Source organism: Clostridium amazonense (genome assembly GCF_056431285.1).
Genome location: NZ_JBWKMH010000010.1, coordinates 345326 through 402996 on the forward strand (window position 1 = coordinate 345326; position 57671 = coordinate 402996).

45 protein-coding genes and 2 riboswitches (2 of these 47 running past the window's edge) are annotated in these 57671 nt (G+C 25.4%); of the genes, 41 read left to right on the forward strand and 4 right to left on the reverse strand.

Features of this window, described 5'->3' with window-relative positions; genetic code table 11:
• The 13 genes from AC07E4_RS06000 to AC07E4_RS06060 all read left to right on the forward strand — a co-directional run.
• Nucleotides 1–390, forward strand: partial view of a sensor histidine kinase gene (locus tag AC07E4_RS06000; RefSeq protein WP_478215936.1) — the 3' end only. The gene continues 1023 nt to the left of window position 1, outside the view; 390 of the gene's 1413 nt are visible here — the last part of the coding sequence; its start codon lies off the left edge, out of view; its stop codon occupies nt 388–390.
• Entirely contained in the window at nt 380–1072 is a 693-nt protein-coding gene (locus AC07E4_RS06005) for a hypothetical protein (protein ID WP_478215937.1), read from the forward strand. The genes AC07E4_RS06000 and AC07E4_RS06005 overlap by 11 nt, the downstream gene beginning before the upstream one ends.
• A 94-nt stretch (nt 1073–1166) precedes the next feature.
• Nucleotides 1167–2333, forward strand: a complete 1167-nt coding sequence (locus AC07E4_RS06010; protein ID WP_478215938.1) for a hypothetical protein — start codon at nt 1167–1169, stop codon at nt 2331–2333.
• Nucleotides 2334–3256: 923 nt separating this feature from the next.
• Nucleotides 3257–3727: a GNAT family N-acetyltransferase gene (locus tag AC07E4_RS06015; protein WP_478215939.1), complete on the forward strand. Its 471-nt coding sequence runs from the start codon at nt 3257–3259 to the stop codon at nt 3725–3727.
• A 46-nt stretch (nt 3728–3773) separates the two neighbouring features.
• Entirely contained in the window at nt 3774–4817 is a 1044-nt protein-coding gene (locus AC07E4_RS06020; protein ID WP_478215940.1) for an aldo/keto reductase, read from the forward strand.
• A 116-nt stretch (nt 4818–4933) separates the two neighbouring features.
• Nucleotides 4934–5842 carry a MerR family transcriptional regulator gene (locus AC07E4_RS06025; RefSeq protein ID WP_478215941.1) on the forward strand — a complete coding sequence of 303 codons (909 nt, stop codon included), beginning with the start codon at nt 4934–4936 and terminating at the stop codon, nt 5840–5842.
• 889 nt (nt 5843–6731) lie between these two features.
• Complete coding sequence (locus AC07E4_RS06030; RefSeq protein ID WP_478215942.1) at nt 6732–7355, forward strand: CDP-alcohol phosphatidyltransferase family protein; 624 nt, start codon at nt 6732–6734, stop codon at nt 7353–7355.
• Nucleotides 7355–8227 carry a phosphatidylserine decarboxylase gene (locus AC07E4_RS06035; protein WP_478215943.1) on the forward strand — a complete coding sequence of 291 codons (873 nt, stop codon included), beginning with the start codon at nt 7355–7357 and terminating at the stop codon, nt 8225–8227. Before AC07E4_RS06030 ends, AC07E4_RS06035 begins: the two co-directional genes overlap by 1 nt.
• Before the next feature lie 699 nt (nt 8228–8926).
• A complete protein-coding gene (locus tag AC07E4_RS06040) occupies nt 8927–9523 on the forward strand; it encodes a DUF2284 domain-containing protein (RefSeq protein WP_478215944.1) in 597 nt (198 codons plus the stop codon).
• Nucleotides 9524–9705: 182 nt separating this feature from the next.
• Nucleotides 9706–11706, forward strand: a complete 2001-nt coding sequence (locus AC07E4_RS06045) for a methyl-accepting chemotaxis protein (RefSeq protein WP_478215945.1) — start codon at nt 9706–9708, stop codon at nt 11704–11706.
• Nucleotides 11707–11948: 242 nt separating this feature from the next.
• Nucleotides 11949–12950, forward strand: coding sequence for a CobW family GTP-binding protein (locus AC07E4_RS06050; RefSeq protein WP_478215946.1), 1002 nt, complete (start codon nt 11949–11951; stop codon nt 12948–12950).
• Nucleotides 12951–12963: 13 nt separating this feature from the next.
• Nucleotides 12964–14529, forward strand: coding sequence for a permease (locus AC07E4_RS06055; protein WP_478215947.1), 1566 nt, complete (start codon nt 12964–12966; stop codon nt 14527–14529).
• A gap of 12 nt (nt 14530–14541) precedes the next feature.
• A complete protein-coding gene (locus AC07E4_RS06060) occupies nt 14542–15273 on the forward strand; it encodes a TIGR03943 family putative permease subunit (RefSeq protein WP_478215948.1) in 732 nt (243 codons plus the stop codon).
• A gap of 91 nt (nt 15274–15364) precedes the next feature.
• On the opposite strand, the gene AC07E4_RS06065 is transcribed toward AC07E4_RS06060, so the two are convergent.
• Nucleotides 15365–15775, reverse strand: a complete 411-nt coding sequence (locus AC07E4_RS06065) for a Fur family transcriptional regulator (RefSeq protein WP_478215949.1) — start codon at nt 15773–15775, stop codon at nt 15365–15367.
• Nucleotides 15776–16286: 511 nt separating this feature from the next.
• Here AC07E4_RS06065 and AC07E4_RS06070 point away from each other — a divergent pair.
• From AC07E4_RS06070 to AC07E4_RS06145, 16 genes are all read left to right on the forward strand, one after another.
• Entirely contained in the window at nt 16287–17240 is a 954-nt protein-coding gene (locus AC07E4_RS06070; protein ID WP_478215950.1) for a metal ABC transporter substrate-binding protein, read from the forward strand.
• 992 nt (nt 17241–18232) lie between these two features.
• Nucleotides 18233–18333, forward strand: a riboswitch (SAM riboswitch).
• Between the two features lie 55 nt (nt 18334–18388).
• Nucleotides 18389–20140, forward strand: a complete 1752-nt coding sequence (locus AC07E4_RS06075) for an ABC transporter ATP-binding protein (protein ID WP_478215951.1) — start codon at nt 18389–18391, stop codon at nt 20138–20140.
• A complete protein-coding gene (locus tag AC07E4_RS06080) occupies nt 20127–21887 on the forward strand; it encodes an ABC transporter ATP-binding protein (RefSeq protein WP_478215952.1) in 1761 nt (586 codons plus the stop codon). Before AC07E4_RS06075 ends, AC07E4_RS06080 begins: the two co-directional genes overlap by 14 nt.
• A gap of 148 nt (nt 21888–22035) precedes the next feature.
• The gene (locus AC07E4_RS06085) at nt 22036–22659 is read left to right on the forward strand and encodes an HD domain-containing protein (protein ID WP_478215953.1); all 624 of its coding nucleotides are present in this window, start codon (nt 22036–22038) and stop codon (nt 22657–22659) included.
• Nucleotides 22660–22916: 257 nt separating this feature from the next.
• The gene (locus AC07E4_RS06090) at nt 22917–23717 is read left to right on the forward strand and encodes a class I SAM-dependent methyltransferase (protein ID WP_478215954.1); all 801 of its coding nucleotides are present in this window, start codon (nt 22917–22919) and stop codon (nt 23715–23717) included.
• A gap of 142 nt (nt 23718–23859) precedes the next feature.
• Nucleotides 23860–25680 (forward strand): S8 family peptidase, encoded by a 1821-nt coding sequence (locus AC07E4_RS06095; protein ID WP_478215955.1) that lies wholly within the window; start codon nt 23860–23862, stop codon nt 25678–25680.
• Entirely contained in the window at nt 25670–27388 is a 1719-nt protein-coding gene (locus tag AC07E4_RS06100) for a S8 family peptidase (RefSeq protein ID WP_478215956.1), read from the forward strand. The genes AC07E4_RS06095 and AC07E4_RS06100 overlap by 11 nt, the downstream gene beginning before the upstream one ends.
• Nucleotides 27389–27655: 267 nt before the next feature.
• Entirely contained in the window at nt 27656–28345 is a 690-nt protein-coding gene (locus AC07E4_RS06105; RefSeq protein ID WP_478215957.1) for an early set domain-containing protein, read from the forward strand.
• A 32-nt stretch (nt 28346–28377) separates the two neighbouring features.
• Nucleotides 28378–29424 carry a hypothetical protein gene (locus AC07E4_RS06110; RefSeq protein WP_478215958.1) on the forward strand — a complete coding sequence of 349 codons (1047 nt, stop codon included), beginning with the start codon at nt 28378–28380 and terminating at the stop codon, nt 29422–29424.
• Nucleotides 29425–29616: 192 nt separating this feature from the next.
• A complete protein-coding gene (locus AC07E4_RS06115) occupies nt 29617–30834 on the forward strand; it encodes an NAD(P)/FAD-dependent oxidoreductase (protein WP_478215959.1) in 1218 nt (405 codons plus the stop codon).
• A 1095-nt stretch (nt 30835–31929) separates the two neighbouring features.
• A complete protein-coding gene (ord, locus tag AC07E4_RS06120; protein ID WP_478215960.1) occupies nt 31930–32976 on the forward strand; it encodes a 2,4-diaminopentanoate dehydrogenase in 1047 nt (348 codons plus the stop codon).
• 55 nt (nt 32977–33031) lie between these two features.
• A riboswitch (cobalamin riboswitch) is annotated at nt 33032–33228 on the forward strand.
• 130 nt (nt 33229–33358) lie between these two features.
• A complete protein-coding gene (locus AC07E4_RS06125; RefSeq protein ID WP_478215961.1) occupies nt 33359–34411 on the forward strand; it encodes an ABC transporter substrate-binding protein in 1053 nt (350 codons plus the stop codon).
• The gene (locus AC07E4_RS06130; protein WP_478215962.1) at nt 34398–35411 is read left to right on the forward strand and encodes a FecCD family ABC transporter permease; all 1014 of its coding nucleotides are present in this window, start codon (nt 34398–34400) and stop codon (nt 35409–35411) included. The genes AC07E4_RS06125 and AC07E4_RS06130 overlap by 14 nt, the downstream gene beginning before the upstream one ends.
• 3 nt (nt 35412–35414) lie before the next feature.
• The gene (locus AC07E4_RS06135; protein WP_478215963.1) at nt 35415–36200 is read left to right on the forward strand and encodes an ABC transporter ATP-binding protein; all 786 of its coding nucleotides are present in this window, start codon (nt 35415–35417) and stop codon (nt 36198–36200) included.
• A 28-nt stretch (nt 36201–36228) separates the two neighbouring features.
• Nucleotides 36229–40014: a magnesium chelatase subunit H gene (gene bchH / locus AC07E4_RS06140; RefSeq protein WP_478215964.1), complete on the forward strand. Its 3786-nt coding sequence runs from the start codon at nt 36229–36231 to the stop codon at nt 40012–40014.
• A gap of 480 nt (nt 40015–40494) precedes the next feature.
• Nucleotides 40495–41142 carry an FMN-dependent NADH-azoreductase gene (locus AC07E4_RS06145; protein WP_478215965.1) on the forward strand — a complete coding sequence of 216 codons (648 nt, stop codon included), beginning with the start codon at nt 40495–40497 and terminating at the stop codon, nt 41140–41142.
• An 86-nt stretch (nt 41143–41228) separates the two neighbouring features.
• On the opposite strand, the gene AC07E4_RS06150 is transcribed toward AC07E4_RS06145, so the two are convergent.
• On the reverse strand, nt 41229–41669 hold the full coding sequence (locus AC07E4_RS06150) for an Hsp20/alpha crystallin family protein (protein ID WP_478215966.1): 441 nt from the start codon (nt 41667–41669) through the stop codon (nt 41229–41231).
• A gap of 328 nt (nt 41670–41997) precedes the next feature.
• Between AC07E4_RS06150 and citG the strand changes: the two genes are divergently transcribed.
• The 5 genes from citG (at nt 41998) to AC07E4_RS06175 (ending at nt 47859) form a co-directional block, all read left to right on the forward strand.
• Nucleotides 41998–43266, forward strand: a complete 1269-nt coding sequence (gene citG / locus AC07E4_RS06155; protein ID WP_478215967.1) for a triphosphoribosyl-dephospho-CoA synthase CitG — start codon at nt 41998–42000, stop codon at nt 43264–43266.
• A 376-nt stretch (nt 43267–43642) separates the two neighbouring features.
• The gene (locus tag AC07E4_RS06160) at nt 43643–44950 is read left to right on the forward strand and encodes a sensor histidine kinase (protein WP_478215968.1); all 1308 of its coding nucleotides are present in this window, start codon (nt 43643–43645) and stop codon (nt 44948–44950) included.
• Nucleotides 44951–44955: 5 nt separating this feature from the next.
• A complete protein-coding gene (locus tag AC07E4_RS06165) occupies nt 44956–45696 on the forward strand; it encodes a LytR/AlgR family response regulator transcription factor (RefSeq protein ID WP_242838459.1) in 741 nt (246 codons plus the stop codon).
• 831 nt (nt 45697–46527) lie between these two features.
• On the forward strand, nt 46528–47283 hold the full coding sequence (locus AC07E4_RS06170) for a hypothetical protein (RefSeq protein WP_040330472.1): 756 nt from the start codon (nt 46528–46530) through the stop codon (nt 47281–47283).
• Between the two features lie 168 nt (nt 47284–47451).
• Nucleotides 47452–47859, forward strand: a complete 408-nt coding sequence (locus AC07E4_RS06175) for a hypothetical protein (protein ID WP_040330471.1) — start codon at nt 47452–47454, stop codon at nt 47857–47859.
• Between the two features lie 53 nt (nt 47860–47912).
• Here the strand turns inward: AC07E4_RS06175 and AC07E4_RS06180 are convergent, their stop codons facing one another.
• Nucleotides 47913–48473 carry a hypothetical protein gene (locus AC07E4_RS06180; RefSeq protein ID WP_040330470.1) on the reverse strand — a complete coding sequence of 187 codons (561 nt, stop codon included), beginning with the start codon at nt 48471–48473 and terminating at the stop codon, nt 47913–47915.
• A 468-nt stretch (nt 48474–48941) separates the two neighbouring features.
• Between AC07E4_RS06180 and AC07E4_RS06185 the strand changes: the two genes are divergently transcribed.
• The 7 genes from AC07E4_RS06185 (at nt 48942) to AC07E4_RS06215 (ending at nt 57481) form a co-directional block, all read left to right on the forward strand.
• Nucleotides 48942–49145, forward strand: a complete 204-nt coding sequence (locus AC07E4_RS06185) for a zinc ribbon domain-containing protein (RefSeq protein ID WP_040330469.1) — start codon at nt 48942–48944, stop codon at nt 49143–49145.
• Between the two features lie 33 nt (nt 49146–49178).
• Nucleotides 49179–49523 carry an arsenate reductase family protein gene (locus tag AC07E4_RS06190; protein ID WP_040330663.1) on the forward strand — a complete coding sequence of 115 codons (345 nt, stop codon included), beginning with the start codon at nt 49179–49181 and terminating at the stop codon, nt 49521–49523.
• A 263-nt stretch (nt 49524–49786) separates the two neighbouring features.
• Nucleotides 49787–50512, forward strand: a complete 726-nt coding sequence (locus AC07E4_RS06195; RefSeq protein ID WP_040330468.1) for a lysoplasmalogenase — start codon at nt 49787–49789, stop codon at nt 50510–50512.
• Between the two features lie 329 nt (nt 50513–50841).
• A complete protein-coding gene (gene murJ / locus AC07E4_RS06200) occupies nt 50842–52359 on the forward strand; it encodes a murein biosynthesis integral membrane protein MurJ (protein WP_478215969.1) in 1518 nt (505 codons plus the stop codon).
• An 85-nt stretch (nt 52360–52444) separates the two neighbouring features.
• Nucleotides 52445–53272, forward strand: a complete 828-nt coding sequence (locus AC07E4_RS06205) for a MerR family transcriptional regulator (protein WP_040330465.1) — start codon at nt 52445–52447, stop codon at nt 53270–53272.
• 141 nt (nt 53273–53413) lie between these two features.
• Nucleotides 53414–54769, forward strand: coding sequence for an MATE family efflux transporter (locus AC07E4_RS06210; RefSeq protein ID WP_478215970.1), 1356 nt, complete (start codon nt 53414–53416; stop codon nt 54767–54769).
• A 627-nt stretch (nt 54770–55396) separates the two neighbouring features.
• A complete protein-coding gene (locus AC07E4_RS06215) occupies nt 55397–57481 on the forward strand; it encodes a putative bifunctional diguanylate cyclase/phosphodiesterase (RefSeq protein ID WP_478215971.1) in 2085 nt (694 codons plus the stop codon).
• Between the two features lie 70 nt (nt 57482–57551).
• On the opposite strand, the gene AC07E4_RS06220 is transcribed toward AC07E4_RS06215, so the two are convergent.
• Nucleotides 57552–57671: the end of a TIGR03915 family putative DNA repair protein gene (locus tag AC07E4_RS06220; RefSeq protein WP_040330463.1), read on the reverse strand. Its footprint extends 624 nt past the window's final position; only the last 120 of its 744 coding nucleotides appear in the window; its start codon lies off the right edge, out of view — the gene reads right to left on this strand; it ends in the stop codon at nt 57552–57554.

Below are 57671 nucleotides of genomic sequence, written 5' to 3' on the forward strand. Positions count from 1 at the left end.
GTAAAGTTCACAATAAAACATGATTATGTATATGTAAAAATAGAGTATGATTTATTAAAAACACTTATTCTAAATTTAATTGATAATTCTATAAAGGCAAATAGTAGTGAGATTAATTTAATAGGAGAAAAATGTAATGATAAATATATAATATCAATAATTGATAATGGATGTGGAATTCCTAATGAAGATATAGAAAGAATAACAGAAGCATTTTATATGGTGAATAAGTCAAGATCAAGAGAATTACATGGAGCGGGATTAGGACTTGCATTAGCTTCTAAAATTGCAAAATTACATAATACACAATTAGTTTATAAAAGTACAATTGGAGAAGGAACAATTGTAAGTTTTTCACTTGGTATGGAGGGGGAATTAAATGAAAACTAATGTTGTAAGTATTTTAATTTTTGTGGTGATCACTATAGGGATATTAGGTGTAAATATTATACTATCAGACATTTTTTTTAGTAAACTAGAAGAAGATATAATAAATAAAGAGAAAACTATTAAAGTAGAAAGTACAAATGTAGTAAATAATAAAAAATATTATTATTTAGATAGAACTATAAATTTAGCATACATTAAAACAGGGGATGAAGAAGTAGTAGTAAACTTAAGTGAAGATAAAAACCTTGGCATTGAATTATTAGATGGTGCAATTGGAACATTTATTACAAGAATTCAAGTATGCAAAGATATTTTTAATGAAAGACCAAGTAAATGGAATGAGTATAATTACAATATAAAAATTTATAGAAAATATTCAAGGGAAGAATTTCCTGATTTATATGTAGATAATGTAGAAATGGCAATTGAAAAATATAAGATAATAGGTACGCTTAGTAAAGATGATGTAATGGTATTAAATTTACAAGTTTCAGGAGAAAATCTAGAGCAAATTGATACACATAATGTTATGAAAGAATTAAAAATATACTATGAATATTTTACTGGGGAAAGTTTTATTATAAGCAAAGATGAAAAATCTGCTGTTAGTGAAAATGGAAAATATGGATTCAAGTTAGAAAATGATAATAAAAAATTAAATGTTTCTTTATATGTAATTTAGTTAATATACAACTAATATACAACTAGATGACAATAAGTAAACAACTCTTTGTTAAGATAAATATAATTTATTAAATAATAAGGAGGAGATTTCTATGAAAGGAAAAAAATTAATTGTAATTAGTATTATATTAGCTAGTACTTTAGGAGGAACAGCATTAGCAAAAGGTGGGAATGTAGAAGAATGTAAATATGAAAGTGGTAAAAATTACTTGATGGAAAATTATGTAGAAGAAAAACATAGTTATAAATTTCCTAACAAGTATCAAAATGAATTTGAAAAAATAACATTCGATGCTGAGGTTATAGTGGAGAATGTTGAAGAATTAAAATCTTTTTATAAGTGTAATGCAAAACCACAAAGAATAAATAGAGATAAAGCATTGAAAAAGTTTTTAGGTAAAGAAAATATAAAAAAAGTATATGAGAGTGAAGAAGATGTAAAAGGGGAAACGACAAGTGTTTCTTATGAAGGAGAAAATGGCAACACAATCTCATTTGGAAACATACCTTCATCATGTAATTATAGAAAAAATGGTTTATCTAAATATTTATTGAATGCATTTATATTACAAAGTAAAGACTCAAGATATAATGCTGATAAATTTTCATTAGATAAAGAATTTGAATTTTCAACAAGGAAAGATGCATTTAATAAGATAAAAAAAACGTTAACAGATATAGGAATAGAAATGGGGTCAAATTATAAAGCTTACTCACTTGACTATAAGACAATGAGAGATGAAGAATATGTAATGGATGTTAATGGAAATGAAGATAGAAGTAAATATAAACCTTCATGGACAGAAGAAGATAATGCATATTATTTTGTAATAAATCAAGATTATGAAAAATTGCCAACATATCATCCGTATTTCAATGTGTTTAAATCAAAAGAAGAATCAAACGCACCAATACAAGTAATATATTCTAAAAATGGAATTGAATACTTAGAAATAGAAAATGTAGTGGATTTTTCTTCAAAGAATAGTGAAGTGGAAATACTTCCCTTTGAAAATATAATTGAATCTATTAATAATAAAGCATTTTTAAATGAAGATGATAGAACCTTTAAGGTTACAAAAATGGAATTAGAATATATGGTAGACACTTATAATGGAAGGAAAGATGGAATTTATAAGGTAAAGCCTATTTGGATGGCTGATGTTGAAGAAGTAAATAAAGAATATAAATGTGAATTCCCAATAATTATAGATGCTGCAACAGGACAAATAATAGATAATTATTGTGAAAATTTTTAATTCACTATATAAAATATAACTAAATTATAAGTGTTTTAGAAAAAATAGAAAATTATAAAATAACAGCTTTAAAATTAATAAATGTGTTATTAAAAATTTGAACTTGGAACCCGATATATGGTTCCAAGCTGAAAAATGAAATTATTCAAATATTAAATGAGAATGGTAGTATTCTAAGAAACAGGAATTATTTAAAACGTTATTCATAAAAATTTCAAAGAAACGCTAATGAATTTGTCATTTTATTTCCAAGACTAAACGGCTATAAGTGAACTAAATTAAGAGCTATGTAATTAAATTCTAGTCTATTTTTCATAATTCTTCGTCAGCAATTCACATTAATAAAATGCCATTATTGATGCGAATTACTTCCTTGATTTATAAAAAATATACATTGAATTTTCAATTACATATTTCTAAATTTAGTTCACACGACGTTATGTCTAGGCAGTCGCTGAACCCGTCCTTGGGTTCAGGTCTTAAAAATAAAACACAAATTAATAAGAGTTTCTAAATCAATTTTAAAAGAAATACTAATTTAAATAATTCCTGTTTCTTGATAAAAGAAAAAAGTTTTTCAATTGATAAAGATGTTATTTTGAATTTGAACTTGGAACCCTATAAAAGGCTAAATTCAAAAATAAAGGAAAAATAGTTTTAAAATGAAATATTATTTTAAAACTATTTTTTTGAGTAATTTAATTTAAAGTATCATTTTATATTTTTATAAAACATTATTTAATACATAAAGGAATTTTAACATTAAAACTTTAAAAGCATTATGAAGTGTAGGGTTCATTTGAAGAAATATAATATATTAAAAAAAAGAAGTATCTATATATTTTTGTTGATTAAATGTTAAAGAAAAATACATAATCAATATATATATATTTCATAAAATGTAAAAATGAGGAGTGTTGTTTATGAAGTATATATTAAAAAAGAATGTAGATAAAAGAATTATTAGTAAATCTATTTATGATATTAGAGAAGTTAAGTTAGAAGAAGAGGAATTAAAGGTATTTTTGAAAACATATTTACCTAAGTTTATGGCTAATTCATTAGATCCGGATTTTGATCCATCTAAGCCAGAGAAATATATAGAAAATTTATTTTTAGGGAAATTAGGTGATGTGAATACATTATATACTATTTGTGCTTATGACAATGAAAAACCAGTGGGGATATTGATAAGAATAGTAGATAAAAATATGATGTTTCATATATATACAATAGGAACTTTGGAAGCATATAGAAATAAGTGTGTAGCTTCGGAATTATTGATAGAATGTATAAATGATATGTTTGAAAGTGGGAATATAGAAGTTATTTTGGATGTTCATAGTGATAATATACCAGCATATAACTTGTATGAAAAATTTGGGTTTTGTTAAATTTTTCATTACAGGATTATTATTATAAAAAAATAGGAGTGATTTTATGGGAATTAAAGGTTATGCTACTATTGAAGGAACAGAAAATTACTTTAGAATGAAAAATATAAGTTTAGAGAAAACTAGGTTAAGTAAATATTTTAGAAGTTTACCTATGGCTATGGGAACTTTTATGGGAGATTTTTCAGAAGTTGATTCTAAAAAGTATGAAGAATCTTTGATTTATGGTCTTGAAAATGGTATTAATTTTATTGATACGGCAATTTGTTATAGGGGGATGTTATCAGAAAGAGATGTTGGAAAAGTGTTGAAAAACATGATTATTGATAACAAAAAAATAAAAAGAGATGAAATTATAGTATCAAGTAAAGCAGGGATTATATTTGGAGATATAACTATTCCATTAAGACCATTAGACTACTTAGATAATATATTTATAAAGGAAGGTATATTAAAAAGAGAAGACGTAAATATAGATGAATCTAAAAATTTCAAGCATACATTAGCACCTAATTTTCATAAATATGCTATTGATAAAAGTAAAGAAAATTTAGGACTAGACACTATAGATGTTTATTATATACATGAGCCAGAATGGTCTAAAAGTATAATAGGTGAGGATAAATTTTATAAACAGCTAGAACTTTTATTTGAATTTTATGAGGGACAAGTAGAGTGTGGAAATATAATGAATTATGGTATTGCTACTTGGTCGGCACTTACATGCAATGAAAATAATTTAGAATATTTATCATTAGAAAAAATAGTTAATATAGCAAAAAATGTTGCTGGGGATAAACATCATTTGAAATTTTTACAATTAAACTATAATAAAATTAACACCAATGCAAACACTTTAAAAAATCAGAAAGTACATGGAAGTTATTATACAGCTATTGATGCAGCTAATGAACTGGGGATTATAGTAAATGTTAATGGTCCATTAAATCAAATGAAAGATATAAAAGAAAAAAATTATTCTACAGAAGAAATGTTGAAATTTATTACAGATACAAAAGGTGTACATGCTTCTATGATAGGAAACAAAAAAATTGAACATTTAAAAGAGAATATGAGGATTTTTATATAGAATTAATCAATTATAGATTATAAAAAGGTATTGCAATTGACGCGACGACAAGTGATATTATTTTCTTATGAGGTACTTCAGAGGTTAAAAAATATTAAAAAAATAGGAGTTGAATTATGAGTTTTAAACTAATTCACGATTTATCAGAAGAATTAAGTTTAACAAGTCGTACATTGAGATATTGGGAAGAGAAGGGGCTTTTAAGGAGCTCAAGAGATCTACAATCTGGTTGGAGAATGTATGATGGCAAAGAAGTAGATAAAGCAAGTATAATTAAATTTTTAAGGGGATTTAATATTTCTTTGAAAGATATAAAGGTTATACTTGAAAACAATGATTTAGAAACAATTATAAAGGTTATAAAGAAACGTATTAATAAATTAAATGATGAAAATATTGAAATTATTAGAGAAAAAGAGATATTAAATAATCTAATTTTAAAATTAAATTTTATGACAGCGTTTAAAGATGAATCTAGAAAAATTGTGGATATAGAAAAAATACTTTTACTTCAAATTCCTTGTAATAATATAGGAGATGATGTTATGGAAAATAGTATTAAAAATTCAGAAGTAATGAAAATAATTAACTTACCTGAAATGAGGATAGCTTTTTATAATGTAATAAGTTCTTCACCAGAAGAAGAAGCTTTAGAGAAAGTATTAGAGTGGGCAGAAAGAGAAAATTTAATGGGGACAGCAAGGATTTTTGGATTTAATACTACTGAATATAATAAAGATACTGAAAAGTATGGATGGGCTGCTAGTATAACTATTCCTGAAGATATAGAAATACCAAAGTATATGGAAGAAAAAAGGTTGCCAGGAGGATTATATGCAGTATTAAGTAGTACAAATGAAGTGTATGATTCATGGAACTTATTAATAAAAATGTTAGAGGAAGACAAAGAATACACTTCGGATTCAAATAGACCATGTTTAGAAGAGCATATACTAAAAATAAAGAATGAAAAAGGAACATGGGAATTTTATTTAAATGTATTAGAACCAATAAAAAAGTTATAATAAAAATATAAAAAAGAAAAGCTATCTTAAAAAGGTTTTAAGATGGCTTTCTTTATTATAAATATATGAATAAGTTTACATAAATAGTTTTAAACAGTTAATTTATTGAATTATTAAAATAGTAAGTTTTAATAATATTAGAGGAATATTTATGATATATCATTGTAACTACTCCACTATGTTAGTATAATAATATATACATGAAAATATATATGAAAATATATATAAAAAAACAATAGGAAATAGTTTGTAGATAATGTAATAAATTTTATTATAAATGAACTTTAATTATGATTAAAGTGATATTAAACATGACAACTTGTATTAATTTATAAGGAAACAAGTTAAAAAGCTGAAATTATTCTTATTTCAGTTGGGAATTCTAATTAATTGAAAATGGAAAATTGAAAGTGAATGTGTAAAAATTGGAGATCCAATTGTAAAGAATGATATTTTATTAGATGTGCAAAGCAAATTATTTGAAAACAATATAAAAACTTAGTTTTTAGGTATTTCTATTTTAAATATTAAGAACGAAGTGAGTAATATTCACTTTTCACTCTTACTTTTTAATTGGTTTCCAACATTATAATGGGATAAATTATAAGTTTAATAATATCATTTGATAAAGATGTTATTTAAACTTGGAACTTCATAGAAGTACCAGATAATATTAGGGTCATAAATATAATATATTTATAATAGAATGTTGATAAGTCGACAAACTAATTTAAAATTAACAATAGGAAATAAGCTAAAAATTTGACTTATAAATATCAAAATAACTGTTTAAAGTGATTATTCAAAGTTATTATTAATAAACAGTATATAGTAAGTTAACATATTAGTGAGAATCCTATAACAAGCTCAAATAAGTAGGGGGAAAAGAATGCTAGGTTTTTATAATTATACGGTTATTTTAACATACATGGGACTAGCCTGTTCTTTTATAGGAATGGTAAATGCATTACAAGGAAATATAAGAATTGCATTACTATGTCTTATGTTATCAGGTCTATGTGATATGTTTGATGGTAAAGTAGCTCGTACTAGAAAAAGTACAGATTTAGAAAAAAGATTTGGAATTCAAATAGATTCATTATGTGATCTTATTTGTTTTGGTGTATTTCCAGCTATAATAGGATATGGAATAGGAATAAGAAGTGTATTTGGATTATTTTGTATGTTTATATATGTACTTTCAGCACTAATTCGTTTATCATATTTTAATGTTATGGAAGAAGAAAGACAAAATGGAACAACTGAAAAAAGAAAAAATTATGAAGGGTTACCAGTTACAACTGTGGCAATAATTATTCCAGCAGTATTTTTATTAAAATTAATCAATGGTATTCCATTTGCAATTATTTATCCAATTATATTATTAATATTATCTGGTGCATTCACAATAAAATTTAATGTAAAAAAACCAATTGGTAAAGAGGTTGCATTAATGGTCAGTACTGGAATGATAGTATTTATATTAGTTGCTAAATTTGGAGGTAGACTATAGTGTATGGAGTAACTCGTAGTGGTGAAAAAATATTTTACGATACTAAGCAACAAAAAACTTTAGAATTTATATATGGGACTAAAATAGGAAGAATAATATTAAAAGTTATTTATAGACCTTTTATATCAAAAGTCTCTGGAATATTTTTAGATAGTAGTTTATCTAAATTTATGATAAAGAAGTTTATAAAGAAAAATAATATAAACTTAGAAGAGTATGAAGTAGAAGATTATAATTCATTCAATGAGTTTTTTACAAGAAAAATAAGAAGTGGCAAAAGAATTATAAATAATGATAAGAATATATTAATAAGTCCATGTGACAGTAAGTTATCAATTTATAAAATAGAAAGTGACAATAAGTTTTATATTAAGGAAAGTCATTACTGTGTTACAGATTTATTAGATAATGCAGAAATAAGTAAAGAATACATGGATGGATATTGTTTAATCTTTAGATTAACAGTTGATGATTATCATAGATATTGCTATTTAGATAATGGTGTAAAAGATAAAAATATTTTTATTAAGGGTGTATTACATACTGTTAATCCAATTGCAGATAAAAAATATAAAGTATATAAAACTAATTGTAGAGAGTATACTGTATTACATACTAAAAATTTTGGAGATGTAATACAAATGGAAGTTGGAGCAATGATAGTTGGAAAAATTACTAATTATCATGATGAATATACTTTTTCAAAAGGGGAAGAAAAAGGTAAATTTGAATTTGGTGGCTCAACCATAGTTTTATTATTTAAAAAAGGTGTAATAAAGATAGATGAAGACATAGTTATAAATAGTAACAATGGTATTGAAACTATAGTAAAAATGGGTGAAAAAATAGGCTCAAAGATTATTGATAAATAATCTTTCAATATTTATATAAATAAAAAAACTAAGCGAAACTGCTTAGTTTTTTTATTTTAAGATTAAATTAAGGTAAGTGTTATTTATAGTTAAGAAAGGATATGTATTATATATTACATAAGGTTAGTAAAAACATTACATGAATGTAATGAAGAATTAATATAAAAACATAGTTTGAAATTTAAATAAAAAATATAATATAAACATAAAATAAATTAATTTTTAGGAGGAATATAAAATGAAAAAGGTAATAGAAATAGTGAAAATAGTAATGATAGGTATATTTGTAGATGCAAGAATGTTATTAGATTAGTTAAAATGAAAAATTAGGAGGAATACAAAATGAAAAAGGTAATGGAAATAGTGAAAATAGTAATAATAGGTATATTTGTAGACGCAAGAATGTTATTAGATTAGTTAAAATAAAAAATTAGGAGGAATACAAAATGAAAAAGGTAATGGAAATAGTAAAAATAATAATAATAGGTATATTTGTAGATGCAAGGATATTATTAGATTAAGATATTAAGAGGTAAAAAGTAATGAGTAATAAATATTATATAAAAATATAGAAAAGCTTTGATTAAATAAATAAAATCAAAGTTTTTTTATATTTTTATGATATAAAATTATTTAAAACTTAAAATTACTATATAATAAGATTGTATAAATAAGAGATTAAGTTGGAGGAAGTTTATAATGTATGAAATAGAGCTAATAATAGAGAAAATGAAAACGACAGATTTACTAAAAGAATATTGTGATAAGGAAAAATTTATAGGTTTCTGCAAAAAATGCAAAAATTATAATAATGTATGGTCATGTCCACCAGTTAAATTTAATAGTGATGAATATCTAAAAGAATATGATAACGCCTATATTATAGGAACTAAAGTAATATATGATGAAAAAACTATAAATAACACTAATACTGAAGAAAAAATTTCAAAAGTTACAGAAGAGACTTTTCATGATGTTAAAAAGTTATTGGCTACAATTTTTTTACAACTAGAAAAGGAATACGAGAACACAAAATTTATATCAAGTGGTGTTTGTGATATATGCAGTGAATGTGCAAGAGTTATAAATAAGCCTTGTAGATATCCTGATAAAATGAGATATTCTTTTGATTCTTTTGGTATGGACTTAAGTCGTATATCATCTCAACTTTTAAATACGGAAATTAAATGGTGTAAGGGTAAATTACCAGAATATTATACTTTAGTAAGTGCATATATGACTAATAATGAAATAGATAATTTAAAAGAAAATATAGAAAATTATATAATTAAATAAGATTAAAATATAAAATAAAAATCATTATAATAATAAATTTATTATAGTGATTTTTATTTGCTATGTGATATAATTATATAAAAATTTACAAGAAAATTGATTTTCTAAATACGATTATATAAAATTAGTTTAAAAATATACGAAATATATATTATATAGAAGTGAAAAGAGGGATGCTGGAAATGAGAAAAAATAAAAAGAAAACATTTAGAAAAGAAATAGTAAATTTATTGATTTTTACATCAATAATACCAGTATTAGTAATAGCTTTAGTAAATTTTTATGAATTAAATAAAAATATGCAAACAGATTTAAATACAATAATGAAAAATGGAGTTGGCATACTAAATGAAGCTGTGGTAAGAAATACAGCTGATATTGTAGGAGATCTGGAACACATAGCACTAGATGAAAATGCAAAAAATGCCAATGATGATAAATTTTCAATTTTTTTAGAAAAAAGCTTTGGAAGTTATATTCAAATCAATAGTGATATAATGTTTGCATATATGGGAACTAATACTGGTAAAGTTATAACTATGCCTAAAAGTGATTTAGGAGCTGATTATGATCCAAGAAAAAGAAGCTGGTATGAGGAAGCAATGAAAAATCCTTCAGAAGTTGTAATATCAGAGCCTTATGAGGATGCAAGTACAAAATCAATTGTTGTCACATATTCTAAAGTGGTTAAAAATGATAAAGGGGAAGTTGAAGGAGTAGTAGCTTTAGATCAAAAATTAGACAAGCTTTCAGAATTAGTTAACAATATAGATATAGGAAATAATTCCTCAGCAGCAATATTAAGTCCAAATGGAACAATAATTGCACATGAAAACCAAGAATTAATAGGAAAAGGAGCTTCAGAAATTGAATGGGTAAATGAAGTTCAAAATATTAAAGACAATTCACGTGATGACGCAAAGATAGATGGTAAAGACTATATAGTATATAAAAAAGTTGATGAAAATACGAAGATGTCTATGGTTACTTTTATTCCTAAAAGTGAAATACAAAAGTCAATATTTAATGGCATTTTAGTTTCTTTAATAGTATTTGTAATTGTTATAGTTGTTATTATGATAGTTACGAAAATATATACAAGTAGGCTTACAAATCCAATTAAAGATATTGTAACAGTGCTTCATAAAATAAAGGATGGAGATTTTACAACAAAGGCTGTTTCTAAAGATTCATACAATGAAGAAGTATCATCTATGATAGATGGATTAAATATATTAATAGATGATATGGTAATTTTATTAAATGGAGTTAAAGAAGCTTCAGAAAAGGTAAGTGAAGGTTCAGATAATTTATTTAATATAATAAGTGAATCTACAAATGTAGGAGAAGAAGTTGCAAAATCAGTTCAACAAATTGCAGAAGGTGCAACAAGTCAAGCATTAGAACTTGAAACAAGTGTAGATGTAGTAACAAGTTTAGAAGAAGAAATAGACGAGTCAATATTAAATTCTAAGAAAATGCTAGAAGTTTCACATGAAGTTAAGGATTCTTCAGTGGAAGGAACAAAAGCAATAGAAGTTTTAAGTAGTAGTTATGAAAACAATATTAAGTCAAGTGATAATATATCAAAGAAAGTAGATGTATTAGCAAGTAAGTCAAATGAAATAGGTATTATAATTGATGCCATTGAATCAATTACAGAACAAACAAGTCTTTTAGCATTAAATGCAAGTATAGAAGCAGCAAGAGCTGGAGAAGCAGGACGCGGATTTGCAGTTGTAGCAGATGAAGTTAGAAAGCTTGCTGAAGAGTCAGCAAAGTCTGCAAAAGAAATAAGTAATGTAATTGGTGAAGTAAAAGAGAGTATAAGTGAGCTTTATGAAGAAACACAGGTTACTAAAAAATTAAATGAAGCTACAACTGAAAGTGTAGAAATAACAAAAGAAAAGTTTAATGTTATTGATGAAAGTATAAGAACACTTGAAGATACCATTAAGAACTTCACAACATCATTAGATGCGATAAATGATAAGAAAAATGTAGTTGTAAGTAAAATTTCAGATGTTTCAGCTGTATCAGAAGAAACAGCAGCAACTACACAAGAGGTAAGTGCAGCATCAGAAGAACAATCAGCTGGGCTTCAAGAAATAAATTTACAAGCAGAAACATTAAAACAATATGCGGAAAATTTAACAGTGATAATTCAAAAATTTAAAATTTAATATGTTATAAAACTTTAAAATAGAAGTGAAATAAGATAACTAACAATTCATTAAATTGGATTGTTAGTTATTTTAATATACATCACATTGCTAATTTTTATATAGGTAGGGAGAAATAGTTCTCTTTATCTATTTTTTATTACACAAAATATTTTGTAATAATATAACTGAATCATAAATATGATTTATTGACAGGATATTTTTAGAGTATACAGTAATAGTAATGATAAGGATGTGATTGTATGACAACTAAAATTGATATTATATCTGGATTTTTAGGTGCTGGCAAAACAACATTAATTAAAAAGTTAATTTCTGAAACACTATATAAAGAAAATTTAGTGATTATAGAAAATGAATTTGGCGAAATAGGAATTGATGGTGGTATTTTAAGAAAAGCTGGTATTGAAATAAAAGAAATGAATTCTGGTTGCATTTGTTGTACTCTTGTAGGTGATTTTTCTACAGCTTTAAAAGAGGTTATACATAAATATAAACCTAACAGAATAATAATAGAGCCTTCAGGAGTAGGAAAACTTTCAGATGTGTTAAATGCTTGTAATAAAGTTGCAAAAAAAGAAGATGTAAAAATGAACATGTGTATATCTGTAGTAGATGCAAATAAATATAAAATGTATATGAGAAACTTCTCAGAATTCTTTGCTAATCAAATAGAGTTTTCTCAAACTGTAATTTTAAGTAGAACACAAAATATTGAACAAGACTCATTAACTAAAATAGTAAAAGATGTTCAAAAAATTAATAAAAAGGCAAATATAATAACAACTCCTTGGACAAGTATTAAATCTGAAACTATAATTTCTGTTGCTGAAAAAAATGCAGAAATAGAATTGGAATATCAAATTAATAAGGAAATAAAAAAATTTGAGAGCAAGGATAAAGAGGTGGATTCTAATAAAACATTGAAAAGATTTCACATTAATAGGAGAAAGGAAGAAAAACATTCAGCTAATGATATTTTTGATGTATGGGGAGAAGAAACTCCAAAAATATTTTCAAATAGAGAAATTGAAAATATATTAAGAGAATTAGGAAAAGACAAATATGGTGTTGTATTAAGGGCTAAAGGCATAGTACAAACTAATAATAAGAAATGGGTGCAATTTGACTTTGTGCCAGAGGAGATATATATAAAATCAATAGAGGCTGACTACACAGGAAGATTATGTGTTATAGGTAAAAAGTTAAATAAAACAGCTATAAAAGAGCTTTTTAAAATTTAAAGAGGTAGTTTTTATGAGTGTACCAATAGATGTTATTGTGGGATTTTTAGAGTCGGGAAAAACAACTTTGATTGAGAAACTTTTAAGGAGAAATATATTAGGTAAAAATGAACGCGTTGTAGTTTTGTTATGTGAAGAAGGAATTGAAGAATTAAAAATAGACAAATATGATGAAAATGTAATTGTAAAAACAATTGAAAATAAAAATCAATTAAGTTATGAATTATTTAAAAATATAAGAAAGGAATACAATCCTAACAGGATAATTATAGAATATAATGGAACTTGGGAAGTTAGTGATTTATTAAAAGTTAGGGTTCCTAGTAATTATAATATAGAAAAAATTTTTTGTACTATAAATGCAGAAACATTTATATCGTATATGAGTAATATGAGAAATATTATACTTGATCATTTAATGAATAGTGATTGCATAATACTTAATAGACACAAAACTTTAAGTAAAAAAGAAATAAAAAATATGAGGAAAGTTATTAGTGGTATAAATAAGAGAAGTGTAATTATAAATGAAAATATTAATGAAGAAATAAGTAAATTTATTTGTAATGAGGAATTGAAATCAAAAGAAAATTTTATAATACTTATGATTTGGATAGTTATTTTTTATATGATTTTATCTATATTAAAGTATAAAAATATGATTCCTAATATAGAAAAAATAAGAGATGTGAATATATTATTTTTAAGTATTTTAATAGAAGCAATTCCTTTTGTATTAATAGGAGTGTTTGTATCTTCAATACTTCAAATTGTAGTTCCAGATTATAAAATAATAAATTTATTTGGAAAAAAAAGGTGGTTCAGCTTTCCTTTAGCTGCAATTATGGGTATATTTTTTCCAGTGTGTGATTGTGCTATGGCACCAATAACAGCTAGAATGGTAAAAAAAGGAGTTCCACTTTCAAAAGCTGTAACTTTTATGTTAGCAGCACCAGTAGTGAATCCTGTTGTTATAATATCAACATTTTATGCTTTTCCAAGCAATCCTAAAATTGTTTTTTATAGAATAATTTTAGGAATTATAGTTTCAATTATTACAGGTATAATAGTTGAAATGTTTTACAATAAAGAAAATAACATTGAGATAAATAATACATCAAGTTATTTAAGTTGTTCTAGTGGTGATATAGGAAAAATTTATAATCATGGGATTTTGGGCACTGTAGAAGCTATATTTAAGCATGCAGGACTTGAATTTTTGAATGTATCTAAATATGTTATAGTAGGGGCATTAATATCTGCAACAGTTCAAAAGTTGATTCCAAGAGAATTTTTTAGTTATATAGCTACAAACAATGTAAAGTCTATACTTGTTATGATATTAGCAGCATTTATATTATCTGTATGTGCTAATTCTAATGCGTTTATTGCAAGAAGTTTTCAGGGAACATTTCCAATAACATCACTTTTAGCATTTATGATTATGGGGCCTATGTTAGATATAAAAAATTTATTTATGCTTATTGGAAACTTTAATAAAAAATTTGTAGTTACGCTTATATGTATAGTTTTGACTGTAGGAGTATCTATTTTTTCATTAGTATCAATAATATTATAGAGGAAAATAATTATGAGGAAAAAAGTTAATATGGAAGTACTTGTTCAGTTGGGGATTTTATTTGGACTAGCAAGTATGCTTTTTATATCTTTAGTGAATGGGAATATAAAAAAATATGTGCATCCAAGGCTTGAGTTACTTCTTTGGGTTTCAGGGGCAGTGCTTATTATTATAGGAATTTTTATGATTCCTAATTTGTTTAAACCCAAACATTGTGAAAATGTTTTGTCATATGGAATAATAATATTTCCAATTATTGCTTTATTAATAGTACCAAACATTAAAACAACAAATAAAATAAATAGCAATGAAAAATTTTCATATGTTATAAATAATTATGAGATAAATAGTTCAAATAAGGAAGAGTTTAATTCTCAAGATAATAATATTATTAATGTAAAGGATGAGGATTTTGCAAAATGGTATGTAGAGATTTATGAAAATAAGGATAAATATGATGGAACTAAGATAGAAATGAAGGGACAAGTATTAAAAAAAGATGGACTTAAAGAAAATGAATTTATTCCAGCTAGAAAAGTAATGGTATGTTGTGCGGCAGATGCGGAAGTTTATGGATTTATATGTAGAAGTTCTGAAACACATAAATTAAAAGAGAATGAGTGGGTTAAAGTAATTGGACAAATAAAGTATGAAGAATATGAAAATGAAATAGTTCCCATAATATATGTAGAGAAAATGGAAAAATCACAACCAGCCAAAATGGAGTATATTTATTTTCATTAACAGAAACTATTAAATTTTAAAATGAAAATGTTAAATATGGTTTATAAAAAAACAGATGTAAAAGATGAAGTTAGCTCTTACATCTGTTTTTTTATAATTTACTAGAACACTTTGGGCAAATGCCTGTGAATTCTAAACTATGGCCTATAATTATATAACCAGTTTTATTGATTAATGATTCAGAAAAATTTTCTAATGGACAGTGATTTATAGGAATAACATTACCACATAAAGTACATACTAAATGATGTGTATGCATTGAATTATTAATCTGATAATAAGTTTTGCCGTCTTGATTTAAACTTTTAAGCAAAACTCCCTTTTCAGAAAGGGCTTTAAGAGCTCTATAAATAGTAGATAGATTTATTGTTACTTTGCTAGAAATAATATTGAAAATATCTTCAGCGGTAAGTGGTAATGGAGATGACTCTATAGTGGATAATATAATTTGTCGACGTTTAGTAGACTTTAAATCAACAGATTTTAATATTGTTTCATTCATAAGAAAAGCCTCCAGTATAATCATAATATATTATAAAATTAACAATTAACGATGAAGGATAAAACTGAAAGCTCAGTTTTTTTATGGACTTCTAATCAAAAATATTAAGAACGAAGTGGATAATATTAACCATTATTGTTAATTGATAACTGTTAATTGGTTCAAAACATTATAATAGAATAAACTATAAGATTACTAGTATCATTTGAGAAAGCTATTATTTAAAATTTGAACTTGGATACCCTTAAGAGTGAGACTAGCTCGGAATCATTTTATAGTAAGTATTTCTTTTGAAAGCAATATATTTACAGCTAAAAAAATAGTTTTGAATTCGAGCTTGTTTACCTATATCTCTATACAATTTTAGTAGTGATGAATAGAATTGTCAATAATATACAGATAAGAAACTTTTTAAAAAGATGCTTGACAGTTATTTACAAGAAGGATATATTTATTATATACCAAATGCAAATGATTTGCGTTTGCATATATAGAAAGGATGAGATAAAAGTTGAAAAGAAGATTAATTTTATTATTAACTATAATATTATCAATGTTTATGATAGGGTGTGGAGCATCTAATAACTCAAAAAAAGTTAGTGAGGATGATGCTTCAACTGGAAAATTAAAGGTGTATACTAGTTTTTATGCTATGTATGATTTTGCAACCAAGATAGGTGGAGACAAAGTTGAAGTTACAAACTTAGTATCTACAGGGGTAGAACCACATGATTGGGAACCAAAACCAGCAGATATAGTAAATTTAGAAAAAGCGGATATCTTTATTTATAATGGATTAGGAATGGAACATTGGACAGATAAAGTTTTGAAATCTTTGAAAAATGATAAAATATTAGTTGTTGAGGCATCAAAAGGAACAGACTTAATTAAAAGTGAATATAATCATGAACATGATGGTGAAGAAAGTGAACATGAAGAAAGCGAATATGACCCTCATGTTTGGCTGAGCCCTTCCAATGCTAAAATTGAAATGGAAAATATAAAAAATGCATTTATTGAAGCTGATGCTGAAAATAAGGATTACTATGAAGAAAATTACAAAAAATATGTTAATGAATTAGAGAGTTTAGATAAAAAATTTAAAGAAGAACTTAGCAATGTTAAAAATAAGGAAGTTATAGTAGCACATGAAGCTTTTGGATATTTATGTAGAGAGTACGGACTTACACAAGTAGCCATAGAAGGATTAATGGCAGATTCAGAACCAACAGCAGCACGTATGGCAGAAATTATAGATTTTGCAAAAGAGCATAAAATAAAAGTTATATTTTTTGAAGAATTAGTAAATCCAAGTGTTGCTGAAACAATAGCTAAATCTATTGGTGCAAAAACTGAAGTGTTAAATCCTTTAGAAGGAATTACTAAAGAAGATGAAGCAAATGGTGAGGATTATATATCAATAATGACAAGAAACTTAAATGCAATAAAAGCTGCATTAGAGTAAGATATTTTAATAAATTAGATTTATAAAAAAGCATGTGAAAACATGCTTTTTTATTTAAGCTTAATTTTAAATATTATATAAAAATTAACAATGAAGGGTAAAACTGAAGTCTCAGTTTTTTAAATTAAATTTTATAATAATTTTCAAAGCAAATGATTTAAAAATCATATAAAAACTAGTTTTTATGTGTTTCTATTTTTAGATATTAGTAATGAAATGAGTAATATTAACCATAACTATTCACTTTTCACTCTTAGTTCTTAATTGGTTTCAGTCATGATATCAGAATAAACTGTAAGATTAGTAGTATCATTTAAGAAAGCTATTATTTAAAATTTTAGCTTGTAACCCTATATTACAGAGAATGATAGAAAACATTACAGAAGTGTAATAAAAAATTAATATAAAAAGATAGTTCAAAATTGGACAAGAAAATATAATAAATACATAAAGTAAATTAAATTTTAGGAGGAATTAGATATGAAAAAAACAATAGAAGTAATAAAGATAATATTAATAGGAATATTTGTAGATGCAAGAATGTTATTAGATTAATTATGAAATAGAAAAGATAAAAATAGGAGGAATAATACATGAAAAAAGCAATGGAAATAATAAAGATAATATTAATAGGGATATTTGTAGATGCAAGAATGTTATTAGATTAATTATGAAATAGAAAAGATAAAAATAGGAGGAGTAGTACATGAAAAAAGCAATGGAAATAATAAAAATAATATTAGTAGGGATATTTGTAGATGCGAGAATGTTATTAGATTAATTTAAAAATATTAAACATAGAAAAGAGAATATAAATGAATTTTAAATATTACATTAATATTTAAAGCCTTTTGAGGAACGAATTATCTCAAAAGGTTTTTTATTTTACAAAAATAATAAATAGAAAATATTGACAATTAGGAAAAGAGTTTTATAATTTAAATATAAATAACATTGTTTTCCTTTATGTATTTAAATAAAATTTCATAAATGTCTTATTAAGAGTGATTGAGGGACCTGGCCCTATGAAATCCAGCAACCAGCATAAAGTGTGTGGTGCTAAATCCAGCGGTTTCAAGCCGAAAGATAAGAGCGTAGTCTACTCCTGTCTTATAGGAGTTTTTTTATTTTAAAGGAGGTGCAAATTTATGCAGAGAGAGTTTAATCCACCTGAAAAAGTCACAAATTTATTAGCATATGTAAGTAAGTATAAAAAACAATTCATTTTTACTGCTATAGCAGGAATACTTTATAACACTATTGTTGTTTTAGGACCTATATTTCAAGGTAAGCTTTTAGATGTAGCAATTTTAGCAAATGATATAAAAACTATAATAAAATCAGGTGTAGAATTTCTAGTAATTACATTAACATTTCAAGTAGCTAGATTTTTTAAACGGTATTATGTTAGAGATATGTCAAATAAAATAAGCGGTGATATGAGAGTAGGAATTACGAAATCTATACTGAATACAAATTTGAATGAAATTGAAAAATGTCAAGTTGGAGATATGATGTCAACAACTATTGGTGATGTGGATATAGTGGTTGAGGCTATAAGAAAAACTATTACGGAAATGTGGGATACATGGGTTTTGATGATTGCTTATTTTGTAGCACTTATGTTTTATGATATAAAAATCACATTAATATGTATAATACCAATACCTATATCTATATTAATAGCTCAATGCATGAAGAAAACTGTACAAACTAGAAATAAAAAGTATAGAAAAGCAACTGCAAGCACTACATCACAAGTGAGAAAGATGATTTCAGAAATTAGTATTTTAAGACTTTATGGCAGAGAAGAGGCTGAGCTTAAAAGATTAAAAGAAAAACTTGATATTCAAAAAAAGGAAGCTACGATAGCATTAGTTTTAAAAAGTGGGTTGGGTCCAATATATTCTGCGGTATCTACTTTAGGAATTGTATTGGTACTTTCATTAGGAAGTAATGAAGTTATAAAAGGAAATTGGTCAGTAGGTACATTGACAGCATTTATAACTATGTTTATATTTTTAGCAAATAGAACTAAAACGGCAGCTAAGGTTTTTAATATACAGCAAGGAGCTAAGGCATCATGGGAGAGAATAAAGGATTTAATTAATGTTAAGCATGAAAGAGAAGATAAAAAAGATGAAATTATAGTTATTAATTCAATAAAGTTAGAAAGTGTAAATTTTAAATATCCAATGTCAAAAGAAAATGTTATAAAAAATATAACATTAAATGCGAAAAAAGGAATGATTATAGGAGTGACGGGATCAGTAGGTTCAGGAAAAAGTGCATTAGCATTAGCCTTAACAGGTGCTTATCCTTACGAAGGAAGTATCAAATTGAATAATGATGAGTTAATAAATTTTTCAGCAGATTTTAAATCTAAAAATATTACGTATATGGGACATAATCCATTCTTGTTTTCGTCAAGCATAGAACATAATATAACATGGAAAGAAAATGAAGATGATTTAAGTAAGGTTTTACAAACAACTAATTTAATAGAAGATATTGAGAAAATGGAGTTTGGAAAAAATACTAAAATAGGTGAAAATGGGGTAAAAGTTTCTGGTGGTCAAAAACAGAGGATTGCATTAGCTAGAGCATTATATAGAGATGCACAAATAATTATATTAGATGACCCATTTTCAGCTGTAGATATAAACACAGAAGAAAATATAATCAGAAAATTAAATGAACAAAGACATGATAAAATTATATTTATTTTTTCACACAGATTAGATATTTTTAAATACACAGACAAAGTAATTGTACTTGATGAGGGTGAGATTGTTGAGGAAGGAAGTCATGATGAATTAGTTTGTAATGAAGGAATATATCAAAAAATTATAGAATGTCAAAGTTTTTTAGAAGGGAGTGAGGTTTGTGAAGAAGGATAAAATAGTTAAAAAGGCAGTTATAGACACTTTAAAAGAAAAATCATATATAACTATTTGTTTAATAATATCTATTATAGCTGGGGTTGTAATGCAATTAATTCCACCACAAGTTATGCGATATATAATTGATAATCATATATCAAAAGGAATAAAAAAAGGAATATGGACTTTGGCACTATGTTATTTAGGTTCAGTTATATTAAGTGCTATAGCAGATTTTATTAGAGAGTTAACAATGACAAGTATAGGACAAGGAATATTAGCTAACATAAGATACAATATGGGGAAAAAATTATTTAAACTGCCATCAAAATATCTAAATAATAATCCAGTTGGCACAATTATGAGTTATTTTACATCAGATGTGGATGCAGTTGGAACTGTCTTAACTTCAGGGGTAATAGGTATTATAGCAGATGGTATGAAGGCAATTGGAATAATAATTTCTATATATATAATAAGTCCAATATTAGCTATGATTGTAACACTATTAATACCAGTGATTTATATGATAACAAATAAATTTAATAAAATAACATTAAATGCTCAAATAGAAGCAAGAAGGGCAGTGGCAAATATAAATGGATATATAGAAGAACTGTTTAATGGAATAAGAACTATAAAGTTATTTGGCGAAGAAGATCAATGTTCAAGAAAACTTCAGAAGCCATTAAATGATAATTTAGATGCAGTTCATAAGACTAGTAGTTATGATTCCATATTTCCTTGCATAATGCAAATGATTAAAGCAATTATAATAGTTGTTATAGTATTGATTTCATCACCAAAAGGAGTCGGAATATTGGGACTTACCATTGGTTCAATTGCATCATGTGTAGATTTAGTATCTAGAATGCTTGCACCTATTGAAGACATAGCAACAGAATTTCAAACAATACAAGAATCTATATCAGGCTTAAAAAGAATCAATGAATTTGAAAACTTAGATGAAGAAATACGATATGATAAAAATCAAAAAGAAGTATTATTAGATATTATTAATGATCAAAATTTTGATATTAAATTTAAAAATGTAACGTTTTATTATGATAATACAAATGCAATAATAAAAGATATATCATTTATTATTGAAAATGGAAAGAAAGTAGCATTAGTAGGAAGAACGGGAGCTGGAAAAAGTACTATACTAAATCTTATAGCAGGACTTTATAAGCCAAGTGTAGGAAAAATAGAAATAGGAGGATTTAATCCGTTTACAATTCCAGCAAATTTACGTAGAAGAATTATTGGTATAGTGCCGCAAAATAATATAATATATGAGGGAACTGTTAAAGATGTAATAACATTAAATGATGATAATATCACAGATGAAGAAGTTATAAATGTATGCAGAATGATTGAAATACACGATGATATTATGAAATTATCTAATGGTTATAACACTGAAATTGGAGAGGGAAAAGAAAAGCTTTCTAATGGACAATATCAGTTACTATCAATAGCTTCAGCCATAGTATTAAATCCACCAGTTTTGCTTTTAGATGAAGTTACATCAGGACTAGATACAATAACAGAAAGAAGGATTTTCAAGGCTTTACAAGATATAAGTGAAAATAGAACAATATTGACAATAAGTCATAGGATATCAGGAATAATTGATGCAGATGAAGTTATAGTTATAAAAGATGGTTTAATAGAACAAAAAGGAACACCTATAGAGTTGAGTAGTAATGAGGGGTGGTATTCAAAATATACTCAAGTAGAAGAATTAGGTTGGAAAATTTGACGAATAAGAAAATTTGAACATTAATTGAATATTTACAAAATATTCAATTAATGTTATGCTTTACAGGAAAAGCTATATATTTTACAAAAATTAATACAGTTGTTAGTTTCAAAATATTCTAACGATTTTATTAGCAGGGGGAATCGTGATGTATACATTAGGAGTAGAAGTTCCAACAATAAGAGAAGCACAAAAGTTATTGGAGGAAGGATACAAATTATTTCCAGGACAATGGATTAGACATTTAACTAATACAGGAAAGGCAGCAGAATTAATAGCAAAACAATGTGGTGATTTAGATCCAGAAGTAGCATTGGTATTGGGAATGTTACATGATATTGGATATAGATATGGGAATACGGGAATAAAACATAGTTTACTTGGCTATAATTTTGCAATGGATAGGGGATATACAAAACTTGCACAAATATGTTTAACTCATTCTTTTGATTGTAAGGATATAAAAAAATCTTTTGCAAATTGGGAAGTATGCTCAAGTGAAGAATATGAATTTATAGATAATTACATAAAAAATGTTGAATATGATGACTATGATAGATTAATTCAGTTATGTGATTCTTTATCATTACCAATAGGATATTGTTTATTAGAAAAAAGAATGGTTGATGTTGCATTAAGACATGGTGTCAAAGATGGAGTAGTAGACAAATGGAAGAAAGTTTTTGAAAATAAAGAATATTTTGAGAAGAAAATGGGGATGTCACTATATGATGTTCTACCAGGTGTAGTAGAAAATACATTTGAAAAATAGATAGTGTAAAATTAATATATAAAAAAGAGGATTCAGAATTAAATTGAATCCTTTTTTTTATAAGAATTTAATAATTAAAAATATACATATAATTATAGAGTTACAAATTCATTTGAAAATGTTGTGAATACATTATGATAAAAAATATATATTCAAAACAAATTATAATATGATTAATGTTTTAAAAAAATATAGTATTTTGCATTAAAATATCATAAAATAAATAACGCAATAAATTTTAGTTTGGAGGAGTTTAATTGGATAGTGGATTTGGAAGTAGAGATGTATGCAATAATATAAATGAAGAAGTTTGGAATAAAGAAACATACAATGCTTGGGTAAATAGATTTGGGACACCTAAGGAAGCTGCGAAGAAGATTATTGATAATCCAACGAAAAAAATTAATGTATTATGTAGTAAATTTGGTGATGTTAAAGATAAAAAAATTATGAATTTAATGGGCTCAAATGGAAATAGGGCAGTAGCTTTATCAGTATTAGGTGCAAATGTAAGTGTAGTTGATTTTTCAGAGGGAAATAAAATATATGCAACGGAACTTGCAAAGGAAGCAGGTGTAGAAATTAAATATATATTAAGTGATGTACTTAAGTTGCCTAAAGAAGAGATAACGGGTGATTATGATATTGTTTTTGCTGAAATGGGAATATTACATTATTTTAGTGATTTAAGACCATTTATGAATTTAATATTTAACCTTTTAAATAAAGGTGGAATATTTGTTTTAAGAGATTTTCATCCAGTATCTACAAAATTAATTACATCTAAAGGCACTACAGCAAAGATAAGAAAACATAAAGTAACGGGTGATTATTTTGATAGCTCGTTAGAAGAAAAAGATGTATCTTATAAGAAATACTCTGATGGTTCAGATGAAGTTATAAAGGTTAAACTTAGAAAGTGGAATTTAGGAGAAATAATAACAAGTGTTGCTGGTGAGGGGGTAATTATAAAAAGTTTAGATGAGGAACCAAATTTGTCGTCAGATGTATTTGATAAAGGAATTCCAAAGACATTTACATTAGTTGCTCAAAAATAATGAGAAAAAAGCATGTAAGAATTTAAGTTAAACATGCTTTTTTTTATTTCAATATATTAATGAAAAAATAAATTTAAAAAAATGGAATTTTAAATATTTAACTAAATAAAATATAATATAAAACAATATTTGGGGAATGCTTATGAAGTTAGATAGAGAAAAAAAATGTAATGAATATTTTGATGAAAATAGACCTAATTTTATTATTGAATATAGGGGGAATTTTAAAGAACAAATAGATAAAGTTGATTATGCTTGTGGAAATGTAATAAATAGTACATTAGGAATAATATCTGTTTCCTATGAAAATTTAAATAGACTTAGAGAAGATGTTCCCTCAATTATATATGTAGAACCTAGAAGTATTTTTGTGCTTCAAGATATATCACCAACAGAAGTTGATACTATAAAGAATATACAAGTAAATAAATATTTAAATTTAACTGGAAAAGGAATATTAGTGGGAATAATAGACACTGGAATAAATTATTTAAATCAGGAATTTATAAATGAAGATGGTACATCTAGAATTGAAAGCATATGGGACCAAACAATAGGAGATAATGTTAATCAGGATGTATATCTAGGAAAAGTTTACTCGAATAGTGAAATAAATAAAGCCATTAATGAAAAAAAGGAAGGAAGAAATCCATATTTGATAGTTCCATCAAAAGATGATGTGGGACATGGCACTAAAATAGCTTCTATAATTGGAGCAAAAGGATATGAAAAAAAACTTCAAGGTGTTGCACCAGAATGCAAGTTTATCATAGTTAAATTAGTTGAATCATTTTATAACAAAAAAGCACTAAAAGAAAATAATATTCCATATGTTCCAACATACAATTCATCTGAGATAGTTGCTGCAGTTGAGTATTTGAAAAATTATGCAATAAATACAAGACAACCAATGGTGATGGTAGGAGGTGTTGGGACAACAGAAGGTACACATGAAGGTAATAATTTAGTATCGAGATATTTAACTTATGTGGCAAACTTGAGGGGGATTGTATTAGTAGCAGGTGTTGGAAATCAAGGATTTGCAGATGGTCATGTATCAGGGAATTTAAGTGATATAGGAAGTATTAAAACAATAGAACTTTTGGTAAGTAAAGAAATGAAAAGTTTTAAATTTACTATATGGAGTCAAAGACCAACAAAAATAGCTGTAAATATAATTGGTCCAAGTGGGGAAATGACTGAGTTTATAAAACCTAAAATAAATAGGTCAAAAGAGGTAAGATTTATATATGTAAATACAGATGTGAAGGTAACTTATAATTTACCAGAAATAAATGCTGGTAATGAATCTATAGATATAGAATTTAAAGAAATAAAGCCAGGTATATGGAAGATACAATTAAAAGCTGAAATTGCAGTTTCAGGTAGATATGATATATGGTTGCCACCATATGAAACAATTCCAGAAGGAACAAAATTTCTGGAACCAGATTCAAATACTACACTAACACTTCCATCAACAGCAAAAAAGGTTGTTACAGTAGCATATTATAATAGTATAACAGGGGCTAGAGTTCCACAGTCAGGAAAAGGTTTTAATGCAAATGGACTTATAAATCCAGATATAACTACAGATGGTATAAATATATTAGCAACAAATGTTGATGGAGAAATAACAACATTTTCAGGAAGTAGTGCAGCAACAGCTATTATAGCAGGTGTTTCAGCATTATTATTACAATGGGGAATAATAGATGGAAATGATGTTACCATGTACTCTACAAAAGTAAGATCATATTTACTTTATGGTGCAAGGAGGGATTCATCTAATATTTATCCAAATAAAACAGAGGGATATGGGTATCTTGATATAAAAGGTATATTTGATGTAATTGCTGGAAAAAGAATGAGGTTTAGAAAGCAAGAATTTATTGAATATGGTCATAGGAATTTAATGGCGAGAATTCCAAATGATATGTGGAGGGAACTTAATGGGAAATAAATATTTAGATTATAATGAAGTATTTTCGGATCCTTCATATAAGCACTATATTGTACAATATGAAGGAGATATAGAATCTGATTTTAAAGGAAAAGAAGGTTATAGTGTTACAATAATTAATGATAATTACGCAATAGTATCTTTAAAGAAGAGTTTGGAGATTGAAGATGGCGATTCTAAATTTCCATCTATAGTTTATATAAAAAGAAGGGAAATATATACACTTGAAAGTATATCACCAGTTCAAGCAGCTAATGTTCAATTTTTACAAAGTGAAGTTTCGTTAAATTTAACAGGAAGGAATGTTGTTGTTGGAATAATAGATACAGGCATAGATTATTTAAATGATGAATTTAAGGATAATTTAGGTAACACAAGAATAGAGTGTATTTGGGATCAAACTATTAATACAATAGGAAAAGTTAATAATTCACAAGTTCCATATGGAACACTTTATGAAAAAGCAGAAATTAGAGATGCTATAAAAAATAGTAAAGAAGGGTTGAATCCATATGATATAGTACCAAGTAAGGATGAAATAGGTCATGGAACTAATATGGCTGGAATAATTGGAGGAAATGGTAGTAAAACTGGAATAGTAAAAGTGGCACCAGAGTGTAGTTTTGCAGTAGTAAAATTAATAGAGTCAGCTAATTTCAAAGAAAGTTATCCAGTAGATGTACCAGTATATAGTATAGTATCCATATTTACAGCATTACAATTTTTATATGATTATGCAATTGATAATAATGTGCCTATGGTCATATATATACCACTTGGAACAAACTCTGGTAACCATAAAGGGAGTGGTATATTAGAAGAATATATAGATCAAATGACAATTAATGAAAAGATTGTAGTAGTTACAGGATCAGGAAATGAAGGGACGGCAAGAGGCCATACTTCAGGAAATATAAATAATGTTGGAGATATTAGTGTAATACAATTGAATGTATCACCAGAGCAAAAAAGTTTAGTTGTAGAAATATGGGTTGATTGTCCTAATATAATGTCATTAGATATAGTATCACCTTCGGGTGAAAATACAGGATTTATTCCAGCACCTATAAGTTTAAGTAGTGAATATAGTTTTATTTTTGAAAAAACTAATGTAAAAATTAAATATTTTATTCCAGAAGAAACTTCTGGTGATGAGCTCATATTAGTTGAATTTGAAAAATTACAAGCAGGTGTGTGGAAAATGGTATTAACTGGAGAACTTATAGTTGATGGAAGATATAATGCATGGATTACTTATACTGGACAAATGGTAAAAGATACGTATTTTAGCCCTTGTGATCCATATGGTACATTAACAAATCCTGGAACGGCATCATATATTATAACTGTTGCTGCATATAATCAAGACAATAATAATGTAGTTAAATATTCAGGGATGGCTAATCAATATGATTACATGGAAAGAATTGATATAGCAGCAGGCGGTGTTAATGCTATAACAGTAGGACCTAATAATAAGATAGAAAAAGTAAATGGAACAAGTGTAGCAGCTGCAATCGTTGCTGGAACATGTGCACTCATATTACAATGGGGAGTTGAAGTAAGAAGAGATATATATATGAATGCTCAAACTATAAGATATTATATTATAGGTGGAGCCTCTAAAAGAAGTGGAGATATTTATCCAAATCCTCAATGGGGATATGGAAAACTTGATATACTTGGAATTTTTGAAAATATGATTTAGATATAAAAGCAAGTTATAATTCTAAAGAATTACTAACTTGCTTTTATGTATAGAAATTTAAACTTTTTCAAGATAAAAGTTGAATTTTAAGTATTAGGAATGGTAAATTTATAATTAAAAATATATTATCATCACAAGAATGAATACACATTTTTTATCATTACATATAAATAAATACAAATATAACACGAAAATAGTAATAATATATAAAGATTTACAAATATATAAATTATAGTTTTAACTTTAATGAGTTAATGGGAGGTCATTATGAAGATTATTTTTGAATATGTAGAAAATGAAAGCTTAAAGATTAACAGTATATCGGTTATAGGAAGTTTTAATAACTATGATATCAATCAAGGAAAAATGGTAAAAGAAAATAATGTTTGGAAGTTAAATTATGAACTCTCAGAAGGAGAACATTATTATAAGTTTGTTATAAATGAAGAGTTAAAGCTAAATGATTCTACTGCAAACATATATTTGCCAGATGAAAATGAAGAATTGTGGTCAGTTATAATAATTAATGATAAGGATGAAAGAATGTATAATAACATTCAATATACTACTCATATAAAGCAATATAATATAACGTGCAATGTTAATGAAGAAGAAGAGGTTCATAATAGAAAACAATTTAATATTATGTTAGATAAAAAAGTAGTAACAAGATTTAAATTTACTAATGTTACAGGTTTACATTCAGTCACTACAGCATGGTATACACCAAAAGGTGAGTTAATTCAAACAACAGAAAATAATTTATTTACACCTAAAGGACAAGAGGACAAGCCTATAACAATGTGGTTTTGGATGGATTTAGAAGATAATGAAAGAAATTATCCTTTAGGAAATTGGAAAATGAAATTTTTTATAGATGGTGAATTTATATTAGAAGACGAATTTAGTTTATCTAAATCTAATGGATATGAGTTTAATGGAAAAATAAAATATTAGATTGAAACCCTATAAATAAGGAGGTAGATTTTATGAAAATAAATAATGTGGTTAATAACAATGTGAAGGTTTTTGAAGGAGATTATAAAGCAAAGTCAAAAGAAATAGAACTTAAGAATTCAAAAACATCTATTACAGAAAGCAGTATGAAGAATATTCAAAATGAATATAAGGATTCAATAATAAATAATATTAGTGCTGATGAAAAAGTTGTTACTAAAAATACTAATACAACAAAAAGTAATATAAGTAATTTCTTTAAAAAAGTATCTGATGGATTTAATTTTGTATTAGACACTGTTAATAAAGTAGGAAAGACAGTAGTATCTATAGGTGAGAGTGTACACAAAGCAGTATCAAAGGTTTCAAGTACAGTTTTAAATGCAGCTAATACTATAACTAAGACAATATCAGATGTACAAGAATCAGTAACAAATAAAATAAATAAAACAGCATCTCAAATAGCTAGCACGGTGAAACAAATAACAACTACTGCTTCGGAATTAAAAGAAGCAGCACTAACTGTTAAAGATGCAGCCACATCAATAGTTAGTAATACTGTAAAGACAGCAGTATCAGTTGGTGCTGATGTTATGGGGGTAGTATCAAAGGTTTCATTAACAGCCGCTGGAGTAAAACAAGTATTATCTGATCCAACTAAAGGAATAATTAGAAAAGTTTCAGAAAGTGCAGCTATGATAAAAACAGGATATGATTCAATAAAGGATCCTATAACTAGAATTCCAAATACAATATCTACAGGATATAACAATATTAAAGAAAGTTATAACACTATTGTAGATACTATTAATGGATCGATGGATAATATAAATAAAGTAAAAAATACTATAGTATCTGTTAGTAAAGATGTAGTTGATACAGTTAAAACTGTTAGTAGTGAAGTTAAAAGTGCTAGCTTAAAAGTTTACAATACTGTTAAAGAGTCAGCTATAGATGTTAAAGATACAGTTGTAAAAGGCTATGATGAAGTAGCAGATGCTATTAAAAATTATAAAAATGGAACAATTCCAGATAAAAATAATGAAATTAATATTGGAATAAATACAGTATTAGCTTAAAAATATTAAGTCTATATAAATAGAACAATCTATTTATATAGACTTTTTTTAATCCAAAATGTTGTAAACAAATGATTTGAATTTAGATAATAATTTGTATGAAAATAAGTTTTTATGTATATATACAGTGCCTTTGATAAAAACTATAAAAGAATAATTAATAATAGAAATATAATATTGGAGGAAACAAAAATGAATTTACAATTTGTAAAGGGAACTCCCATATTTACAAATATTAATGAAAACTTAAAGCAATATAATTACTTAACTGAAAATGTGGAAACAGAAGTAACTATTGTTGGTGGTGGCATAACAGGTGCAATTTTAGGATATTGTTTTGTGAAAAAGGGAATAAAAACTTTAATTTTAGAAAAAGGCAGAATAGGTTATGGAAGTACTTCAAGTACAACATCATTATTGCAGTATGAACTTGATGACAATGCAATGGAACTTATAGATGTTATTCCAAAAGAAAATATAGAAACTATATATAAGTTAGGATTAAAGGCATTAGATGAAATAGAGAATATTATAAGTGAATATGGAAATAAGTGCGATTTTAAGCGTAGGGATACTCTTTTATACACTTCTAAAAAGTTAGAAATTGAGGAAATGAAGAAAGAGTATGAATTTAGAAAGAATATAGGTCTTGATGTAGATTTTATAAGTGAAAATGATAAAAGATTTGATTTTGATATAAAGGCAGGAGTATATGGAATAAATGGCGGAGCTGAATTTGATCCATATAAATATACTCATCACTTATTAGAAATGAGTAGTAACCTAGGACTTAAAATTTATGAAAATACAGAAGCAATAAAAGTAAATTATGATGATGACTTTGTTACAATAGAAACTAATTATGGTTACAAAGTCAAAAGCAAAATAATAATTGTTGCAACGGGATACAATACAAAAGCATTTACAGGTAGGGATTTTGGAACTAAAACAACTACATATAATATAGCAACAAAGCCACTAAAGGAAATAGTAGGGTGGTATAAAAATGTGTTAATAAGAGATAATTGTGATCCATATAATTATTTAAGAACAACAAAAGACAACAGAATAATAATAGGAGGTGAAGATGAAAGATTTGAGCCAGACATATTTGATGAAAGTATGGCTAATAAAAAATATAACATATTAGAAAATAGACTAAAATCTATGTTTAAAAATATAGAAGATATAGAAATAGAATATAAATATTGTGGTGCATTTGCTTCAACTAAGGATAATATAGGTTTCTTGGGTAAAGATAAAAAAAATGAAAAACTATGGTATGGATTAGGTTATGGTGCTAATGGAATATTATTTGCAACATTAGGTGGAATGTTTTTAAGTGATTTATATCTAGGAAAAGTTCATAAAGAATTAGAGCTATTTAATCCTAATAGATTTGACAATTAATATATGAAATTTTACATAGTGAGGTTATTTAAAGTTTGAATTTTATAATATTAATATGAATTTGGGAAAATATATTGTGATCAATATATATAATTTAATAATAATGCATAAAATTAAGCACCTAAATGCAAATTAATTTGCATTTAGGTGCTATTTTAGATTAAAACACTATTAATAATAATAGCATGTAAATAACAATGCAAAAAAATATGCTATTTTATTTAAAAAAGTTCGCTAAATATTTAAAAATAAAGTTAAAACTATAAAAAATAGGTTAAAAACTAAGAAAAGTTTGGCATGAAAATTGCATGTAATAATAATAGAATTTAATTAGTAAATATATATAGGGTTCCAAGCTGAAAAATGAAATTATTCAAATATTAAATGAGAATAGTAGTATTCCAAGAAACAGAAATTATTTAAAACGTTATTCATAAAAATTTCAAAGAAACTCTAATGAATTTGCCATTTTATTTCCAAGACTAAACGGCTGAATCGACTTCCTGTCTAGGCAGTCGCTGAACCCGTCCTTGGGTTCAGGTCTTGAAAATAAAAAATAAATTAATAAGAGTTTCTAAATCAATTTTAAAAGAAATAGTAATTTAAATAATTCCTGTTTCTTGATGAAAGAAAAAAGCTTTTCAATTGATAAATTTAAAGTAATCTTTTTATCAAATGCTACTACTAAAATCATATGTTATTTATATTTTTGTATTTTGAACCAATTAAGAACGAAGAGCGAAAAGTTATGGTTGATATTACTCATTTCATTGCTAATTGTTCATCGTTAATTTGGGTACTATGCCTCTTAAATTTTTTTCTCAACTAGAATAAGAATAATTTCATCTTTCAGTTGAGAAATTTAAATATAAATTTTAATCTATATTTTCTATGGATAATTGACGGTGGACAGTGAATGTACAAGTTGGAGTTACAATTTTAAAGAATGATTTTTATTAAGTTTGAACATCAAATTATTTCAAAATAATATAAAGCTTTATAGAGAAAACATAAGTTTTAAGTTGTATATGGTTAGTAAGAGAAGTTAAAAAATAACTTTCAGTAATATTAATTAAGAAGAATGGGGGATGTATTATGGAAAATGTAAAAGTTGTACTTTGGGGATTTGGTGCCATGGGAAGTGGAATGGCAAGGGTTTTATTGAGAAGAAAAGGTATAGAGATAGTTGGTGTATGTGATATGCATCCAGAGAGAGCAGGAAAAAGTATATTTGATATATTAGGCGTGGAAAGAGGAGATAGAAAAGATATTGTTGTTAATGGAAATATAGAAGAAGTTTTAACAGAAAAGTGTTGTGATATTTGTTTGTGTGCAACGGATTCATTCACTAAAAAAGCATTTCCAAAATTAAAATTTGTTTTAGAAAAGAAGGTTAATGTAATTTCTACAGCAGAAGAAATGTCTTATCCTAAGGCACAGAATCCAGAGATTGCAGAAGAATTAGATAGAATAGCTAAAGAAAATGGAGTGTCTATTTTAGGAACAGGTATAAATCCAGGCTTAATAATGGATTTATTAGTAGTATGTTTAACTGGTTGTATGACTGATGTAGAGCATATAGAAGCAAAGAGAGTTAATAGTTTGTCACCATTTGGACCAGCAGTAATGGAAGAGCAAGGTGTGGGAATTAGTGTAGATGCTTTTAAAGAGGGCGTTGAAAATGGTAGTTTAGCAGGTCATGTAGGTTTTGCAGAATCAATTAAAATGATAGGAGATGCTATAGGATTTAAAATTGATAAATTTGAACAACAAATGGAGCCTATAGTTACAAAGGTAGATAGAAAGGCACCATATGGATTTGCTGCAACTGGAGATGTAGCAGGTGTTAATATGACAGGTCAAGGATATGTTAATGGTGAAGTTAAAATAGATATGATACATCCTCAACAAATAGAACCAGAACTAGAAGGAACATATACTGGAGATTATATTACAATAAAAGGAACTCCAAAAGTTAATATGTCTATAAAGCCAGAAGTTGATGGTGGATTAGGCACAATAGCAATGTGTGTCAATATGATTCCACATGTTATAAATGCACATCCAGGATTGAAAACAATGATAGATTTGCCAGTGCCTAGAGCAATTATGGGAGATTATAGAGATTATATTAGAAAATAAAAAATATATCTTTAAATTTGACTTTTCAAAAAATTACCTATAGAATTGTAAATGAAAAGTAAATATGTAAATAGGTAAAATATATGTAAATATATACAATACTAAAAGGGAAGTTAGGTGAAAGTCCTACACGGTGCCGCCGCTGTAAAAGAGGAGTTTTTCTATAAAAATATCCACTGGAATAATTTCTGGGAAGGAGTAGAAAAATGTTGATACTTAAGTCAGAATACCTGCCTATTTAAAAACACTTTAACTCTACGGACTATAGGGGGTGCAGATGATAAAAGAAATAATTATATTTTATTGAATTTCTTAGTGCAACTTTGTTGTCTAGGAAATTTTTTTTGCGTTAATTTAAAAAATGAAGGGGTATGAAAAAAATATGAATAAGAAACTAGTAAACTTAATAGCAATTACATTAATAGGAGCATCAACAATAAGTTTTGTTGGATGTAGTAATAACAGTAAAAAAACTGATTCAAATGTAAATAAAAGTGTAGCATCAGCAGAAAATAAAAATAATGAAAGTAAGGAAGTAAAAGATGAGAAAGTTGAAAAAAAGCAATATCCATTAACTATAAAAGATGACTCAGGACGAACTGTTACATTAGAAAAAAAACCAGAAAAAATAGCTGCAATATCAGGAACAATTTTAGGACCATTATATGCTGTTGGTGGGGAATCAATAGCTAAGGCTGACACTAAAGGTGGTGCGCCAACACCAGAAGGTTCAAAAGATTTACCAACCATTGGACATGTTGCAAATATAGATGTAGAAAAACTTATACAATTACAACCAGACTTAGTATTAGCACAATGTGGAATACATGATAGATACAAAGAGATATTTGAACAAAATAATATTCCATACATAATGTTAGAAATGAAAAGTTATGATGATGTTGTGGACAAACTTCAAGTATTAGGGAATATTGTTCAAAATCAAGATAAGTCTGAAGAACTTATAAAAACATTAAAAACAAAAGTGGAAGATATTACTCAAAAACTTCCTAAAGAACAAAAGAAAGTTGCAATTTTATATGTAACAAGCAAAGATGTATCATTAAAATTAAATAGTAGCATTGTAGGAAATTCGTGTGAAATACTTAATATAAAAAATATAGCAGAAGGTGAAAAACCAACTAAAATGGGTTCAGATAGTACCCCATTTAGTATGGAGAAAATAGTAGAACAAGATCCAGATATGATTTTAGTAACAACAATGGTATCTTCAGATGAACAGGCAAAAGAAACTATTAAAAGAGAATTAGAAGGAAATCCAGCATGGAGTGGATTGAAAGCTGTAAAAGAAGGGAAAATAGAGTATTTACCTCAAAAATACTTTTTATATAATCCAGGAGAAAAATTTTATGAGTCTATAGAATATATGGCAAAGGCCGTTTATCCAGAGGTATATGGTAATGTTAAAAAATAATGAAAGTGAAAAAATATTATTGAGAGAGAATAAAAATAAGAGATTAATAATATTTACATTATTAATCTTATCAATTGCAAGTTTTTTAATTAGTAATTGTATAGGTTCTGTGAATATTTCAGTTAAGGATATAGTTTTTTCTATTTTGGGAAAAAGCACTTCAGCAAATGAACAAATAATAAAAAATATTAGATTGCCAAGAGCTATATTGTCAGTATTAGTAGGAACAAACTTAGCACTTTCAGGATGTATACTGCAGGGGATTATGCATAATCCCCTTGCAGATCCACATATAATAGGGGTTTCATCTGGTGCTGGTCTTTTAGGAATAATTATTTTGATAATATTTCCGGAAAAAATAGATTTATTGCCTATAGTAGCTTTTATAGGAGCAATGGGTGCAGCTATGCTTATATATGCATTAGCATGGAAAAGAGGAATAAATACAGTAAGAATAATACTTGCAGGAGTTGCAGTATCAACTTTATTAGGTGCTGGAATATCTGCTATTATGGTATTTTATAGCGACAAAGTACATGGTGCATTAATGTTTATGAATGGGGGACTTTCAGGGAGAAGTTGGCCTTATGTAAAAATAATATTACCATATACTATATTTGGATTAATATGTTGTATGTTATTTTCAGAAAAGCTAAATATATTAACTCTTGGAGATGATGTTGCTAGATCTCTTGGCTTAAATGTTGAACTTTCAAGAATTGGATTTACAGCATTAGCAGCAATACTAGCAGCTAGTGCTGTTTCTGTTGCTGGGTTATTAGGTTTTGTGGGTCTAATTGTTCCTCATATATGTAGAATGATTTTAGGATCAAATCATAAGTACTTATTTCCATCAACAGCATTTTTAGGAGCTATAATATTGTCTTTAAGTGATACAGTTGCAAGAGTTGCATTTAGTCCAAAGGAAATACCCGTAGGTGTAATTATGGCACTTTTAGGAGCTCCATTCTTTCTTTATTTATTAAGAAAGGAGATATAACTTATGAATTGTTTAGTTTGTGAAAATTTATATGTAGAATTCAATGACAAACATATTCTCAAGAATATAAATGTATCTATAGAAAAAGGAAAAATAACTTGTATATTAGGTCAAAATGGTTGTGGAAAAACAACTCTTTTAAGAACTATATGTGGAAGTTTAAAGCCTAAAAGTGGACAAGTAACCTTATATGGGAAAGACATAAAAAATATTAAGCCTAGAGAGTTATCAAAGACACTATCTTTTTTAACTCAACAAAGAAATTTAATAAGCGACTTAAAAGTTGAAGATTTAGTGAGATATGGAAGATATACTCATAGAAAAATATTTTATAAAAAAAATAATGAAGACGAAAAATTTGTAAATTGGGCAATGGAAAAAGCAAAAGTAAATCATTTGAGGCATAGGTATTTAAATAATTTATCAGGTGGTGAGTGTCAAAGGGTATGGATAGCTATGGCACTAGCACAAAAAACTGAAATATTGATATTAGATGAGCCAACTACATTTCTTGATGTTTCTCATCAATTAGAGATTTTGCAATTAGTTAATGAATTAAACTTAAAGGAAAATCTCACTGTGATTATGGTATTACATGATATAAATGAAGCTGCAAGATACTGTGATAATGCAATATTAATGAAAAATGGTGAAGTTTATAAACAGGGTAAATTCACGGAAATAATGGATGATTATGCGTTAAATGAGGTTTTTAATATAAGTGCAGAAAGAATCAGACATGAAGACATAAAAAAAGAGATATATTATCCATTAAAAACTATAAGGTAATTATTAATAATTTATAGGAGATTAAGTTATGAAGATTTTTATTGCAACTGTATCTAATTCTATAATAAAAGAAATAGTAGATTTAAATAGAGAAATAAATGATGAATTTAACAACATATTAGAAATTAAACTTTTTTCTATTGATAGATATGTAAATAATGAAAAAGTTATCAACATGGTAAAGCATATGAATAAATCTGATTTTATAATTTTTGATCTTATGGGTGCAAATCATGAAATTAGTGAGTATCTTTACTCAAATTATAACAACAAAAATAATGTTATATCTATAGGTGGAGAAAATAGAGAAATAATGGGGTTAACTAAACTGGGTGGTTTTTGTATAAGGGATTTAAAAGAGGCAATGGGTGATAAAAAATTGTCTATGGATGATATGAAAACTATGATGATTGGCAAAAAAACATCAATGAAACAGATGACTTCAATGATGAGTATGAAAGCTATGATAAGTATGTGTTTAAAGGGTTTTAATATGAAGGATATGAAAAACTATAAAACACTATTAAATTATTGGAAAAGTGGAACTAAAGAAGATATAAGAAATTTATTTTATTTAATATTAAAAGAATATGGTGGACATAAGAATTTACCTAAACTAGAAAATCCTAAATTGATAGAAAATACAACTATATGTAGGCCGGAGGATAAAAAAACTTATGAAAACTATGATGAATATAAAAAGGAAAATAAGTTTGATGAATCTAAGCCTAATATAGTTATACTTTTTTATAGCCATAATTATCCTAATAAAACACATAAATGTGTAGGTGAAATTAAAGTTAAATTTGAAAAAATAGCAAATATAATACCTATTGCATTTCCAGGAGCGGCAGTGGAACGTGGCGAAGAACTTAAAAATATACTTATAAATTTAGGTTTAAAAATAAATTTATTTATAAATTTTATGCCATTTAGATTTACACAAGGACCTATGGGTGGTGATGCTGATTCAGGTGTCAATTTGTTAAAAGATTTTAATGTACCTATAATTCATCCATTTTTTATGAATAAAAAGTATGTAGATGAATGGATAGATTCTGTAGAAGGATTAAATGGAATGGAATTGTTAATTAATGTTATGCTTCCAGAACTAGATGGGTGTATAGATTTATTACCAATAGGTGCAATGAAAAAAATCTCAAAAGATAATGAATTAGAGGTAGTTATAAATGAACTCACAATTATAGATGATAGATGTGAAAAAGCTGTAGAGATGGCTAAAAACTTAATAAACTTACAAATTAAAAGCAATAATGAAAAAAAGATAGCAATAATAGGTTATAATTATCCTCCTGGAGAAGGAAATATATTTGGTGGAGCACTTTTAAATACTTGTGAGTCTATAAGTAACATATTAAAATTTATGAAATTACAAGGATATAGTACAAATGAAATTGAAGCAGATGAACTTATAAACAGGTTTACTAAAGAATTTGTTAATTCACCAAGATGGAAAGAATATAATAAAAATAGTGAAATTATAAAATACAATAAAAATAATTATGATGAAGAATTAAAAAATCAATCATACAAAAAAGAAATGGAAGAACAGTGGGGAAAAAGTCCAGGAGAAATAATGACTTTTAAAAATGACTTTCTAATACCTGGAATATTAAATAAGAATGTATTTATTGGAATACAACCATCTAGAGGTATTCATGAAGATATAGAAAAAGTATATCATGATAAGTCAATTCCACCACATCATCAATATATTGCCTTTTATAAATGGTTAAGAGAAGAATTTAAAGCTGATGCTATAATTCATATAGGAACTCATGGAACTTTAGAGTTTTTAAAAGGTAAAGAATTAGCTATGAGTAGTTCATGTTTTCCAGATAAGCTTATAGGAACAATTCCCCATATATATCTTTATTATATTGGAAATCCATCAGAAGGTGTGATAGCTAAAAGGAGAAGTAGTGCTACAATTGTTAGTTATCAAACACCACCAATGGATGAAAGTGATATATATGGTGAATACATAAGTTTAGAAAGTTTAATATCTGAATATAATCAGTGCAAAATATCCAACAAAGTAAGACTAAGTGAAATTGATGAGCTAATAAAATGTAAGGCTAATAAGTTAAATTTAGAATATGAAAGCTATGATGATATAGAAAAAGAATTATACAAAATAAAAACATCATTAATACCTAAGGGGTTACATGTTTTTGGAAAAGGATATAGTCAGGAAGAAGCTAAAGCTTATATGAAAATTATTTCTAGTTATGATAGAGGTGATATTAAATCTTTAGAAAGAATAATTGCTGAAAGTTTAAATATTAACTTTGATGAAATAATTAAGAAAAATTTAGTAAGTGATAGAGAAAAAATAAAGGTTATTTCAGATAATATAATAAATAAATACTTACTTCAAAAGACAAAAAATACTGATTTTGAAAATTCATTGAGAGATTTAAATATTTTAGATAAAAAACAGGAGATAGAAGAAATATTAAATTTTTCATATGAGTTCTATCTAAAATCTATGAAATGTGAAGAATTAAAAGGATTAAATAAGGTTTTAAATGGCGAGTATCTAGAAGCTAAACTTGCAGGTGATATTATAAGAAATCCAGATATACTACCATCTGGTTATAACATATATCAATTTGATCCTAGGATGGTTCCAACTGTATCAGCTTACAATAGAGGAAAAGAAATAGCTGAAAATACAATAAAGGAATACAAAGGTAAATATAATAAATATCCTAAAACTATAGCAACAATACTTTGGGGGCTTGAAACATCAAGAACACAAGGAGAAACTGTTGGACAAATACTTCATTATTTAGGGGTTAAGGTGGATAATAGTAATCCATTTAATACTAAATTTAAAATAATACCAGTAAGTGAATTAGGAAGACCAAGAATAAATGTTGTTATAAATATTTGTGGATTCTTTAGAGATATGTTTCCAAATCTTTTAAATTCATTTAATGAGATATTTGAAAAATTACAATCATTAGATGAAAATTATGAGGAGAATTACTTTAAATATGAAAGTGATGTTATTTTAAAAAATTTATTAGATGATGTCTATGATGAAAAAATAGCAAGAGAACTGTCAATAGGAAGAATATTTGGTCCAGAAGAAGGGGAGTATGGAACAAATTTAACATCTATAGTAGAAAGTAAAAATTGGATTGAGGAAGAGATATTTGGAAAGTCTTATATAGATAAATTAAATCATATATACACTAAAAACTATAGAGGAAAAAAGTGTGATAAATTATTTGAAGGAAATATAAAATCTGTAGAGTTAATATCACAAGTAAGAAGCAATCCAGAATATGAAGTTACCGATTTGGATCATTTTTATGAGTTTTTTGGTGGACTTTCAAAATCAGTTGAAATAACAAGGGGAAAGAAAGCAGAAGTATATATAACAGATACTACATCACATATTATAGAAACTCAAACTGTAGATAAAGCAATTTTAAGAGGTGCAAGAACAAGGTTATTAAATCCTAAGTGGATAAATTCAATGGTAGAACATAAATATCATGGAGTACAAGAAATTAAGAAGAGATTTGAAAACATATTAGGACTTGCAGCAACAACTAATAAAGTTGAAAATTGGATTTTCGATAATATGAATGCAACTTATATAGAAGATGAAAACCTAAAAAATATATTAAAAGAAAATAATAAATGGGCATATTTTGAAATGGTAGAAACTTTAATAGAATGTAACCAAAGAGGATATTGGAATACAAGTGAAAATGTTCTAAAAAAATTAAGAAAAACATGCTTAGAAATAGAGGGTGCAATAGAAGAAGAAATATAAAAATAGAAATGATATTTAACTTTAGGAGTATCATTTGAGAAAGACATTAATTTAAATTTGAACTTGGAAACCTATATAGGGTTCCAAGCTGAAAAATGAAATTATTCAAATATTAAATGAGAGTGGTAGTGTTACAAGAAACAGTAATTATTTAAAACGTTATTCATAAAAATTTCAAAGAAACTCTAATAAATTTGCCATTTTATTTCCAAGACTAAACGGCTGAATCGACGTCCTGTCTAGGCAGTCGCTGAACCCGTCCTTGGGTTCAGGTCTTGAAAATAAAACACAAATTAATAAGAGTTTCTAAATCAATTTTTAAAGAAATACTAATTTAAATAATTCCTGTTCATTGATGAAAGAAAAAAGCTTTTCAATTGATAAATTTGTTATTTTGAATTCGAACCTGGAACCCTATAATGTATTTAATTTTGAAATAGGTTAAAAATATGTTTATAAAAAATATTAGGAGATGAACTTATGAAAAAATTATTATACATTACAGTAAATTCAAAGCCAGAAGAACTTTCAGCTAGCAAAATTGTTGGTAGAGCATTTGTAAACAAGTTTTTAGATTGTCATGATGATTTTGAACTTCAGGAGTTAGATTTATATGAAGCACACATACCACGTTTGGAATATCAATATTTTGAAAAGAGAAATTGTCTTTTAAATGATTATGATTTAAAAAAATTAGATGAAAAAGAGCAAAAAGAAGTTAGAAAAATAATAGCATTATGTAATCAATTTAAGGATGCAGATGTTTATGTCATTGCAGCTCCAATGTGGAGTTTGTCATTTCCTGCACCTTTAAAAGAGTATATAGATTGTGTAATACAAGATGGGAAAACAATAAAAATAACACAAGACAAAGTAGACGGATTATTAAATGATAAAGACAGAACTATGATTTATATACAATCATCTGGAGCTAGTATTCCATGGATACTAAAGAAAGCATTAAATAAAGGATTAAATTATGTTGAAGATATAATGAAATTTACGGGAATAGAACATTTTAAAGAAATATTAGTAGATGGAACTGGATTTACAGAAGAAGAAAAAAATAAAGCTATAGAAGAAAGTCTTGAAAAAGTAACTAAAATAGCAGAGGAAATAAAAGCTTAATAATTGGAAAGATAGAATTATGCATTGTAAAAAGAGAATTGAAGATTTTTCAATTCTCTTTTTGCTATATATAAAACTTATTTATTTTAATCAATTATAATTCTAGTAGAGTTATCAATAAATTTATTGTTTAATTTAGGCAGAACTATTGATAAAATACCATTATCGAATCTAGCATTTACTGAATTTTTATCTATGTCATCAATGTAAAAACTTCTAGAAAAATTGCCATAATGTCTTTCTTTTCTTATATAATTATCATTATTTTCTTCAATAACTTCTCGTCTATTAGCTGAAACAGTTAAATAATTATTTGTATAATCAATAGTTATATCTTCTTTTTTTATTCCAGGTAATTCTGCATCTATGATGTATTCATTAGGTGTTTCTTTAATATCAGCTTTGAAGTTTCCCATCATATTTGATGAAGTTAAAAAGTCATCATTAAAGAAATTAGAAATAAAATTGTCAAAAGAATTAACATTAGAATTCATTAAATTTTTTCTAAAAGGTACTAATCCAAACATACTAAAAACCTCCTATATAAATTAAGTTATCTAAACTATATTTATATATTAAACTAAAAGTCAAAGAAAGTCAAAGTATAAAAATATCTAAAAATTAGTATTATATAAGAAAACAAGTTAAATAATCAAATAGGATATAAATTATTAGTGTTTTTTTAGATTATCAGCAATAATCATATATTATTTTAAATTTAACTATATAAATATTAAAACAAAAATGAAGAGATGGTATAATAAAAAACAAAGAATTTAATTGAAAAACTGTAGTTGAGAAAGGAAATTTTCTAGATATGTATTAAATATTATTTAGAAATTTGAAAGAGAAGTTATGAGTAAAATGGAAACAAATCAGAATGAAGAAATATTAGTTAAAAAATATAAGAGGTCAGTTTTAACATTAAAGATAAGTTATAAAGGTGAAGAAGAATGTACTTATCTTGAAAATGAAATTGTAACAATTATAGAGAGAGAAATAGATGATTTATATGAAAATTATATAATCGATAAGTATAGTTATAATACAGAAATGAGTAAGAATGTGAAATTTGTATTAGATGTAATACCTGGTGATTTAGAAATGAGCATGAGAAATATAAAAAATAATCATATATTAGGTAAATGCATAGATATGGATATCTTATATATTATAGATAATAAAATAGAAAAAATAAATTTACAGAATAATGATAAATGTAGTATGAAAGAAATAAATGAATACTTTAGACTTTTACATAATGAGTATTTAAAATACATAGAAACTAGGGAAGATATAAGTTATAGAATATCCCAAGAAGCTTTAAATGCAATGATTAGTGAGGTTTCAGCTATGCCATCTTTTGGTCTTGTATCTCCAGCTACTATGGGATCTCATAAGGATATGGATTATTACACATTTTTAAAAAGCTCCTTTGCAATCACTCCATATATAAGAGAAATGATAAAAGTAGGGTATTCTTATAAAAGATTAGAAGAGATATTTAAAGATATAAGAAAAATTGGAGTTGAATGCGAAAAAGAAATGTTTAAGGCAACTGAGGGTGTTAACACACATAAGGGAATGATATTTCTTATGGGAATAATTTCTTCAGTTGTAGGAAAAGTTTTATATGACAATAAAACTTTTGAATATATTCAAGAGTACATGAAGGAAATGGTTAAGGATATATTAGATGATTTCAAAAAGATAGACACAAATAAACCAATGACACATGGAGAAAAGTTATATATAAATGATGGTTTTACAGGAATTAGAGGTGAGATAAAAGAGGGGTTAACAGTAGTATTTAATGATGTACTTCCTAAATATGAATTATCAGCACTTAAAAATAATGATTTGAATGTTCAAATTTTATTAGAACTTATGTCAAAAGTGGAAGATAGCACTATCGTTCATAGACATAATATAAATACTTTAAAAAATGTAAAGAAGGATGCCCAAGCAATTTTAAGTCTAGGTGGTATGAAAACAGAAGAAGGAAAAAAAGAAGCATTTTTATTAGAAAAAAGATATATAGAAGAATATATAAGTCCAGGAGGATCAGCTGATTTATTAGCAATAATTATATTTTTAAGAAACGTTAAAGGTGTATTTTTTTAAAATGAAATTTTAGTACAACTTAAAAACTATTCATTAATATAAATAAAAATAAATTTTAATGAATAGTTTATTTTATGTATAGAACAAATGGATGTTAAATTTAATTATTTTATGGTATTATATAAATGAAATATTTTACAAAAAAAGTTGACAAAAATGTTTTTTGTGAATTAATCAGAAAATAATCAACATTTCAAAAATAGAGTGATTAATATATACACTCAAATATATAATTAAAATGATTTGGAAATAATTTATATTTTTAATTTTATAACAATGGAGTTGAAAATTAAGTTTTAGTTTAGGTGTGATTTAAATTCAAATAATATTCAATCTAAAACTGTATTAATTTAGAAAGATAAGGTGTGAATTAAACATGGGGTATATTTATGCATTATTATTTTCCATAAGTATATATATATGTGTTTTAAATTTATCAATAGTAAAGTTTGAAAAAAAGAATATGATTTTATGGATTGGTGTAGTTAGTTTAATATCTGGAACCATAGGACTTATAAATAATGGATTAATAATACTAGTTGTTAATTTAAGTGTAGTATTGATGATGTATTTACAGCAAAAAATAGTTTTAACAGGAATTATAACATCTATATTTTCTACAATAATTTTTGTTGTAAGTGATTATGTTAGAGAATTAATAGCAATTGAAGTATTTAATGTTGATATATTTGAAAGTATAGGATTTCTTGAATATTTATCTATGTGGATACTTGTTTATCTTATAAGTTATTTAATAAGTTTAGTTTTAGGCTTTTTTATCAGAAGAAAAATATCTTCAATGGAAATGTATTTGAAATTTAAAACATGCATATTAATAGTGATAATATTAATTTTAACAGTAGTTATTTATTATATTAATATTATATTAAACGAAGGATATACTCCATCGAACAATCTTGTAAAAGTGAATGGTGCATTATTTATAACATATTTTATACTTCTCTTAGTAGTAGTTTTTTCTGTATTAAGTACAGTAAAAAAAGAAATTAAATTGAAAGATGATATAAATCAATTAGAAAACTTAAGAGAATATACAAAAAATTTAGAGGATTTATATTTGACATTTAGAAAATTCAAGCATGATCATACTAATATTATCACATCTATGGCAGGATATATAGAAGAAAATGATATGTCAGGATTAAAAGAGTTTTTTGAAAAAAATATATCGCCACTTACGTGTGAATTAAATATGGACAAGTATTCTATATTAAGATTACAAAATATAAAAGCTATAGAACTTAAAGGAATTTTATCGTCTAAAATAATAGTTGCACAAAATCAAAATATAAAAGTGTCAATTGATATAATAGGAAGCATAGATAAAATTAATATTGAAGCATTAGATATTTGTAGAATTATAGGAATAATATTAGATAATTCCATAGAAGCTGCTGTAGAGTGTAGGAATCCAGAAATAAAGATAGCATTAGTTAATAATATCAATAATAATTCAGTTCAAATGATATTTGTAAATAATTATTGTAGAAAATTATCAGTGCCAAACATATCTAAAATTTTTGAAAGAAACTATTCAACAAAGGGAAAAAATAGGGGATTAGGACTTTCTAACTTGAAAGAAATTATAAATAAATATGACAATGTAATATTAGATACATCTATAAAAGAAAATAAATTTATTCAAATATTAGAGATATATTGAATGGGGTGACAACTATAAGAATTTTTATTTGTGAAGATAATAAATTTCAAAGAAATAAAGTTTGTGAAGAAATAAGACAAGTAGGAAAAGAAAATAACATTGATTTAGAGATAGTTTTAGAAACTGATAGTCCTAAAGAACTTATAGATTATGTTAGTAAGAATAGAGATATAGGTGTTTATTTTTTAGATGTAGATTTGAATGATGATATAAATGGAATTATGTTAGCAGCAGAAATAAGAAAATATGATTCAATGGGAGTTATAATTTTTATAACTGCTCATATAGAGATGAGCTATCTTACATTTATATACAAAATTGAAGCTATGGATTATATAACTAAAGAAGATTATAGAAATTTAAACAAAAGGATAAGAGAGTGCTTGTTAAAAGCGAAAAAAAAATTAAACAATGTAGATGTAAAGAGTAATAATACATTTACGATAAAGTCATATGATAGAGTTATAAGTATGGATTTTGATGAAATAGTTTTTTTTGAAACATCTAGCAATATGCATAAAATAGTTATGCATACGGAAAATAGGCAAGTTGAATTTTATGGAAGACTTAAAGAGATAGAAAAAAATTTAAATGATAATTTTTATAGAAGTCATAAATCATATATAGTAAATAAGAGTAAAATAAAAGAGATAGATACTAAAAATAAAATTATACATATGAACAATGGAGAAAAGTGTTTTGTATCTTTAAAATTGATGAGCGAATTAATAAAAAATATATCTTAATAATAAAAGTTCAAAGGAGCAAAGTAGGATGACTTTGCTCCTTTTATAGTTCTCAAAAGGTGGGAAATTAATATGTTTAGAAGAGAACTACATAATTAAATATATCTGAATTTAAAAGTATTATAAAAAATATTTAAGTTAATTTTAATAGTAATTAATTCAATTTGAAAGTGATTTTACGTAAAATAGTAATTTTCATACTTGAAATATATGGGGATTAAGATAAGAATACATATAAATTATATTTTAAGATATAATTTATAATTAATAAATTTTAAAAAGTATGGAAGAATATAATTAGAAAATTAAAAGTTATATATATATAGGGAAACAAGTTTAAACTTTAAGTTATTCATGTTTCAGTTGAGAATTTTAATTTTGAGTTTTAATCTATATTTTTAAAATTGACAATGGACAATTGACAGTGAAGGTGAAAATTGGATTTCCAATTTTAAAGAATGATTTTTTATTAAATTTACAGAGCAATTTAGTTAAAAACAATATAAAAACTGAATTTTATAAAATACCCAAAGTAATAGTGATAGTTACTATTGAAACTGTGATTAGTAAGAACATTATGATGGGGAATTTATTCTCCAAAATGAACTTTTTATGGATAAATATTATACAGATTTTATTTGAAGTACAAATAAAACATTGTAGCGGAGATTTCAATCCCTGGGATATTCACCATCACTTTTCACTCGTAACTTTTACTTGGTTCTAAATATAAAAATAGAAATAAACTGTAAGATTAATAATATCATTTGATAAAGATGGTATTTAAAATTTGAACTTGGAGTTCTATAAATTGTATTAAGGAGGAAAAAGATGAAAGGAATAATAATAGTTTTATTAACGTTAGTTTTATCTACTCAACTTGTTGGGTGTGGTAAACAAACTGAAAAAGTAAAAAATAGTCAAATGCCACCGTTACAAGGTGATAGTGGAGTAAATCATAACACTATTTCACAAGATGAGGTACAAGAAGAAATATTAGATATATATACAGAAATAGAAGAGGAGTATTTAAACCAATTGGTTAACAAAAATGAAACTAAGTGGAATGAATTAAAGGGTGAAATAGGTGAGGATATAGATACACTTAGATCAGTTAGTGAAAATGATAATTTAAATAATGCATTAAAAAATATAGAAAATTTATATTTAGAATACGGGAAAATATTACAAGAAAAAGGTGACAAGGAAAAAATAAAAAAAATAAAAAATGAATTAGATAAAGAGTTAAAAGTATATTATGAAGAAAAAAGTGCTAAAGATTATGATAAGAAAAATTTAAATATTTCAATTATGAAACAAGATATATTTGAAGTATATAGAGATATAGAAGAAGAGTATTTAGAAATGAAAAAAAATTATGTGGAAAGTGAATGGGATGAAGAATATGAAGATTTAAAAAAAGAAATAAATGAATTAAAAGCTAAAGTAACTGAAAAGGAACTTATAAACAGTATAAGTGATTTAGAAGATTTACTTAATCAATACAATAATGTATTAAAAGGAACTGGAGATGATTCAAAAATAGATAATATAAAATCATCTATAAAGAAAAAGTTAGGAATATAGAAGAATATAAATTTAAAATTGTTATGATAAATCTAACATAGCAATTTTTATTTTTTATAAAATTATAGAAAATAATGAATTGAAAAAAGATTATAATTATAGTATAGTTTTAATTAGATAAAAAAATATAGAAAAATAAAGTTCTATTTAAAAGTAGGGGGAATGTAAATGTTTTTAATGGATTTAAAGGAAGAACATAGAAAAACATTCCTTGATTTAGCCCAATATACTATGAGAGTAGATATGTGTGTAACATCAAGTGAAAGTTGGATGCTTATGAAATTCACAGAGGAATGTGGATTTTTTGATAATGAATATAGGCCTAGAAAAAGACCACTTGAAGAGATCATGAAAGATTTTGAAAGTACAAGTAGAAGTGATAAAAAAATAATAATTTTTGAACTATATAGAATGATATTGGCAGATGGACAGTTCCATGAAAAACAAAAAGAATTAGTTAAAACAATAGCAGAAAGATGGAATTTAAAAATGGAAGAGATAAATGAAATAATTGATTTATCACAGAAGTTAATTGATATGTCTTTAAAATGTTATAAAAAGCTTGTTGTAGATTAATAATTAAAGGTTGTCCGTAAAATGACAACCTTTAATTTATGTAGTTTATTAAATTAATTATGTAATATTGCTAAAGTATTAGTAGTTTTATATTCGTTTATATAGCCTTCGTAAACAAACTCCTTATTTGGAATTTCTAGTAAATCAAGAGGTTTCATAAATTGAGGTAGTTTTGTAGTAGTATGAATACCACTTTCTATAAATAATTCTGATATAAATTCAGAACAAAAGTAATAATCATCTCTTTTAAGAGGAATATTTAAATGTAAAGCTAATAAGCCTAAGAAATTATATCTATATTTTTCACGTTGATTGTAGTGAAAATCAATTGATTGTTTTAATGTGTTAAATTGAGTTTCTGTTACATCTAATTTATAAATTAAACATTTACTATTAGAAAAATTTTTAAAAACTCCATCATGTATATTTTCTTTTACTAGGCCTCCTGAAAAAGGGTTGCGAGGATTTTTTCTACCTAAAGAATACATTTCGCTAAATGTTTTATCAAAGCTAATTGAAACATGTACATATTCATCAGAAGTAAACCAATATATAACATTAGATAGCCATGTTCCAGTACGAGTAAAAACTAAATATATTGTTTTTGTATTCATTTAACTGCTCCTTTTCACAATTAAAAATATTTAAGTTTTAATTAAATATTTTATGAGGGTAAAAATTAATTATAATTATTTTAGAAGTTATAAAGGTTATATGGAATCAAACTCTACTTTTATAATAATTCTATTTTAAAAGTGATTTTAAGCATGTCCCAATATTGAAGTTATATACTTATAAAATAATAAATTATAGTTTTTTAGTTCATATTTAAATTAAAGTATAAATATGTCTAAAATCATATTTGTACATTTATTTGTTTTAAGTTTATAAAAATATAAAAGCTATTCTATTATATTTTATTTTTTTGGTGATGTAAAGTTTGTAAATAAATGAATTTATTAAATATTTTAAATTTTAATACATAATTATACATTAATACATATTTTAAGAAAGTAATTGAATATGTATTACATTATGTATATAATTATGAATTGGAAAATTATACAAAGGGAGTTAAGTGTATGAATTGTTTGAGATGTAATAGTGAAATGAAATATTTAAAGGAGTATAGATTTGAGTCACAAGATAATAATAGAGGCTTTTTCGCAGCAGTATTTGATTATGAAGAACATTTAATTTTTGATGTTTATGTTTGTTCAAAATGTAAACATAGTGAATTTATATATAAAGGAACTTTATCAGGATTAGATGCTATAATAGATTAAAACTAATAAAATGATAAGATAGAGGTGAGTTTTATAAATATACAAATTTTTGGAACTAAAAAATGTTTTGATACAAAGAAAGCAGAAAGATTTTTCAAGGAAAGAAATATTAAGTTTCAATTTATAGATTTAAACATAAAAGGACCAAGTAAAGGTGAATTAGAAAACATTAAAAGGGCTGTTGGTCTTAGAAATTTGATAAATTCAGGATGTAAAGATTATATAAAATTGAATTTAGATAAAATAAGAAGCGAAGAAATGAAAATGGGAATTTTATTAGAAAATCCTAAATTATATAAAACCCCTATAGTTAGAAATGGTAAAAATGCGACTGTTGGTTATTGTACAGATATTTGGGAAGAATGGATTAAAGAATAGAAAAATAAGAAATGATGATGAATCAAAAGTGTTCATCATCATTTTTTATGTTAATTCAAACATAAAAGTATGGATAGAATTAAACTTTAAAAGAAATATATTAAGTTTGTAATAATGGTAATATAAAAATAGTAATATTGAATATGTAAATAAATTTTAAAAAATTTTTAACTTTAATGAAAATAAACATATAAGTTAAGACACTGTGATAGTATTTAGTATATACCCAAAACATCTTTTGGTGTATAAAGGGGGGGGGATTTATGGAATTACAAAATGAATGGATTATAATTATAGCAATTATTCAGTTTGGTATGATAATTAGTGATAGTTTTTATAAGTTAAGGAAATGTAGAAAAATTAATGTGGTAAATGGTGAATTACATTCTCAAGTAAAAATGATGTTTAGTTTTTCTATGATACTTATGGCATTTGTATTTTGGGAATGCTCAGCAAATGAAAAATTGAAGCCATATCTTATGTTGTTATTTATAGGTATGACGTTTTCAACTATAGGTGATATTATTATGGCTAGGATTGTAAAAGTTAAAGATAGATTAAGCTATGCTATAATATTTTTCATACTAGCACATGTGTCTTATATGGGAAGTTATATATTAGCAACTTCAAAATTAGAGGGGAATTTTATTTGCTTAATTTTTATAATACCAATTGGATATATATTTACAACGATTATATGGTCAAAGTTTGTTAAAAATAAAATGAAATCTAAAAAAATTAATTATCTAAGTTTAGTATATTCCTTAGTAATAGTAACAATGATGATGATATCCTTAAATTTAACTATTACAACAACAACTAAGTTTTTGTTAACTACAGTAGGTGCTATAGTATTTATATTATCAGATTTAATAATAGGAGTATCGGAGATAAAGGAAAAGGGACCTAAAAATCAATCTATATGGGTATGGATTACTTATGTTATAGGACAAATGTGCATAATTTATAATTATTTATTGTTTATATAGATTTTAAAAATTATAGATAATAGAGATATTGTCTATAATTTTTTTATTTTAAATAAAATAAAATTGTATATAATGTATTTATAAGGGCTTAAAATAATATGAAAATAAATTATTTAAGTATCAAATGAGAATAATGTTATTTCTACAAAGAGAAATTTAAAATATAGTACTAAAATTAACAATTAACGATGAATAATATTAACTATCATTGTTAACCATTAATTGGTTCCAAATATGATGATGGAATAAACTGTAACATTAGTAGTATCAATTGATAAATATATTATTTTAAATTTGAACTTGGAACCCTATAGTTTTTGGAGGAAGTTATGAAGAAAAAATTAGCAAAAGCTGCTACTGTAATTATGATTATGACTTTAGTAAATAAAGTTATTGGTTTTTTAAGAGATGCACTAGTAGGCAGTGCATTTGGAACTACATTTCAAACGGATGCTTATAATATTGCTATGAATGTTTCAGATTTTCTATTTATAATGATATCATTGGTAATAACTACTACTTTTATACCAATACTAAGTGATACATTAAATAAAAAAGGCAAAGATGAAATGTTCAAGTTTGCAAATAATATAATGAATATAGTTAGTTTAATAGGTGTTATTCTTATAATATTAGGAATGATTTTTACACCATTTATAGTTAAGATTATGGCATCACAAGCAACAGGAGAAACTTTTGAATTAGCAGTTAAATTAACACGAATAAGTATAGTGAGTATAATATTTTTAATCATGCATTCTGGATATACTGCTATACTTCAAACTTTGGACGATTTTTTAGGACCAACAGTAGTTGGATTAATATTTAATTTGCCAGTTATAATTTATATAATTTTTGGAGCAGGTGGAGGTATATATGGGCTTACCATAGCCACTGTTATTGGTGGGATACTTAGAGCAGTAGCTCAAATTCCATTTTTACATAAGCATGGATTTAAAATAACACCTATATTAGATTTTAAAGATAGTAGGATAAAGAAAATGATACTATTAATATTACCAGTAATTATAGGTGCAACAGCAAATCAAATAAATAAATTAGTAGATCAAAATTTAGCATCAGGACTTGATTATGGTAGTATATCTGCATTAAGCTATGGACAAAGAGTTTCAGATGTTATTTATGCAACATTTGCAGTAGCTATAATAACAGTAATATTTCCAACACTATCTAGAGCTATTAGTGAAAAGGATGAGGTTAAGTTTGTAGGATATATAGAAAAAGGTATTAACAATATGAATTTAATTTTATTACCTTGTTCTGTTGGACTTATATTATTGAGTACACCAATAGTAACGATAATATTTAAACATGGAAACTTTGATGATAGAAGTGTTCAAATGACATCCGCGGCATTAATGTTTTATTCAATGGGTATACCTTTCTTTGGTTTAAGAGAAATTTTCAATAAATCTCTTTATGCTATGCAAGACACTAAGTCTTCAACAATTAATGGAATTATAGCAGTAGTAATAAATATAATTTTCAACTTTTTACTAATAGGCAAATTGGGTATTAAAGGTATAGCATTGGCAACATCAATAGCATCAGCTATAGCATCATTATTATTATTTATAAATTTAAATAATAAAGTGAAAAACATAAATTTGAAAGACATTTCAATAACTACAATGAAAATAATTATATCAGTTGTAGTTATGGCTATAGTAGTTAAAACTTCTTATAATGAAATAATGGGAATTAATATACTTTTAGCAGTAGCTATATCTACTGTTTTGGGAATGATAACATATTCTATATGTTTATTTGCATTAAAAGTAAATGAATTTAAAGAACTTATAAAATTTAATAAAGTTATAAAATAGAATAAAAGTATTATAGACATAACAATTATATATGTTTATAATACTTTTATTTTAATAAGTAATTTTTTTATGAAAGGATTTACATATGAAAAATAAAGTATTAGTAGGAGAAATGGCTAAACTTCATAATGTATCAGCTCAAACATTGAGATATTATGACAAGATTGGATTATTTACACCAGAACACATAGATAAGGAAAATAATTATAGATATTATGATATTAATCAATTTCCTATACTAGATTGTATATTGTTTTTAAAAAAATTAGGGATTCCATTAGATGAAATAAAGGAATATTTCCATGAAAGAGATATAGATAAAATGATGAGTATTTTGAAGCAACAGGAATCTATGTTAAAAGAAGAAATAGAAATTTTAAGTAATCATTTAAATAGTATAAAAAGTAAAATAGAAGACGTTGAAATACATAGAAATGATAGTAGTATATATGAACCATCAATTAAATATTTTAAAAAGAGAAAAATGATAAAATATGATTTCAAAAATGGTGGAAATAGTATAGATTTTGAATATGGACTAAAAGAGATATATAAAACAGTAAAAGATGATATATCAATATTTAATAGTAATATTTGCTCAATAATTTCTAAAGAAAATACATGTAAAGAAAAATTTTTATACTTAGATGCAGTAGGAGTAATATTAAGTGGAAATAAAGCTAAAATAAAAAATAGTAAAATAATAGAAGAAGGACATTATGCAACCTTAGCATTTAATGGAACTGATGAAGCAGCTAGTGAATATTATGAAAAACTTATCAATTTTATAAATTATAAACAATACGATATAATAGGCGATTCTATGATAGTTACTATAATAGATAGTACATTTTCAGATTATAGTGAGGAATATATAAAAGAAATACAAATTCCAGTTGATGAAAAAGTTTAAATATAAAGAAAATAAGAACATATCAAAGAGGTATTGACCTTATAGTAACTATAACCTTTAAAATAACTTCTGGCGTTGAAATTAATATAGTTAGAAGGTTAGGCATATTTAATTTTATGTGCCTTATAAGAAGGTGGGAAAATGAATAAAAGAGTAGATTTATTAAAATCAGATGTAAAAGAAATTTTTATAAAGTATTTAATACCAAGTATAGCTGGAATGATGGGGCTATCTTTAAATATATTATTTGACACAATATTTATTGGTCAAGGTGTTGGAAGTGAAGGATTGGCAGCACTGAATATAGCTATACCTATATTTAACATATTTTCTTCTATAGCATTATTATTAGGAATTGGAGGAGCTACAGCTGTTTCAGTTTCCATGGGAAAAAAAGAATATGATAAAGTAAATAAAATATTTACAACTTCAATGATTATAAATGTTTCAATAGGAATATTTTTAACTGTAATAGGAATATTTTTTACAGAAAAAATATGTTACTTATTAGGAGCAACTCCAGATGTATTAGATATGGTAAAGAGTTATTTAGGTGTTATTGTATGGTTTAGTTGGGCATTTTTAATGTCAAATACATTAACTGTTTTTGTACGTAATGATAAAAATCCAAGATTAGCTATGTGGAGTATGCTTATAGGAAACTTTGCTAATATAGTATTTGACTTTGTATTTATATTCATATTTAACTGGGGAATGAAAGGTGCAGCTATTGCAACAACAATGTCACCAGTAATAACAATTCTTCTTTTAAGTACTCATTTTATAAGAGGAAATAACACTTTAAAATTTAAATTAGATAAACTAAAAATAGATAAAAATATAATCAATAGAATACTAAAAAATGGATTTCCAAGTTTTATAATGGAATTATCAAGTGGATTAATAATATTTGCATTCAATATGTCTATATCTAATATAGAAGGCGCTATAGGAGTATCAGCATATAGTATAATTGCAAATATATCACTTGTATGTGTAGCAATATTTAATGGAATAGCACAAGCAATTCAACCTATAATTAGTATAAATTATGGTGCAAAGAAATATGAAAGAGTACATGAAGCATTAAAATTAGCAATAAAAACTTCAGTAATATTTGGGGCTATATTTTATGCCGCAGGAGTATTATTTCCAGAAAAAATTGTTTTACTATTTAATAGTGGTGATGCAAAATTAATGGAAATGACATGTAGGGGAATAAAATTATACTTTATTGCATTTTTATTTATGGGAGCTAATATAGCAAGAGTATCTTATTTCCAATCAATAGAAAATTCAAAGGCATCCACATTAGTTTCATTATGTAGAGGTGTAATATTTGTACTTATATCATTATTAATTTTACCAATGATTTTAGGTATAAATGGGGTGTGGATAACTATTCCAATTGTGGAAGTTGCAAGTATGATTATAGCATGTGTATGTATGAAACGAATCGACTTAAATGTTTCTAAAAATGAAGAAGTATTAACTTAACATTAAAATAAAACAAGCTAAAAAAGATATACATAAAAGTATATCTTTTTTTACTTGAAAATTAAATATATGCTTAAATATTAAGCTGAAAAGTTATTTTTTAATTTTTTTAATAACTTTTGTCTTTTTAATAACTTTCTTTTTTAATGTTTTAATTATTTTTTTGAATTTTTTTATCTTTATCTTTTTCATAAAAATACTCCTTTAATTTATATCTTCATAAAATAAGTCTTATTTAATTATAAAGTGATATTGTTTTAAAATAAAGAAATTTGAAAAAATAATTTTAAAACAAAACTAAATAGTATATAATAAATCTATAATGGAAAAAATAACTAATTATTGTAAATTAAAATTCAAGAACTTAAATTTATAAGTATTTAAAATTTATAAGTATTATTTACAGATATTATACCATATTGTTAAAATTAGTTAATACCATATTTAAAATATCATAAATAAATATTCCGAGTTTGTTTTTAAAAGGATTATTTTCCAAATTTGGATATATTAATATAAGTATAATAAGTTTTTAATAGTAATTATAACAAAAACTAAATCATCAACAATTTTTATGAAATGTAAAAAATTTTAATTGGAAATATGAATTTGATGAGGTGTTATTAAATGAATTTTAAAAAGGACAAGCATTATAAGTGTTTTTTTAGTAAAGATAGTCAGTTCTCTCTAAATAAAGATGAAAATGAACTTTATTTAATAAAATGTCCTGATAATTTAAATAAAATTTTATTTGAATGGAATGTTAATAGAAATATTTTAAATTTAAGTTTATTAGGATATAGATTATTAGGAATTGAAGATTATATTAAAAGAATAAATACTATACAAATGTGGAATCAATTTGTATATCCAGAAGATTTAAAAAACAAATGTGTTTATGAAAATAAATATAGAGTAATAAGATCTGATGGAAAATTACTTCAATTAATTGTTAATAGAAGTGTAAAAACTAATGATAAAAGTGAGAAGATAATTGTTGAGAAAGTGTGTAAAATCATAGAACTAAATGATAATTTTATAAGCAATAATAAAATTATTCCTACATTAGATGGAGTTTTACATGGCATAGGAAAATTAAATATAAGGAGTAAAACATTAAAGGTAACCCCATCAATAAACATAATGTTAGAAGAAAATAGATTTAATAAAAAAATATATCACATAAATGATATATTTGATATTTTTCCACGAGAAAGTATAGAAAAATACAAAAATAGTTTTTTGAATTTTTTGAATAGTAAAGAAAGATATTATTTTGAGAATTATAAAGTCATATCATCTGAAGGAAAGGAAAAATATATACAGGTTATAGGTGAACATGAAAAAGATGATAAATCTAATGTATATTTAGCAATTAAGGAAATAAACAAAAGTGAAAAAATGTATAATGAATTTTATAAGTTTAATTATATTGATGAAATGACGGGTCTACCTAATAAATTTGCATTAATTGATATAGTAATGAAAAAGTCTAGGGAAGAATTTATAAATTTAAATAGAACTGTTAGCTTGATGTCTATAAATATAATTGATTTTAGAGAAATAAATAAACATTTAGGTTATAGTATGGGAGATAAAATTTTAGTGTTTATTAGCCAAAAAATAAAAAGGAATATATCAGAAAATGAGATTTTATTTAAGGGAAATGCTGATAATTTTTTTATTTTTTCAGAAGGAATAGATAGTTATAGCGGATTAACCTCTAAAATACAAAATATAATAGAGCTATTTAAGGAACCTATTCAGATTAATAATAAAAAAACATTTATAGGAATAAATATAGGTGTAGCTCTTTATCCAGAGCATGGGAAGGTTCTTAGTGAAATAATTTATAAGGCAGATATTGCAATGCAAAAGTCAAAAATACAAGGAAGAAATTCATATAAAATATTCCAAGTAAATGATGTAGCAAAATTAAATAAGATTTTTACTATAGAGAAAGATTTATCTAAAGCATTGAAGTTAAATGAAATGTATATGGTATTTCAACCTAAGATAAGTACAATAAATGAAAAAACTGTAGGGCTAGAGGCACTTTTAAGATGGAATCATACAGAAAAAGGATTAATTCCACCATCAGAGTTTATTCCGATTGCAGAGAATACGAAACTTATAATTCCAATTGGGCGATTTGTTTTTGAAGAGTCTTGTAAAAAGTGCAGGGAATTTATAGATATGGGATATGATGATTTTAAAATATCTATAAACTTATCTAAAATTCAATTAGAAGATAAAGAACTAACAGGATTTTTTATAGACACATTAAAGAAATATAATTTAAACTCTAAATATATTGAATTAGAAATAACAGAAAGTGTTATAATGAATGCACTAGAAAAGAATTTAGAAGTGCTTGAAAATATTCATAATCAAGGAATAAGCATGTCTTTAGATGATTTTGGAGTAGGGTTATCTCCTATAAAGTATTTAAAAATACTTAATTTAGATTGCTTAAAGATTGATAAAAGTTATATAGATGATATAGGGGTAAATAATAAAAGTGAGAGAATTATTGAAGGACTAATAAAACTTGCACATAGCTTAGATTTATCTGTTATAGCAGAAGGTGTAGAAAAAGAAGACCAAATAAAGTATTTAAAATCACACAATTGTGATATTGTACAAGGATATTATTATGCAAAGCCAATGAACTTTGAGGATACAATAAAGTTTTTAGCAAAAGAAAAGTAATGGCTAAAAATAAAAACTAGGTATATATAGGAAGTATACTATAAATATTTTCCTATATAATTTCTAGTTTTTATTTTTGTGTTTCTAAAATATGCTTCCAATATTTTTTAGGCATTTGTCTACATTGAAGCCTAGGGTTTTTTCTTGAATCAATTGAAGCAGAAGAAAAATAGTTTTTCCACAAGTTTTC

Excerpts from the sequence above, each read along its gene's own strand:
- AC07E4_RS06005 (WP_478215937.1), top strand. The coding sequence starts at position 380 with ATGAAAACTAATGTTGTAAGTATTTTAATTTTTGTGGTGATCACTATA.
- AC07E4_RS06010 (WP_478215938.1), top strand. The coding sequence starts at position 1,167 with ATGAAAGGAAAAAAATTAATTGTAATTAGTATTATATTAGCTAGTACT.
- AC07E4_RS06015 (WP_478215939.1), top strand. The coding sequence starts at position 3,257 with ATGAAGTATATATTAAAAAAGAATGTAGATAAAAGAATTATTAGTAAA.
- AC07E4_RS06020 (WP_478215940.1), top strand. The coding sequence starts at position 3,774 with ATGGGAATTAAAGGTTATGCTACTATTGAAGGAACAGAAAATTACTTT.
- AC07E4_RS06025 (WP_478215941.1), top strand. The coding sequence starts at position 4,934 with ATGAGTTTTAAACTAATTCACGATTTATCAGAAGAATTAAGTTTAACA.
- AC07E4_RS06030 (WP_478215942.1), top strand. The coding sequence starts at position 6,732 with ATGCTAGGTTTTTATAATTATACGGTTATTTTAACATACATGGGACTA.
- AC07E4_RS06040 (WP_478215944.1), top strand. The coding sequence starts at position 8,927 with ATGTATGAAATAGAGCTAATAATAGAGAAAATGAAAACGACAGATTTA.
- AC07E4_RS06045 (WP_478215945.1), top strand. The coding sequence starts at position 9,706 with ATGAGAAAAAATAAAAAGAAAACATTTAGAAAAGAAATAGTAAATTTA.
- AC07E4_RS06050 (WP_478215946.1), top strand. The coding sequence starts at position 11,949 with ATGACAACTAAAATTGATATTATATCTGGATTTTTAGGTGCTGGCAAA.
- AC07E4_RS06055 (WP_478215947.1), top strand. The coding sequence starts at position 12,964 with ATGAGTGTACCAATAGATGTTATTGTGGGATTTTTAGAGTCGGGAAAA.
- AC07E4_RS06060 (WP_478215948.1), top strand. The coding sequence starts at position 14,542 with ATGAGGAAAAAAGTTAATATGGAAGTACTTGTTCAGTTGGGGATTTTA.
- AC07E4_RS06065 (WP_478215949.1), bottom strand. The coding sequence starts at position 15,775 with ATGAATGAAACAATATTAAAATCTGTTGATTTAAAGTCTACTAAACGT.
- AC07E4_RS06075 (WP_478215951.1), top strand. The coding sequence starts at position 18,389 with ATGCAGAGAGAGTTTAATCCACCTGAAAAAGTCACAAATTTATTAGCA.
- AC07E4_RS06085 (WP_478215953.1), top strand. The coding sequence starts at position 22,036 with ATGTATACATTAGGAGTAGAAGTTCCAACAATAAGAGAAGCACAAAAG.
- AC07E4_RS06095 (WP_478215955.1), top strand. The coding sequence starts at position 23,860 with ATGAAGTTAGATAGAGAAAAAAAATGTAATGAATATTTTGATGAAAAT.
- AC07E4_RS06100 (WP_478215956.1), top strand. The coding sequence starts at position 25,670 with ATGGGAAATAAATATTTAGATTATAATGAAGTATTTTCGGATCCTTCA.
- AC07E4_RS06105 (WP_478215957.1), top strand. The coding sequence starts at position 27,656 with ATGAAGATTATTTTTGAATATGTAGAAAATGAAAGCTTAAAGATTAAC.
- AC07E4_RS06110 (WP_478215958.1), top strand. The coding sequence starts at position 28,378 with ATGAAAATAAATAATGTGGTTAATAACAATGTGAAGGTTTTTGAAGGA.
- AC07E4_RS06115 (WP_478215959.1), top strand. The coding sequence starts at position 29,617 with ATGAATTTACAATTTGTAAAGGGAACTCCCATATTTACAAATATTAAT.
- ord (WP_478215960.1), top strand. The coding sequence starts at position 31,930 with ATGGAAAATGTAAAAGTTGTACTTTGGGGATTTGGTGCCATGGGAAGT.
- AC07E4_RS06125 (WP_478215961.1), top strand. The coding sequence starts at position 33,359 with ATGAATAAGAAACTAGTAAACTTAATAGCAATTACATTAATAGGAGCA.
- AC07E4_RS06130 (WP_478215962.1), top strand. The coding sequence starts at position 34,398 with ATGTTAAAAAATAATGAAAGTGAAAAAATATTATTGAGAGAGAATAAA.
- AC07E4_RS06135 (WP_478215963.1), top strand. The coding sequence starts at position 35,415 with ATGAATTGTTTAGTTTGTGAAAATTTATATGTAGAATTCAATGACAAA.
- bchH (WP_478215964.1), top strand. The coding sequence starts at position 36,229 with ATGAAGATTTTTATTGCAACTGTATCTAATTCTATAATAAAAGAAATA.
- AC07E4_RS06145 (WP_478215965.1), top strand. The coding sequence starts at position 40,495 with ATGAAAAAATTATTATACATTACAGTAAATTCAAAGCCAGAAGAACTT.
- AC07E4_RS06150 (WP_478215966.1), bottom strand. The coding sequence starts at position 41,669 with ATGTTTGGATTAGTACCTTTTAGAAAAAATTTAATGAATTCTAATGTT.
- citG (WP_478215967.1), top strand. The coding sequence starts at position 41,998 with ATGAGTAAAATGGAAACAAATCAGAATGAAGAAATATTAGTTAAAAAA.
- AC07E4_RS06160 (WP_478215968.1), top strand. The coding sequence starts at position 43,643 with ATGGGGTATATTTATGCATTATTATTTTCCATAAGTATATATATATGT.
- AC07E4_RS06170 (WP_040330472.1), top strand. The coding sequence starts at position 46,528 with ATGAAAGGAATAATAATAGTTTTATTAACGTTAGTTTTATCTACTCAA.
- AC07E4_RS06175 (WP_040330471.1), top strand. The coding sequence starts at position 47,452 with ATGTTTTTAATGGATTTAAAGGAAGAACATAGAAAAACATTCCTTGAT.
- AC07E4_RS06180 (WP_040330470.1), bottom strand. The coding sequence starts at position 48,473 with ATGAATACAAAAACAATATATTTAGTTTTTACTCGTACTGGAACATGG.
- AC07E4_RS06185 (WP_040330469.1), top strand. The coding sequence starts at position 48,942 with ATGAATTGTTTGAGATGTAATAGTGAAATGAAATATTTAAAGGAGTAT.
- AC07E4_RS06195 (WP_040330468.1), top strand. The coding sequence starts at position 49,787 with ATGGAATTACAAAATGAATGGATTATAATTATAGCAATTATTCAGTTT.
- murJ (WP_478215969.1), top strand. The coding sequence starts at position 50,842 with ATGAAGAAAAAATTAGCAAAAGCTGCTACTGTAATTATGATTATGACT.
- AC07E4_RS06205 (WP_040330465.1), top strand. The coding sequence starts at position 52,445 with ATGAAAAATAAAGTATTAGTAGGAGAAATGGCTAAACTTCATAATGTA.
- AC07E4_RS06210 (WP_478215970.1), top strand. The coding sequence starts at position 53,414 with ATGAATAAAAGAGTAGATTTATTAAAATCAGATGTAAAAGAAATTTTT.
- AC07E4_RS06215 (WP_478215971.1), top strand. The coding sequence starts at position 55,397 with ATGAATTTTAAAAAGGACAAGCATTATAAGTGTTTTTTTAGTAAAGAT.